Source organism: Amycolatopsis orientalis (assembly GCF_000943515.2).
Taxonomy (GTDB): Bacteria; Actinomycetota; Actinomycetes; order Mycobacteriales; family Pseudonocardiaceae; genus Amycolatopsis; species Amycolatopsis orientalis.
Genome location: NZ_CP016174.1, coordinates 3304586 through 3362256, shown reverse-complemented (window position 1 = coordinate 3362256; position 57671 = coordinate 3304586). Strand labels below are relative to the sequence as shown.

At 69.5% G+C, this 57671-nt stretch carries 51 protein-coding genes (2 of these 51 running past the window's edge); 22 read left to right on the top strand and 29 right to left on the bottom strand.

The window, feature by feature from the left end; all coding sequences use genetic code 11:
* The 4 genes in view from sufC to SD37_RS15085 are tightly spaced (at most 38 nt apart) and all read right to left on the bottom strand, a layout consistent with a single transcriptional unit that may run on beyond the window.
* A protein-coding gene (gene sufC, locus SD37_RS15100; protein WP_044850339.1) for a Fe-S cluster assembly ATPase SufC crosses the window boundary here: on the bottom strand, positions 1-535 show its 5' portion. Its footprint begins 236 nt before the window's first position; 535 of the gene's 771 nt are visible here — the first part of the coding sequence; its start codon is at positions 533-535; its stop codon lies beyond the left edge, outside the window.
* A gap of 35 nt (positions 536-570) precedes the next feature.
* The gene (sufD, locus tag SD37_RS15095; RefSeq protein ID WP_044850340.1) at positions 571-1743 is read right to left on the bottom strand and encodes a Fe-S cluster assembly protein SufD; all 1173 of its coding nucleotides are present in this window, start codon (positions 1741-1743) and stop codon (positions 571-573) included.
* 2 nt (positions 1744-1745) lie between these two features.
* Positions 1746-3152: a Fe-S cluster assembly protein SufB gene (gene sufB / locus SD37_RS15090; RefSeq protein ID WP_418189823.1), complete on the bottom strand. Its 1407-nt coding sequence runs from the start codon at positions 3150-3152 to the stop codon at positions 1746-1748.
* A gap of 38 nt (positions 3153-3190) precedes the next feature.
* Entirely contained in the window at positions 3191-3991 is an 801-nt protein-coding gene (locus tag SD37_RS15085; protein ID WP_418189812.1) for a helix-turn-helix transcriptional regulator, read from the bottom strand.
* A gap of 213 nt (positions 3992-4204) precedes the next feature.
* On the opposite strand from SD37_RS15085, the gene mptB reads away from it, so the two are divergent.
* From mptB to SD37_RS15060, 5 genes are all read left to right on the top strand, one after another.
* A complete protein-coding gene (mptB, locus tag SD37_RS15080; protein ID WP_044850342.1) occupies positions 4205-5791 on the top strand; it encodes a polyprenol phosphomannose-dependent alpha 1,6 mannosyltransferase MptB in 1587 nt (528 codons plus the stop codon).
* A gap of 19 nt (positions 5792-5810) precedes the next feature.
* Positions 5811-6737 carry an ABC transporter ATP-binding protein gene (locus SD37_RS15075; protein WP_044850343.1) on the top strand — a complete coding sequence of 309 codons (927 nt, stop codon included), beginning with the start codon at positions 5811-5813 and terminating at the stop codon, positions 6735-6737.
* Complete coding sequence (locus SD37_RS15070; protein ID WP_044850344.1) at positions 6734-7543, top strand: ABC transporter permease; 810 nt, start codon at positions 6734-6736, stop codon at positions 7541-7543. Before SD37_RS15075 ends, SD37_RS15070 begins: the two co-directional genes overlap by 4 nt.
* A gap of 65 nt (positions 7544-7608) precedes the next feature.
* The gene (locus tag SD37_RS15065) at positions 7609-8577 is read left to right on the top strand and encodes a COX15/CtaA family protein (RefSeq protein WP_065912837.1); all 969 of its coding nucleotides are present in this window, start codon (positions 7609-7611) and stop codon (positions 8575-8577) included.
* Positions 8578-8692: 115 nt separating this feature from the next.
* A complete protein-coding gene (locus SD37_RS15060) occupies positions 8693-9640 on the top strand; it encodes an acyl-CoA desaturase (RefSeq protein ID WP_044850346.1) in 948 nt (315 codons plus the stop codon).
* Positions 9641-9767: 127 nt separating this feature from the next.
* Here SD37_RS15060 and SD37_RS15055 read toward each other — a convergent pair whose 3' ends face one another.
* Together SD37_RS15055 and SD37_RS15050 are read right to left on the bottom strand one after the other, a co-directional pair.
* Positions 9768-10634: an ATP-grasp domain-containing protein gene (locus tag SD37_RS15055; RefSeq protein ID WP_044850347.1), complete on the bottom strand. Its 867-nt coding sequence runs from the start codon at positions 10632-10634 to the stop codon at positions 9768-9770.
* Positions 10631-10939: a hypothetical protein gene (locus SD37_RS15050; protein ID WP_005152245.1), complete on the bottom strand. Its 309-nt coding sequence runs from the start codon at positions 10937-10939 to the stop codon at positions 10631-10633. The genes SD37_RS15055 and SD37_RS15050 overlap by 4 nt, the downstream gene beginning before the upstream one ends.
* A gap of 95 nt (positions 10940-11034) precedes the next feature.
* On the opposite strand from SD37_RS15050, the gene SD37_RS15045 reads away from it, so the two are divergent.
* Positions 11035-12006, top strand: a complete 972-nt coding sequence (locus SD37_RS15045) for a quinone oxidoreductase family protein (RefSeq protein ID WP_044850348.1) — start codon at positions 11035-11037, stop codon at positions 12004-12006.
* The gene (locus tag SD37_RS15040; RefSeq protein WP_044850349.1) at positions 12003-12533 is read left to right on the top strand and encodes a GNAT family N-acetyltransferase; all 531 of its coding nucleotides are present in this window, start codon (positions 12003-12005) and stop codon (positions 12531-12533) included. Before SD37_RS15045 ends, SD37_RS15040 begins: the two co-directional genes overlap by 4 nt.
* A 49-nt stretch (positions 12534-12582) precedes the next feature.
* Here SD37_RS15040 and SD37_RS15035 read toward each other — a convergent pair whose 3' ends face one another.
* From SD37_RS15035 to SD37_RS15025, 3 genes are all read right to left on the bottom strand, one after another.
* The gene (locus SD37_RS15035; protein ID WP_044850350.1) at positions 12583-13155 is read right to left on the bottom strand and encodes an FKBP-type peptidyl-prolyl cis-trans isomerase; all 573 of its coding nucleotides are present in this window, start codon (positions 13153-13155) and stop codon (positions 12583-12585) included.
* 10 nt (positions 13156-13165) lie between these two features.
* Entirely contained in the window at positions 13166-15421 is a 2256-nt protein-coding gene (locus tag SD37_RS15030; RefSeq protein WP_044850351.1) for a HelD family protein, read from the bottom strand.
* A 143-nt stretch (positions 15422-15564) separates the two neighbouring features.
* Positions 15565-16545, bottom strand: coding sequence for a heme o synthase (locus SD37_RS15025; protein WP_044850352.1), 981 nt, complete (start codon positions 16543-16545; stop codon positions 15565-15567).
* A 300-nt stretch (positions 16546-16845) separates the two neighbouring features.
* Between SD37_RS15025 and tkt the strand changes: the two genes are divergently transcribed.
* From tkt to pgl, 6 genes are read left to right on the top strand one after another with little or no spacing between them, the layout of a single operon-like run.
* Entirely contained in the window at positions 16846-18948 is a 2103-nt protein-coding gene (gene tkt, locus SD37_RS15020; protein ID WP_044850353.1) for a transketolase, read from the top strand.
* Between the two features lie 14 nt (positions 18949-18962).
* On the top strand, positions 18963-20075 hold the full coding sequence (gene tal, locus SD37_RS15015; protein WP_044850354.1) for a transaldolase: 1113 nt from the start codon (positions 18963-18965) through the stop codon (positions 20073-20075).
* 8 nt (positions 20076-20083) lie between these two features.
* Entirely contained in the window at positions 20084-21703 is a 1620-nt protein-coding gene (locus tag SD37_RS15010) for a glucose-6-phosphate isomerase (RefSeq protein WP_044850355.1), read from the top strand.
* Positions 21700-23229, top strand: a complete 1530-nt coding sequence (gene zwf, locus SD37_RS15005; protein WP_044850356.1) for a glucose-6-phosphate dehydrogenase — start codon at positions 21700-21702, stop codon at positions 23227-23229. The genes SD37_RS15010 and zwf overlap by 4 nt, the downstream gene beginning before the upstream one ends.
* Positions 23226-24230, top strand: coding sequence for a glucose-6-phosphate dehydrogenase assembly protein OpcA (opcA, locus tag SD37_RS15000; protein WP_044850357.1), 1005 nt, complete (start codon positions 23226-23228; stop codon positions 24228-24230). Before zwf ends, opcA begins: the two co-directional genes overlap by 4 nt.
* Positions 24227-25006 (top strand): 6-phosphogluconolactonase, encoded by a 780-nt coding sequence (pgl, locus tag SD37_RS14995; RefSeq protein ID WP_044850358.1) that lies wholly within the window; start codon positions 24227-24229, stop codon positions 25004-25006. Before opcA ends, pgl begins: the two co-directional genes overlap by 4 nt.
* Before the next feature lie 246 nt (positions 25007-25252).
* Here pgl and SD37_RS14990 read toward each other — a convergent pair whose 3' ends face one another.
* Positions 25253-25585 carry a hypothetical protein gene (locus SD37_RS14990; RefSeq protein WP_044850359.1) on the bottom strand — a complete coding sequence of 111 codons (333 nt, stop codon included), beginning with the start codon at positions 25583-25585 and terminating at the stop codon, positions 25253-25255.
* A 275-nt stretch (positions 25586-25860) separates the two neighbouring features.
* Here SD37_RS14990 and SD37_RS14985 point away from each other — a divergent pair, with 275 nt between their 5' ends.
* Positions 25861-27063: a sensor histidine kinase gene (locus SD37_RS14985; protein ID WP_167369639.1), complete on the top strand. Its 1203-nt coding sequence runs from the start codon at positions 25861-25863 to the stop codon at positions 27061-27063.
* Positions 27064-27077: 14 nt separating this feature from the next.
* Here SD37_RS14985 and SD37_RS14980 read toward each other — a convergent pair whose 3' ends face one another.
* The 7 genes from SD37_RS14980 to SD37_RS14950 form a co-directional block, all read right to left on the bottom strand.
* The gene (locus SD37_RS14980) at positions 27078-27419 is read right to left on the bottom strand and encodes an RNA polymerase-binding protein RbpA (protein WP_037320937.1); all 342 of its coding nucleotides are present in this window, start codon (positions 27417-27419) and stop codon (positions 27078-27080) included.
* 65 nt (positions 27420-27484) lie between these two features.
* Entirely contained in the window at positions 27485-27715 is a 231-nt protein-coding gene (gene secG / locus SD37_RS14975; RefSeq protein ID WP_037320935.1) for a preprotein translocase subunit SecG, read from the bottom strand.
* Positions 27716-27855: 140 nt separating this feature from the next.
* On the bottom strand, positions 27856-28641 hold the full coding sequence (gene tpiA, locus SD37_RS14970; RefSeq protein ID WP_044850360.1) for a triose-phosphate isomerase: 786 nt from the start codon (positions 28639-28641) through the stop codon (positions 27856-27858).
* A complete protein-coding gene (locus tag SD37_RS14965; RefSeq protein ID WP_269466164.1) occupies positions 28641-29849 on the bottom strand; it encodes a phosphoglycerate kinase in 1209 nt (402 codons plus the stop codon). Before SD37_RS14965 ends, tpiA begins: the two co-directional genes overlap by 1 nt.
* Before the next feature lie 9 nt (positions 29850-29858).
* Positions 29859-30863 (bottom strand): type I glyceraldehyde-3-phosphate dehydrogenase, encoded by a 1005-nt coding sequence (gene gap / locus SD37_RS14960; protein WP_044850362.1) that lies wholly within the window; start codon positions 30861-30863, stop codon positions 29859-29861.
* A 178-nt stretch (positions 30864-31041) separates the two neighbouring features.
* Complete coding sequence (locus SD37_RS14955) at positions 31042-32229, bottom strand: winged helix DNA-binding domain-containing protein (RefSeq protein WP_044850363.1); 1188 nt, start codon at positions 32227-32229, stop codon at positions 31042-31044.
* Positions 32230-32283: 54 nt separating this feature from the next.
* Positions 32284-32712 carry a nitroreductase/quinone reductase family protein gene (locus SD37_RS14950; protein ID WP_044850364.1) on the bottom strand — a complete coding sequence of 143 codons (429 nt, stop codon included), beginning with the start codon at positions 32710-32712 and terminating at the stop codon, positions 32284-32286.
* An 87-nt stretch (positions 32713-32799) separates the two neighbouring features.
* Here SD37_RS14950 and SD37_RS14945 point away from each other — a divergent pair, with 87 nt between their 5' ends.
* Positions 32800-33747 carry an AraC family transcriptional regulator gene (locus SD37_RS14945; RefSeq protein ID WP_044850365.1) on the top strand — a complete coding sequence of 316 codons (948 nt, stop codon included), beginning with the start codon at positions 32800-32802 and terminating at the stop codon, positions 33745-33747.
* A gap of 74 nt (positions 33748-33821) precedes the next feature.
* Here the strand turns inward: SD37_RS14945 and SD37_RS14940 are convergent, their stop codons facing one another.
* Genes SD37_RS14940 through SD37_RS14920 form a run of 5 tightly spaced genes read right to left on the bottom strand, consistent with a single transcriptional unit; the run spans position 33822 to position 41267 of the window.
* On the bottom strand, positions 33822-34241 hold the full coding sequence (locus SD37_RS14940) for a type II toxin-antitoxin system VapC family toxin (protein WP_044850366.1): 420 nt from the start codon (positions 34239-34241) through the stop codon (positions 33822-33824).
* A complete protein-coding gene (locus SD37_RS14935) occupies positions 34231-34497 on the bottom strand; it encodes a type II toxin-antitoxin system Phd/YefM family antitoxin (RefSeq protein WP_044850367.1) in 267 nt (88 codons plus the stop codon). Before SD37_RS14935 ends, SD37_RS14940 begins: the two co-directional genes overlap by 11 nt.
* Positions 34498-34547: 50 nt before the next feature.
* Positions 34548-39014, bottom strand: a complete 4467-nt coding sequence (locus SD37_RS14930; protein ID WP_044850368.1) for a coiled-coil domain-containing protein — start codon at positions 39012-39014, stop codon at positions 34548-34550.
* A gap of 10 nt (positions 39015-39024) precedes the next feature.
* Positions 39025-39765 (bottom strand): hypothetical protein, encoded by a 741-nt coding sequence (locus tag SD37_RS14925; RefSeq protein WP_044850533.1) that lies wholly within the window; start codon positions 39763-39765, stop codon positions 39025-39027.
* Positions 39766-39812: 47 nt separating this feature from the next.
* Entirely contained in the window at positions 39813-41267 is a 1455-nt protein-coding gene (locus SD37_RS14920; protein ID WP_044850534.1) for a hypothetical protein, read from the bottom strand.
* 109 nt (positions 41268-41376) lie between these two features.
* Between SD37_RS14920 and SD37_RS14915 the strand changes: the two genes are divergently transcribed.
* The 3 genes from SD37_RS14915 (at position 41377) to SD37_RS14905 (ending at position 45522) form a co-directional block, all read left to right on the top strand.
* Positions 41377-41814, top strand: coding sequence for a PPOX class F420-dependent oxidoreductase (locus SD37_RS14915; RefSeq protein WP_044850369.1), 438 nt, complete (start codon positions 41377-41379; stop codon positions 41812-41814).
* A gap of 309 nt (positions 41815-42123) precedes the next feature.
* A complete protein-coding gene (locus SD37_RS14910) occupies positions 42124-44628 on the top strand; it encodes a PQQ-dependent sugar dehydrogenase (protein WP_145926924.1) in 2505 nt (834 codons plus the stop codon).
* A gap of 384 nt (positions 44629-45012) precedes the next feature.
* Positions 45013-45522 carry an NUDIX domain-containing protein gene (locus tag SD37_RS14905; protein WP_044850371.1) on the top strand — a complete coding sequence of 170 codons (510 nt, stop codon included), beginning with the start codon at positions 45013-45015 and terminating at the stop codon, positions 45520-45522.
* On the opposite strand, the gene SD37_RS14900 is transcribed toward SD37_RS14905, so the two are convergent.
* On the bottom strand, positions 45497-46108 hold the full coding sequence (locus SD37_RS14900; RefSeq protein ID WP_236725369.1) for a TetR/AcrR family transcriptional regulator: 612 nt from the start codon (positions 46106-46108) through the stop codon (positions 45497-45499). The two genes, SD37_RS14905 and SD37_RS14900, sit on opposite strands and share 26 nt — an antisense overlap.
* A gap of 85 nt (positions 46109-46193) precedes the next feature.
* On the opposite strand from SD37_RS14900, the gene SD37_RS14895 reads away from it, so the two are divergent.
* Positions 46194-47078, top strand: coding sequence for a sterol desaturase family protein (locus SD37_RS14895; protein WP_044850373.1), 885 nt, complete (start codon positions 46194-46196; stop codon positions 47076-47078).
* On the opposite strand, the gene SD37_RS14890 is transcribed toward SD37_RS14895, so the two are convergent.
* Entirely contained in the window at positions 47052-48056 is a 1005-nt protein-coding gene (locus tag SD37_RS14890; protein WP_044850374.1) for a glucosyl-3-phosphoglycerate synthase, read from the bottom strand. The two genes, SD37_RS14895 and SD37_RS14890, sit on opposite strands and share 27 nt — an antisense overlap.
* Positions 48057-48162: 106 nt before the next feature.
* Positions 48163-49077, bottom strand: a complete 915-nt coding sequence (locus SD37_RS14885) for a hypothetical protein (protein ID WP_065912836.1) — start codon at positions 49075-49077, stop codon at positions 48163-48165.
* Positions 49078-49136: 59 nt separating this feature from the next.
* Here SD37_RS14885 and SD37_RS14880 point away from each other — a divergent pair, with 59 nt between their 5' ends.
* Entirely contained in the window at positions 49137-51593 is a 2457-nt protein-coding gene (locus SD37_RS14880; RefSeq protein ID WP_236725368.1) for an FHA domain-containing protein, read from the top strand.
* 112 nt (positions 51594-51705) lie between these two features.
* Here the strand turns inward: SD37_RS14880 and whiA are convergent, their stop codons facing one another.
* The 4 genes from whiA to uvrC are packed head-to-tail and all read right to left on the bottom strand — an operon-like array spanning position 51706 to position 56541.
* A complete protein-coding gene (gene whiA / locus SD37_RS14875) occupies positions 51706-52695 on the bottom strand; it encodes a DNA-binding protein WhiA (protein ID WP_044850376.1) in 990 nt (329 codons plus the stop codon).
* A gap of 18 nt (positions 52696-52713) precedes the next feature.
* Positions 52714-53691 carry a gluconeogenesis factor YvcK family protein gene (locus SD37_RS14870; protein ID WP_044850377.1) on the bottom strand — a complete coding sequence of 326 codons (978 nt, stop codon included), beginning with the start codon at positions 53689-53691 and terminating at the stop codon, positions 52714-52716.
* On the bottom strand, positions 53678-54535 hold the full coding sequence (rapZ, locus tag SD37_RS14865) for an RNase adapter RapZ (RefSeq protein WP_034311885.1): 858 nt from the start codon (positions 54533-54535) through the stop codon (positions 53678-53680). Before rapZ ends, SD37_RS14870 begins: the two co-directional genes overlap by 14 nt.
* A 50-nt stretch (positions 54536-54585) precedes the next feature.
* Complete coding sequence (uvrC, locus tag SD37_RS14860; protein ID WP_081736610.1) at positions 54586-56541, bottom strand: excinuclease ABC subunit UvrC; 1956 nt, start codon at positions 56539-56541, stop codon at positions 54586-54588.
* Positions 56542-56780: 239 nt separating this feature from the next.
* On the opposite strand from uvrC, the gene SD37_RS14855 reads away from it, so the two are divergent.
* A complete protein-coding gene (locus SD37_RS14855; protein WP_044850378.1) occupies positions 56781-57518 on the top strand; it encodes a S1 family peptidase in 738 nt (245 codons plus the stop codon).
* A gap of 94 nt (positions 57519-57612) precedes the next feature.
* On the top strand, positions 57613-57671 hold the start of the coding sequence (locus tag SD37_RS14850) for an exodeoxyribonuclease III (RefSeq protein WP_044850379.1). 721 nt of this gene lie beyond the right edge of the window; the window shows 59 of its 780 coding nt (coding positions 1-59); its start codon is at positions 57613-57615; the stop codon falls past the right edge of the window.

The following is a 57671-nucleotide window of genomic DNA, read 5'->3' as shown; positions in this document are numbered from 1 at the left end:
CGAGGCCGGAGTCGGTCTCGTCGAGGATGGCGATCTTCGGCTTGAGCAGCGCCAGCTGCAGGATCTCGTGACGCTTCTTCTCGCCACCGGAGAAGCCCTCGTTCACCGAACGCTCGGCGAACTCGGACGAGATCTCCAGCTTGCCCATCTCCTCCTTGACCTCCTTGACCCAGTGGCGCAGCTTGGGGGCCTCGCCACGGACCGCGGTGGCCGCGGTGCGGAGGAAGTTGGACATGGACACGCCCGGCACCTCGACCGGGTACTGCATGGCGAGGAACAGGCCCGCGCGGGCACGCTCGTCGACGCTCATCTCCAGCACGTCCTCACCGTCGAGCAGGACCTGCCCGGAGGTGACTTCGTACTTGGGGTGACCGGCGATGGCGTAGGACAGCGTGGACTTGCCCGAACCGTTGGGGCCCATGATCGCGTGGGTCTCGCCCGACTTGATGGTCAGGTTGACGCCCTTGAGGATCTCCTTGGGGCCCTCCTCGGTCGTGACCGAGGCGTGCAGATCCTTGATTTCCAGCGTAGGCATTTCTTTCCTAAAGTCTGATGTGGACGGACGAGGGCTTAGACGCCCACGGCTTCGAGTTCGGCTTCGATCGCGGCCTCGAGGCGCTCGCGCACCTCGGGGACACCGATCTTGACGAGGATCTCGTGGAAGAACCCGCGTACGACCAGACGCCGCGCGGCGTCTTCGCCGATTCCGCGCGACTGGAGGTAGAACAACTGCTCGTCGTCGAACCTTCCCGTCGCGCTCGCGTGGCCGGCGCCTTCGATCTCGCCGGTCTCGATCTCCAGGTTCGGGATCGAGTCCGCCCGCGCGCCCGGCGTCAGCACCAGGTTGCGGTTGAGCTCGTAGGTGTCGGTGGCCTCGGCGGCCGCCCGGATCAGCACGTCGCCGACCCACACGGTGTGCGCGCCGTCGCCCTGCAGCGCGCCCTTGTACATCACCCGCGACTTGCAGTTCGGCACCGCGTGGTCGACGAAGAGCCGGTGCTCCTGGTGCTGTCCCTCGTCCGCGAAGTACAGGCCGAGCATCTCGACGTCGCCGCCCTTGTCGGCGAAGGTCGCCGTCGGGGAGACGCGGACGAGGTCACCGCCCAGGGTGATGACGATGTGCTTGAGGCTGGCGTCGCGGCCGAGCTTGAGGTGCTGCTCGGAGACGTGCACCGCGTCGTCGGCCCAGTCCTGGACGCTGACCACGGTCACGTTCGCCGAATCGCCGATGACGAACTCGACGTTGTCGGCGTAGGTGCCCGAGCCGGTGTGGTCGAGGACGATCACGGCCTCGGAGAACTGCTCGGCGCGCACCTGCACGTGCCCGTAGGCCACCTTGCCCTCGCCGGGACCGGTGATCTTCACCGTCGACGGCTTCGAGGTCTTCGTCTCCTTGGGCACCGTGATGACGGTGGCCTCGGTGAACGAGGAGTAGGCCTGCGCGGCGATCCGGTCGCTCGGGACACCCGCGGCGCCGAGGCGCTCGTCGTCCCGGCCGACCTGCTCGATCTTCAGTTCAGGGGCGGCGTCGGCGTCCACGGTGGCCGAACCCGAAGCGGCGGCGGACCCGTCGTGCAGGCCGCGCAGCCGCTTCATCGGCGTGAAACGCCAGTTCTCCTCACGGCCGCCCGGGACCTCGAAGGCCTCGACGTCGTAGGAGGTGAAGCGCTCCGCGCGGGACGTGGCCGGAATGACCACGCCCTCGCGCATCGCTTCGGAAACGTTGTTCTCGGTAACCGACATGACTAGCCGACGGACCCTTCCATCTGAAGCTCGATCAGGCGGTTCAGCTCGAGCGCGTACTCCATCGGCAGCTCACGCGCGATGGGCTCGACGAACCCGCGCACGATCATCGCCATGGCCTCGGCCTCGTCGAGACCGCGCGACATGAGGTAGAACATCTGGTCTTCGCTGACCTTCGAGACGGTCGCCTCGTGGCCCATGGAGACCTCGTCGTTGCGGATGTCGACGTACGGGTACGTGTCCGACCGCGAGATCGTGTCGACCAGCAGCGCGTCACAGACCACGCTGGACCGCGAGTGGTGCGCCCGCTTCGCGACCTTGACCAGGCCGCGGTAGGAGGTGCGGCCACCGCCGCGCGCCACCGACTTCGACACGATGGTCGACGAGGTGTGCGGCGCCAGGTGCTCCATCTTCGCGCCGGCGTCCTGGTGCTGGCCTTCGCCCGCGAACGCGACCGAGAGGACCTCGCCCTTGGCGTGCTCGCCCATCAGGAAGACGGACGGGTACTTCATCGTGACCTTGGACCCGATGTTGCCGTCGATCCACTCCATGGTCGCGCCCTCTTCGCACTTGGCGCGCTTGGTGACCAGGTTGTAGACGTTGTTCGACCAGTTCTGGATGGTCGTGTACCGGCAGCGGGCGCCCTTCTTCACGATGATCTCCACGACCGCCGAGTGCAGCGAGTCGGACTGGTAGATCGGCGCGGTGCAACCCTCGACGTAGTGCACGTAGGCGTCTTCGTCGACGATGATCAGGGTCCGCTCGAACTGACCCATGTTCTCGGTGTTGATCCGGAAGTAGGCCTGCAGCGGGATGTCCACCTTGACGCCCTTGGGCACGTAGATGAACGAGCCGCCGGACCACACCGCGGTGTTCAGCGCGGAGAACTTGTTGTCCCCGGCCGGGATCACGGAGCCGAAGTACTCCTTGAAGATCTCCGGGTGCTCCTTGAGCGCGGTGTCGGTGTCCAGGAACAGGACGCCCTGCGCCTCCAGGTCCTCGCGGATCTGGTGGTAGACGACCTCGGACTCGTACTGCGCGGCGACACCGGCGACGAGGCGCTGCTTCTCCGCCTCGGGGATGCCGAGCCGGTCGTACGTGTTCTTGATGTCCTCGGGCAGGTCCTCCCAGGAGGTGGCCTGCTTCTCCGTGGACCGCACGAAGTACTTGATGTTGTCGAAGTCGATCCCGGAGAGGTCCGCACCCCAGTTGGGCATCGGCTTCAAGTCGAAGAGCTTGAGCGCCTTCAGTCGCGCTTCGCGCATCCACTCCGGCTCGGACTTCTTCGAGGAGATGTCGATGACGACGTCCTCGTTCAGTCCGCGACGGGCGCTAGAGCCCGCCTCGTCGGAGTCCGCCCAGCCGAACGCGTACTTGCCAAGGGACTCGATGGTCTCTTCCTGGCTCATGGGCGCGGTGGTGGGAGTGCGCTGCTCGGCAGCGGCAGTCATGCGGGTTTCCCTCCATTCGGGATCCGTGCTGTGCGCCCTGGAGAGGGCGCCGTGCTTCCCGGCCCGGGTGTGGCCGGTCGACCCGTCGAAGCGACGGGTACGTGTGTGGTGCACGCGTTGTCACCGCGTGCGATGGTCGCCAGCCGCTGCACGTGTGTACCCAGCAGATGCGCGAATGCCTCGGTCTCGGCTTCACACAACTGGGGGAACTCGGCGGCGACGTGGGCGACCGGGCAATGGTGCTGGCAGAGCTGTTCGCCTGCCCCGACCTGACGGGTCGACGCAGCGTAGCCCTCCCTGGTCAGAGCGGCGGCGAGGGCCTCGGCGCGGACGGCGGGATCCTCGTGCTTGGTGATCGCCTCCCGGTGCGGGCCGACGAGCGAGGCGACACGGGCCTCGGCGAACGCCTTCACGGCGTCTTCGCCGGCGTGCTCGGCGAGGAACCGGATGGCCGAGGACGCGAGGTCGTCGTAGGCGTGCCCGAATCGGGCACGGCCGGCTTCGGTGAGCAGGAAGTTCTTGGCGGGACGGCCTCGTCCGCGCGGGCCGCGGCGGGGCGCGTCGCGGGTCTCGGCTTCACCGTCGGCCAGGAGCGCGTCGAGATGACGCCGGACGGCGGCGGCGCTGATCCCCAGCTGCTCGGCGACCACGACGGCGGTCATCGGACCCTGTTCCAGCAGCAGACGGGCCACTTCGTGCCTGGTCCGGCCCTCGGGGCCGACCTGCGCGGGGACAGGCTGGACCTCGGCGCGGGGCATGTCGCCACCGGCCTCGTTCCGCGTCCCCGTCTTTTTCACAACACAAGTGTGACGTATTTCCGGGGAGACGGCAAAGAGGGGTGCCTCACGGAGTGGCGCGCGTCACGTCGGGGCCTGCTTCTCCCCCGGTAACCACGTACCCGCTCAGTCTGTTCCCGGCATCGCTACCCTTCGTGCGTGGCAGTGGGCGAGCACCCGGCGGGGCGGGACACGGACGAGGCACGGCCCGGGGAAGCTTCAGCGGCGGGATCGGTGGCGACACTGTCCCCGGCGCGCCCGCACGAGCCCGAGCCGCTCGACGACAAGGAGACGCGCGGGCTGAACGTGGTCCGCCGGTTCGGCGCGGTCGGCTCCCTGTTCCTCGCCCTCGGCTCACTCGGCGCCGGTGCCGCGCCGGTGATCAACCCGGTCCAGGAGATCCCGGTCCTGCGGCTGTTCACCCGCATTCCCACCGTCTCGCTCGCCATGGGCCTCGCCGGGATGGCGATCATCGTGCTGAGCTGGCTGATGCTCGGCCGGTTCGCCCAGCCCGCGCGCCGCCGCCTCGCCACCCAGGGCCAGCTCGCCCGCACCATCGCGCTCTGGTGCGCGCCGCTGCTGGTCATCCCCCCGCTGTTCTCCCGCGACGTCTACAGCTATCTCGCGCAGAGCGAGATCGTGGCGCGCGGGATGGACCCGTACTCCCTCGGCCCGGCCGAGGCGCTCGGCGTCTCCGACCCGCTGACCTCGGGTGTCTCCAACATGTGGCGCGAGACCCCGGCGCCCTACGGTCCGCTGCTGCTCCGCCTCGGCGGCTGGCTCGCCCCGCTGAGCAGCGGGAACATCGTCACCGGGGTGCTGCTGCAGCGCGGTCTCGCGCTGATCGGCGTCATCCTGATCATCTGGGCGCTGCCCAGACTGGCCCGCCGGTTCGGCGTGCAGCCCGCCACCGCGCTGTGGCTCGGCGCGGCGAACCCGCTGCTGATCTTCCACTTCGTCGCGGGCGCCCACAACGACGCGCTGGCGATCGGGCTCATGGTGGCCGGGCTGGAGATCGGCATCCAGCGGATGCCGGTGCGGTACAAGCACGACGCCGTCCCGCCGCTGGCGAAGGGCGAAATACTGTTCATCGGGCTCGGCGTGGTGATCATCACCCTCGGCGTCGCGGTGAAGCTGAACGCGATCCTGGCGTTGCCGTTCCTCACCGTCATGGTGGCCAGACGCTGGCACGGCCGGATCAAGGACCTGCTCACCGCCGCGATCCCGATGGCCCTGCTGTTCGGCGTGGTCCTGGTGGCCGTCTGTTACGGCACCGGCCTGGGCTTCGGCTGGGTCGGCGCGCTCGGCACGCCGGGACTGGTCCGCTCGTGGATCTCGCCGACGTCGGAACTCGCCGCGCTCGGCGGCGTCCTCGGCATCGCGCTCGGCCTCGGCAACCACACCAACGCGATGGTGCCGATCCTCGGCACGCTCGGCTACCTCGTCGCGGGCGCGGTGACGGTCAAGTTCCTCTGGGACAGCTTCAAATGGCGCTACCGGCCGATCATCGGCCTCGGCGTCTCACTGGGCGCGGTGATGGTGCTGCACGTGGCGCTCCAGCCCTGGTATCTGCTGTGGGCGATCATCCCGCTCGCCGCCGCGGCCGGCACCTCGCGCTTCCGCATCGCCGCGACGATCGTCACCGCCGTCCTGCCGTTCCTGCTGCCCACCACGGGCAGCACCTTCGACGGCCGCGGTTACGTCCTGCCGTTCGCCTGGGCCGCCGCCGGGGCCCTCACGCTACTGGGACTGTTCGTCGTCCACCGCCTGTCGCCGCTGCTGCTGTCCAGACCGTCCCCGGAGCATTCGGTCCCGGCGTGAGGCCGTATCGTGACCTGTCGTGAACGCCCCCGCCGTCGAGATCACCGGGCTGGTGAAACGCTACGGATCCACCACCGCGGTCGATGGACTCGACCTGCGGATGGAACGTGGCGCGCTGCTCGCTCTGCTCGGCCCGAACGGGGCCGGCAAGACCACCACCGTCGAGATCTGCGAAGGCTTCCTGCGGCCTGACGACGGCGAAGTCCGCGTGCTCGGCATGGACCCGTCACGGGACGGTCCGGCGCTGCGACCGCGTATCGGCGTGATGCCCCAGGGCGGTGGCGCGTATCCCGGCGTCCGCGCCGACGAGATGCTCGGACTGGTCGCCGCGTGCGCCGCGAACCCGCTGGATCCGGCGTGGCTGCTGGACGTCCTCGGGCTCGCGGGAGCGCGGAAGACACCGTTCAAACGGCTTTCCGGCGGGCAGCAGCAGCGGCTCTCGCTCGCCTGCGCGCTCGTCGGGCGCCCGGAACTGCTCTTCCTCGACGAGCCGACGGCCGGGATGGACCCGCAGGCCCGCCGCCTGGTCTGGGATCTGCTCGAAGCACTGCGCGCCGACGGGGTCAGCGTGCTGCTCACCACGCATCTGATGGAGGAGGCCGAAACGCTGGCCGACACCGTGGTGATCGTGGACCACGGCAAGGTCGTCGTCGAAGGCTCGCCGCGGGCGCTGACCGTCGACGCCGGTGAGGCCGCGCAGCTGCGGTTCAAGGCCCGCACGCGGCTCGACACCGCGCTGCTGACCGCGGCTCTGCCCGAAGGCCACCTCGTACACGAGTCCGCGCCGGGGACCTACCTCGTCGAAGGCGCGATCGACCCACAGGTGGTGTCCACGGTGACGGCCTGGTGCGCGCAGCAGGGCGTCATGCCCGAGGAACTGCAGGTCGGCAGGCGCACGCTGGAAGAGGTCTTCCTGGAGCTGACCGGACGGGAACTGCGCGCATGACCACGCTGCCTACGCCGCCGACGCCGCGGTTCGCCGCCGGCACGTTCACCCCGGCCCCCGGCAGGGGTTCGCTCGGCAAGATGCTGCGCACGCACGCGAAGGTCGAGGCGAGCCTGACCCTGCGCCACGGCGAGCAGATCCTGCTGACCCTGCTCATCCCGCTCGCGCTGCTGATCGGTCTGTCCCTGCTGGACATCCTGCCGTCGGCGCAGCTCGGCTCGTCGTCCAAAGTGGACTGGATAACACCGAGGATCCTCGCGCTTGCGGTGATGTCGTCCGCGTTCACCGGACAGGCCATCGCACTCGGTTTCGACCGCCGCTACGGCGTCCTCAAACGACTTTCCGCCACCGCCCTGCCCCGCTGGCTGCTGATCGCCGGCCGGGTGGCCGCCGCGCTGGTCGTGGTCGCGCTGCAGGCGGTGATCCTCGGCGTCGTGGCCGCGCTGCTGGGCTGGTCGCCGTCATTCGGCGGACTCCTCGGCGCGATCCCGTTCCTGATCGCCGGCACGTTCGCGTTCGGCGCGCTGGGGCTGCTGCTCGGCGGGGCACTGCGCGCGGAGGCCGTGCTGGCGCTGGCGAACATCGTCTGGTTCGTGCTGCTGCTCGCGGGCGGCATCCTGCTGGCGCCGTCGACGATGCCGGCGGGACTGGCGACGTTCGTCGAGCTGCTGCCGTCGGGCGCGCTCGCCGAAGGTCTCCGCTCGGTCCTGCTGGACGGCTCGTTCGGGTGGGGCCCGTTCGCCGTCCTCATCGGCTGGGGCATCGTCGCGGGCGCGCTGGCCAGCAAGACCACGAAGCTCACCTGAGGCGGCCGACACAGGCCGGTGCGGCCGGTGGAACGCTCTCAGCAACGGCGTTCTAGCATCGGACGGTGCCGTTCCAGAGCCTTGTAGCGCGTCTGCCGTATCCCTCGTTCGCGGTTCAGCGAGCGGTCGCGATGGCGGCGGTGATCGCCCAGGCCGGAATCGGCGTCACCGGCTCGGTCGTCCGGGTCACCGGTTCGGGGCTCGGCTGCCCCACCTGGCCCCAGTGCGTCGAAGGCAGCATCGTCCCCGAGGCGCATCCCGAGTTCGACGCGCTCAACCAGTGGATCGAGTTCAGCAACCGGATGCTGACCGGTGTCGTCATCGCCGTCGCCGCGCTGTGCGTGATCACCGCGTGGCGCGTGCAGATCGAGCACCCGAGCCGCCGCCGTCTGGTGAAGCTGGCCTGGACGATGCCGGCCGGCGTGCTGCTGCAGGCCGTCGTCGGCGGGATCACCGTGCTCGCGAAGCTCGAATGGTGGACCGTCGCGCTGCACTTCCTGGCCTCCACTCCCCTGGTCTGGCTCGCGGTCCTGTTGCTGCGCGCGTTCTCCGAAGGTGACGAGCCCGCCCGCTGGCTCATCCCGGACGCGGGCCGCAAGACCCTGATCGTGCTCGCCGCGTCGATGTGGGCCGTCCTCGTGGCGGGCACCACCGTGACCGGCGCCGGCCCGCACGGCGGGGACCCGGGCACCCACCGGCTCCAGGCGCCGATCGAGACGCTCACCCAGATCCACGGCGGCCTGCTGGTGGTCTACCTGATCGTGCTCGCCGTCTTCGGCCTCCAGCTGATGCGTGGCAGCACGCCGAAACGACTGTGGCGGCGCTACACGATCGTGTGGGTGGTCGCGCTCGCCCAAGGCGTCCTGGGCTCGGTGCAGTACGCCCTGGGGGTGCCGGAGGCGCTGGTCTCCTTCCACGTCCTCGGCTCCGCGCTGGTGATCATCTCGACCGCGGCACTGTGGTGCGGATCACGCGATCGTGGCCCGGCGCCGGTTCCCCCCGCCGCTGAACGGGAACTCGCCACTTCGAACTGACCCCCTGGCAAACCGGACGTAACCCCCGGGCGGCGTGCTCGCCAGACACTGCCCTTACGCTGCGTTTCGGTGCCCCGCACGGGGGTCACCACCGAGTCGAGGCACGAGGTGTCGTATGACCGCCAGCACCGAGCCGGACGCACCGGCCAGTCAAGCCAAACCCCTGATCTCCCATCGCCGGGGCTCCGGGGAGATGTTGATCCTCAAGACCTTCCTGCTGGTCCCGTTCGTCGCGCTGCTCGCCGCCGTGCCGATCGTGTGGGGCTGGGGCATGACCTGGGTCGATCTCGGGCTGGCGGCCGTGTTCTACACCGTCGGGACGCTCGGGGTGACCGTCGGCTACCACCGCTACTTCACCCATGGCGCGTTCAAGGCCGGACGGCCGCTGCGGATCGCGCTGGCCATCGCCGGGGGCTTCGCGGTGCAGGGATCGGTCATCTTCTGGGTGGCCAGCCACCGTCGTCACCACGCTTTCGCCGACCGCGAAGGCGACCCGCACTCCCCCTGGCTGTTCGGGACCTCGCCCACGGCGCTGCTGCGCGGGTTCTGGCACGCGCATATGGGCTGGATGTTCAGCCGCGAGGTGACCAACTACGAGCGCTTCGCGCCGGATCTTGTGGCCGACAAGGATCTTCGCGTGGTGAACCGCTACTTCTGGCTGTGGATCACACTCAGCCTGGCACTGCCCGCGGTCCTCGGCGGACTGATCAGCTGGTCCTGGTGGGGCGCGGTGACCGGGTTCTTCTGGGCCGGACTGGTCCGGATCGCCTTCCTGCACCACGTCAGCTGGTCGGTGAACTCGATCTGCCATCTGATCGGCGAGCGCCCCTTCGCCAGCCGTGACAAGGCGGCGAACTTCTGGCCGCTGGCGATCCTGTCCATGGGCGAGTCGTGGCACAACTCCCACCACGCCGACCCGACCTGCGCGCGGCACGGCGTCCTGCGCGGGCAGGTCGACGTGTCGGCACGGCTGATCTGGCTGTTCGAGAAGTTCGGCTGGGCGCGGGACGTGCGGTGGCCGAAGCCTGAGCGCTTGGCCGCCAAACGCGTGAAACCCGCCTGACACCTAGCGTCTCTCGCGCGTTTCGTCCTCTGAACGCGACGGCTGTCCTGGGCGCACGGACGCTATGAAAGGACCTTTCCTTGCAAATTTTGCAAGGAAAGGTCCTTTCATAGCAACGCGGGAGGGGTCAGGCGAGTTGCTGCCGGACGGCGGAAGCGAACCGCCAGGCGGCCGCGTCGTCGGTCTGCCGGAAGCCCAGCGAAGGCTCGACAAGCTCCAGTTCCAGCAGCAGCGGCCTGCCGTCCGGTCCGGTGACGAGGTCGACGCGGGCGTAGAGCAGTTCCGCGCGCAGGATGCCGAGCAGCGCCGCGGTGGCGTCCAAGACGTCCTCGGCCAGCGCGCGGAATTTCGCGGCGGGTTGCGCGGGCGCGAGCTTTTCCGTGACGTACAAACCGGATTCGTCGAGTTCCCTGCCCAGCATCGCGGCCTTCGAGAACGCGTGCGAGTACACCCCGCCGAAGTACACCAGCGCGAGTTCACCCTCGGCGTCCACAGTGGACTGATATGGCTGCAGCAGAGCGGTGTGCCCTTCGGCGTGGAGGCCCGCCAGATGCGGGGCGGCGGCGTCGCCGGACGCGAACCTCCCGACCCCGCGGGATCCGGCACCGATCGCGGGCTTCAGCACGAACTCGCCCTTGGGCCAGCGCGGGGCGTCGTCACCCGGGGCGAGCACGGTCGTGGGCACGACCGCGACGCCGGCGTCGCCGAGTTCGGCCAAATAGGACTTGTCGACGTTCCAGCGCACGACTTCGGCCGCGTTGGCCAGCGCGGGCACCGACTCGGTCCAGGACAGGAACTCGTCGTGGCGCTCGGCGTAATCCCAGGTGGCACGCAAGACGACGATGTCCGCCGCGCCGAAGTCGACGGTCGAGTCGTCCCAGGCGGCCCAACGGCTCTTGAAGCCGAGGTCGGCCAGCGCCTCGGGAACGGCGTGCTCGTCGCCGTCGCCTTCCGGCAGCGCGGAGCAGGAGACGAGGATCGCGGAACCGCTCACTTCCCGGCCATCCGGCGGCGGTGCTCGGCACCGATCTTGGTCGCCTTCACCGTCTCGCTGTCCCACTCGGCGGGTTCGAGGTCCTCGACGGCCTCGACCAGTGCGTCGCCGGCCTCCGTGGAGGCGACGACCACGTCGCCGAGCGCGCCGTCGGCGCCCACGAGCACGACCCGGGCACCGATCCGGCCGATGTTCTCCACCACCGCGCGCGATGGCTTCCCGTGCCGCTTGACGAAGTCGCGGGCGGCCGCGACCTGGCGCGACGTGGGGGCGGCGGTCTCGGTCTTCTCTTCGGTCTCAGCCACGGGCCGAGCTTAACCAGGAAATGCCCGGGACGCGGAATAAGCGTGGCGTCGGCCATAGTTGTCCCGGTCGGAATGACCTTGAACGAGGAGGATGTATGCCCACGGCAGTACAGATCCGGCGAACCGGCGGTCCCGAAGTCCTTGAGCTGGCGCAAGTCGAGGTCGGTGAGCCCGGTTCCGGGGAACTGCTCGTGGACGTCGCCGCGGCGGGCGTCAACTACATCGACACCTACCACCGCGAAGGCATCTACCCGGTCGACACGCCGTTCATCCTGGGTATGGAGGGCGCCGGCACGGTGGCCGCGGTCGGCGAGGACGTGACCGGTTTCGCCGTCGGCGACCGGGTCGCCTGGCAGGGCTCACTGGGCAGCTACGCCCAGCGCCGCCTGCTCCCCGCCTCGATCGCCGTGAAGATCCCGGACGGCGTGACCGAGGAGACCGCCGCCGCGACGATGCTCCAGGGTGTCACCGCGCACGCGCTGATCGCCTCGACCTACGAGGTCAAGGCCGGTGACGACGTCCTCGTCCACGCCGCCGCGGGCGGGATGGGCCTGCTGCTGGTCCAGCTGGCCAAGGCGCGTGGCGCACGGGTGATCGGCACCGTCTCCACCGACGAGAAGGCCGAACTCGCCAAGCAGGCGGGCGCGGACGACGTCATCCGCTACGACCAGGTCGATTTCGCCAAGGCGGTCCGCGAACTCACCGGCGGCAAGGGTGTCGCGGTGGTCTACGACGGCGTCGGCAAGTCCACTGTGGACGGCAGCCTGGCGAGCCTGAAGATCCGCGGTCTGCTCGCCCTCTACGGCGCGGCCAGCGGTCCGGTGCCGCCGATCGACCCGCAGCTGCTCAACCGCAGCGGCTCGGTGTACCTCACCCGCCCGACCTCCGCGCACTACGTGCTCACCCGCGAGGAACTGGAGTGGCGGGTGAACGAACTGTTCGCCGCCGTTCAGGACGGTTCGCTGAACATCCGGATCGGCGGCCGCTACCCGCTCGCCGACGCCCGCCAGGCGCACGAAGACCTCCAGGGTCGGCGCACCACCGGCAAGCTCCTGCTGATCCCGTGACGGTGTTCTCGCCGGAGGAGGTCCGGCTCGAAGGCGAAGGGCTCGTCCTGCGGGACTGGGTCGAAGACGACATCGCGTTCATGCCCGCGCTGTTCGACAATCCGGCCGTCGCGAAGTTCACGCCGTTGCCTTCGCCCTTCGACGAGGTCGCGGCGAAGGCGCACTACGAGAAGGCCGTCACCCGCCGGGCGGAGGGCTCGGGGCGACGGCTCGCCATCACGGTCGACGGCGGCGAACCGCTCGGCGAGGTGGTGCTGTTCCTGCACGAAGAGGGACACGCCGAGCTCGGCTACGCGGTCGGACCGGCCCACCGAGGGCAGGATCTGGCGGCACGGTCTCTCCGGGTGCTCACCGCGTACGCGCTGGAACTCGGTCTCGGGCCGCTCCGGCTGAAGATCGACGCGCAGAACGCGGCGAGCGAGGCCGTCGCCCGCCGCGTCGGCTACGCCCCGGCCGACGTTCCACCGGAGACCAAGGTCGAGAAGGGGCTGGAGCGCACCCTGCTCACCTGGGAGCACGCCCGCTGACTCGTGAGTGGTAATGACGGTTCTAACCGTCATTACCACTCACGAGACATCAGCCCTTGTCGGTGGGGACGCTCACCGCGTCGGTGACGAAGACGAGGGTCTCGTTCGGCGCGATGCCGCGGCCGCCCTGCCCGTAGCCGAGGTCCGGCGGGATGATCAGCAGCCGCCGCGCGCCCTGCTTGATCCCTTCCAGCCCCTGGTCCCAGCCCCGGATGACCATGCCCGCGCCCAGCGTCAGGTCGAACGGCTCGCCGCGGTCGAACGAGCTGTCCAGCTTCTTCTTGTTGGACCAGGTGACCAGCGAGTAGTTCATCTTCAGGTTCGCGCCGGATTTGGCGCCCTCACCGGTGCCGGGTTCGAGGTCCTTGGTGATGAGCTTCTTCGGCGGGTCGCAGTCGTCCGGGATGGTGATGGTCGGCGCCTCCCCGAACTTCCCGGTGGTCTTGACGTCGTCCGCGGTGCATTCCTTGCCCTTGGGGGCGGCCGGGGCCGCCGACGACGAAGCCGACGCGGGGGCCGCGCCGGAAGACTGGGCCGGGGCCGCGGTGTTCTGCTTCTCGCCACAGGCCGCCAGGGCGAGGACGCCCGCGCCGATGACCACGATCTTGCCGAATGTGCGCATGCGGCCGACCTTAGCCAAGACCTTCCAGCGCCGGAACAGCCTCACCGGTCTGCACTACGCCCATCCGACGGGTCGCCCTGGTCAGGGCCACATAGAGATCGTTGAGCCCGCGCGGGGACTCGGTGACGACCTCGTCGGGCGCGACCAGCACGACGGAGTCGAACTCCAGGCCCTTCGCCCGGTCCACCGCCATGACCGACACGCGGTCCCCCGCCTCACCGAGCAGCTCCGAAACAGCGGCGATCCGCGAAGCCGGGCACAGCACGGCGACCGTCCCACCGTCCACAGCGGACAGTTCGGCCTCGACGAGCCCCGGCAGTTCGGTGCCCAGATCCACGGGCGCCACGGAACGCAGCCAAGGCTGGAAACCGGTTTCCCGCACCGAAACCGGCGCTTCGAGCGTCGGATCCACTTCGGCGAGCACCCGGGACGCGACGGTCATGATCTCCGCCGGGGTCCGGTAGTTCACGGTCAGCTCTTCCAGCCGCCAGCGGTCGGCGACATAGGGCGACAGCACCTCGGCCCAGGACCGGGCTCCACCGGCCGCCCCGGTCTGGGCGACGTCGCCGACGAGCGTCATCGACCGGTTCGGCGACCGGCGCATCAGCAGCCGCCAGTCCATCGCGGTCAGTTCCTGCGCCTCGTCGACGATCACATGCCCGAAGGTCCAGGTCCGGTCCTGGGCGGCCCGCTGCGCCGCGGTCAGCTCGCCGCGGCGCTGCTGGCGTTCGGCGAACAGTTCGGCGTCGAGGACGTCGCTCACCCGCAGCAGTTCCTCGTCGATGATCTCCTCGTCCTGTTCGAGGATGTCGAGCACGCCTTCCGCGTACGCGCGGTCTTCCCGCTCACGGCGGGCGCGTTCGGCGCGGGCGTCGGTGTCGTCCTCGCCCAGCAATTCGGCGAGTTCGTCGAGGAGCGGGACGTCCGCCGGGCTCCACGCCGCGTCCGTGGGGCTGTAGAGATGCTCACGTTCGTCGGCCGACAAGGCTTTCCCGGCCGCGCTGCGCAACCGTTCAGGGTCGGCGAACAGTTCGTCGAGCACGACTTCGGGGGTGAGCGTCGGCCACAGTCCGTCGAGGGCCGCGGCCACGTTCTTGTCGGCGGCGACCTCGGCTCGGATGTCCTGGACGTCGCGCGCGTCGAGCAGATCCTCCCCCAGTTTGCGGGCGGCCTGCCGGGTGAGCGCGTCGAGGACGTCGGAGACGAAGATCCGCCGGGCGAGGTTGTGCGGACGGCGCGAGCGGCGGGCCCGCGTCCTGGCCTCGGTGCAGGTCTTGCGGTCGAGCATGAGGATCTCGCGCTCGAACTCGATCTCCAGCACCGGTTCCGGCACGCGCTGGCGATCGCGGACGGCGTTGGCGAGGACGTCGGCCATCACCGCGCGGCCCTTGATCTCGGCGGCCTCGCGGGTGACCGGGCCGACGGCGTCCAGGCCCGGGTACAGCTGCCCGATCGTGGCCAGCAGCACCCCGGTCTCGCCCAGCGACGGCAGGACCTGCCCGATGTAGCGGAGGAACGTGCTGTTCGGCCCGACGACGAGCACGCCGCGGGTGGTGAGCTGCTGCCGGTGCGTGTAGAGCAGGTACGCCGCGCGGTGCAGCGCGACCGCGGTCTTGCCGGTGCCCGGACCGCCCTGGACCACCAGGACGCCGTTCGGCGACGCGCGGATGATGCGGTCCTGCTCGGCCTGGATGGTGGCGACGATGTCGCTCATCTCACCGGTGCGACGGCGTTCGAGCGCGGCCAGCAGCGCCGCCTCCCCCGCGAGGCCGAGGTCCTGGCCCTGGTCGGCGGCGGAGAGATCGAGGATCTCGTCGTCGACGCCGACGACCTTCCGGCTCAGCGACCGGATGTGCCGTCGCCGGCGGACACCTTCGGGTGAGGCGGCGGTGGCGAGGTAGAAGGGCCGCGCGACCGGCGCGCGCCAGTCGACGAGCAGCGGGCGGTAGTCGTCGTCCTCGTCGAACAGGCCGAGCCGCCCGATATAGGTGGTCTCCTCGGCGTGCCCGGGGACGAAGTCGAGACGGCCGAAGCACAGGCCCTGCTCGACGGAACCGAGCTGGGCCAGCCTGTCGGTGTACAGCGTCGTGGCGACGTCGCGTTCGGTGCGCGCCTGCGGGGTGCCGCCGGTCTGGCGCAGGGTCCGGTCGAGCCTGCGCTGCGCGTCGACCCGCTCGGCGTCGAGCTTGCGGTAGAGGGTGGTGACGTACTCCTGTTCGAGTGCGACGTCGGTGTCCGTCGCATCGAGTTCCCGGTCCGGGGACACGGACAAAAGCTGCCTGCTTTCGAAAGAGGGACAGGGGCCGAACGAAGTACAACGGCGCCCGCCATCATCTCATTCCCGCCCGCGCGTGAAGGCCCCCTTCACTCGGCTGAGCCGAGTGAAGGGGGCCTTCACGCGCTACAAGATCAGAAGGGCAGGCCGAGGACGGGCAGGCCGATGGCCGAGTCGACGGCCAGTGCGACGAACACGATCATCAGGTACGTGTTCGACCGGTGGAACAGCGACATCGGCTTGGTCTCCTCGCCCCGCCGCACCGCCGCGTTCAGGCTGTGCGCGTAGAAGAGGAACCAGCCGCCGGCCAGGATCGCGAACGTGGTGTAGATCCAGCTCGTCACCGGGACCAGCAGCAGCGTCCAGGCGACCATCACCCACGAGTAGATGACGATCTGCCGCGCCACGTGCTGCGGGGTGGCGACCACCGGCAGCATCGGCACGCCGGCGCGCTCGTAGTCGTCGCGGTACTTCATGCCCAGCGCCCAGGTGTGCGGCGGGGTCCAGAAGAAGATGACGCCGAACATCACGAACGCGGGCCACTCGACGGTGCCGGTGACCGCGGCCCAGCCGATGACGACCGGCATGCAGCCCGCCGCGCCGCCCCAGACCACGTTCTGTGACGTACGCCGCTTCAGCAGCAGCGTGTAGACGAAGATGTAGAACAGGATCGTCGCGATCGCGAGGATCGCCGAGAGCAGGTTCACCGTGAAATAGAGCACGACGAACGACAGGACCCCGAGGACGAGGCCGAAGATCAGCGCGCCGCGCCGGGGCACCGAATCCTTCACCAGCGGACGACGCTTGGTGCGGTTCATCACCTTGTCGATGTCCGCGTCGATGACGCAGTTCAAGGCGTTGGCGCTACCGGCGGCCATCGTGCCGCCCACGAGCGTCGCGAGCACCAGCCACGGCGACGGGATTTCCCGGCCTGCCAGGAACATCGCGGGAATCGTGGTGACGAGAAGGAGCTCGATCACCCTGGGCTTCGCGAGGGCGGCGTACGCGCCGACGACCTGGCGGATTGTTCGCCGGCCACCGTGCGGTCGTTCACCGGTCGGATGTACGGCGCTGGTGCTGTCACTGCGTCCGTGCGCAGCGTTCACCAACGACATTTCACTCCCTGCGTCAGTTTTCGGGCGGGGGTCCCGCCAGGCTTCCGGGTGATGTGGCGGCCCCGGATCCTCGCGTTCTGAACCCTTGCCCGATGGTAGACGTGCTGTTTCCAGAGGGTGATCGCGGGTCCTTCACCGGCCGAACCATTAGGCTGGCCGCGGTAGGTCGCGGCGTACCACTGCGAACGGCCCGGAGCAGGAATATCGTCCCTTCCGGATCGATTGAGATTAGTAGCGGTACGCGTGGGTTACCCACGAGGGAAGAGAAGCCACAACCTGATGACGGGGAGTTCGAGTTCAGTGTCCGAAACCGCCTCTACCAGCGAGAAGAACCCACTCCTCCGGCGCAACCTGCCCGCCGACTGGACCGACCTCGACACGCGGGCCGTCGACACCGTCCGGGTGCTCGCCGCGGACGCGGTCGAGAACTGCGGCAGCGGTCACCCCGGTACCGCGATGAGCCTCGCGCCGCTCGCCTACACGCTGTTCCAGCGGACGCTGCGCCACGACCCGGCGGACCCCGAATGGCCCGCCCGTGACCGCTTCGTCCTCTCCGCCGGTCACTCGAGCCTCACCCTCTACATCCAGCTGTACCTCGCCGGGTTCGGCCTGGAGCTGGAAGACCTGAAGCAGCTCCGCAAGTGGGACTCGCGGACGCCGGGCCACCCGGAGTACCGCCACACCAAGGGCGTCGAGACCACCACCGGCCCGCTCGGCCAGGGCCTGGCCAACGCGGTCGGCATGGCGATGGCGGCCCGCCGCGAGCGCGGTCTGCTGGACCCGGACGCTCCGCAGGGCGAGAGCATCTTCGACCACTACGTCTACGTCGTCGCCTCCGACGGTGACATCGAGGAAGGCGTCACCGCCGAGGCCTCGTCGATCGCCGGCCGCCAGGAGCTGGGGAACCTGATCGTCTTCTGGGACGACAACGAGATCTCCATCGAGGACGACACCAAGATCGCGCTCTCCGAGGACGTCGTGAAGCGCTACGAGGCCTACGGGTGGCACACCCAGGTCGTCGAGGGTGGCGAGGACGTCGTCGCGATCGAAGAGGCCATCAAGGCCGCCAAGGCCGAGACCGAGCGCCCGTCGTTCATCGCGCTGAAGACCGTCATCGGGTACCCGGCGCCGAAGAAGATGGGCACCGGCAAGGCCCACGGCGCCGCGCTCGGCGCCGAAGAGGTCGCCGCGGTCAAGGAGATCCTCGGTTTCGACCCGGAGCGGAGCTTCCAGGTCGACGACGAGGTCATCGCCCACACCCGCCAGGCCGTCGACCGCGGCAAGACCGCGCGCGCCGAATGGCAGGAGAAGTTCGAGGCGTGGGGCGCCGCCAACCCGGAGCGCAAGAAGCTCGCGGACCGGATGTCGACCCGCACGCTGCCCGAGGGCTTCGCGGACAACCTGCCGAAGTGGGAGCCGGACGCCAAGGGCATCGCGACCCGCAAGGCCTCCGGTGAGGTGCTCAACGCGCTCGCCGAGCCGCTTCCCGAGCTGTGGGGCGGTTCCGCGGACCTCGCGGAGAGCAACAACACCACCATGAAGGGGGCCGACTCGTTCGGCCCGGAGAAGGCTTCCACCGAGATGTGGAAGACCAGCCCGTACGGCCGGACGCTGCACTTCGGCATCCGCGAGCACGCGATGGGCTCGATCCTCAACGGCATCGCGCTGCACGGCGGCACCCGTCCCTACGGCGCGACGTTCCTGATCTTCTCCGACTACATGCGCCCGCCCGTGCGGCTGGCCGCGCTGATGAAGGCGCCGGTCACCTACGTGTGGACGCACGACTCGATCGGCCTGGGCGAGGACGGCCCCACCCACCAGCCGATCGAGCAGCTCTCCGCCCTGCGCGCCATCCCCGGCCTCAACGTCGTCCGCCCGGCGGACGCCAACGAGACCGCGTACGCGTGGAAGGCCGTCCTGGAGGACGTCCACCACCCGTCGGGCCTCGCGCTGACCCGGCAGAACGTGCCGGTGCTGGAGGGCACCAGCGCCGAAGGCGTCAAGCGGGGCGGTTACGTCCTCGCCGAGGCGTCCAACGGCAACCCCGAGGTCGTGCTGATCGCGACCGGTTCCGAGGTCCAGCTGGCCGTCGAGGCCCGCAAGACCCTGGAAGCCGACGGCATCCCGGCGAGCGTCGTCTCGATGCCGTGTATCGAGTGGTTCGACGCGCAGGACCAGGCCTACAAGGACTCCGTCCTCCCGCCGTCGGTCAAGGCACGCGTCTCCGTAGAAGCCGGTATCGCCCAGTCGTGGCACCGCTTCACCGGTGACGCCGGGGAGAACGTCTCGATCGAGCACTTCGGTGCTTCGGCCGACGCCGCCACGCTGTTCCGCGAGTTCGGTTTCACCGCGGAAGCCGTCGTCGACGCCGCCCGTCGCTCGATCGCCAACACCAAGAACTGAAGGGGATGACAAGTATGTCCAACGACAAGCTCGCGCAGCTGTCCGAGGCAGGCGTCTCGATCTGGCTGGACGACCTGTCCCGTGAGCGACTGAACACCGGCAACCTCGCCGGCCTGATCCGCGACAAGCACGTCGTCGGCGTCACCACCAACCCGACGATCTTCGCCAACGCGATGTCCAAGGGCGAGGCGTACGACGAGCAGACTCGCGAACTGGCCGCGCGCGGCGCCGACGTCGAGGCCACCATCCGCGAGCTGACCACCACCGACGTGCGCAACGCCGCGGACCTGTTCCGCGACGTCTACAACGCCACGAACGGGGTCGACGGCCGGGTGTCCATCGAGGTGGACCCGCGGCTGGCCAAGGACTCCGACAAGACGGTGGCCGAGGCGCAGGACCTGTGGAAGACCGTGGACCGGCCGAACGTGCTGATCAAGATCCCGGCCACCGAAGAGGGTCTCCCGGCGATCACCAAGACGCTGGCCGAAGGCATCAGCGTCAACGTGACGCTGATCTTCTCGGTCGAGCGCTACAAGGCGGTCATCGAGGCGTACTTCGCCGGGCTGGAGCAGGCCAAGGCCAACGGTCACGACCTCAAGGGCATCCACTCGGTCGCGTCGTTCTTCGTGTCCCGTGTGGACACCGAGATCGACAAGCGGCTCGACGCCATCGGCACCGACGAGGCCAAGGCGCTGCGCGGTGAAGCCGCCATCGCCAACGCGCGGCTCGCCTACGCGGCGTTCGAGGAGCTGTTCGCTTCGGACCGCTGGAAGGCACTCGCCGAGGCGGGCGCGAACGCGCAGCGTCCGCTGTGGGCCTCCACCGGCGTGAAGGACCCGCAGTACTCCGACACCCGCTACGTGGACCAGCTCGTCGTCAAGGACACGGTCAACACGATGCCGGAGAAGACCCTCGACGCGGCCGCGGACCACGCCGAGATCACCGGGGACACGGTGACCGGTAAGGGCGCCGACGCGCAGGCCGTCTTCGACAAGCTGAGCGCTGTCGGCATCGACATCACCGACGTCTTCCTGACCCTCGAGAACGAGGGCGTCGAGAAGTTCGAGAAGTCGTGGACCGAGCTTCTCGAGACCGTCAACGGGCAGCTGCAAAAGGCAAAGGACTGATCTGGACCATGGCAGGGGAAACGACCGGCGTCTCAATCGCCGACGCCGCCCTGGCCGGCAAAGCCGCTCCGTTCGCGGAGCGGCTTGTCGCCGACCAGGTCGCATCGAAACTGGCGTCCCAGGACGCCACACTGTGGGGTCCCGAAGCCGAGTCCGAAGCGTCGATCCGTCTCTCGTGGACGACGCTGCACAAGTCCTCGCGGCCGTTGATCGGCGAGATCGAGGCATTGCGGACCGACCTGCGCTCGGAGGGCGTCGATCGCGTCGTCCTCGCCGGCATGGGCGGTTCGTCGCTGGCCCCCGAGGTGATCGCCGCGACCGAAGGGGTCGCGCTGACCGTCCTCGACACCACCGACCCCGGCCAGGTCGCCGACGCGCTCGCCGGTGACCTGGAGCGCACGGTCATCGTGGTCTCCTCCAAGTCCGGCGGCACCGTCGAAACCGACAGCCACCGGCGCATCTTCGCGAAGGCCTTCGCCGACGCGGGCATCGACGCGGCCCGGCGGATCGTGGTCGTCACCGACCCCGGCTCCCCGTTCGCGGAACTGTCCGAAAAGGAGGGTTACCGCAAGGTCTTCCTCGCCGACCCGAACGTCGGCGGCCGCTACTCGGCGCTGACCGCGTTCGGCCTCGTCCCCGCCGGGCTCGCCGGCGCGGACATCGCCCGCCTGCTCGACCAGGCCGCTTCGGTCGCCGAGACGCTGGCGACCGATTCGACCGACAACCCCGCGGTGCGGCTGGCCGCGGCGTGGGCGGCGGCGCACGAGGACGGCGCGGAAAAGGTCGTCATCGCCGACACTGGATCCGGTATCAAGGGCTTCGCCGACTGGGCGGAGCAGCTGATCGCCGAATCCACCGGCAAGCAGGGCACCGGTCTCCTGCCGGTCGCCGTCGAGGGGCCGGACTCCCCCGGTTTCGCCGACGCGAAGTCCGACGCCACCCCGGTGGCGGTCGGCCCGGCCCAGGGTGCCGCGAAGATCTCGGTCACCGGCCCGCTCGGTGCCCAGATGCTGCTGTGGGAGTTCGCCACCGCGCTCGTCGGCAGGCTGCTCGGGATCAACCCGTTCGACCAGCCCGACGTCGAGGCCGCCAAGAAGGCCGCGCGGTCGCTGCTCGACAACCCGGACGCGCTCAAGGGCGGCGAAGAGCCGTCCACTGTGGACGGCGCGGTCCAGGTGTTCGGTTCGGCGGGAGTGGCCACCGACGGGAAGCTCGCGGACATCCTGCGGGCTTTCTTCGACTCCGCCCCGGAAACCGGCTACATCGCGGTGCAGGCCTACCTCGACCGGCTCGACGACGCGTCGACGGCGCTCCTGCGCGGCGAGATCGCCAAGCGCACGGGCCGCCAGACCACCTTCGGGTGGGGGCCGCGGTTCCTGCACTCCACCGGGCAGTATCACAAGGGCGGCCACCAGAACGGGGTCTTCCTGCAGCTCACCGGCGACGTCGAGCAGGATCTGGACGTGCCGGACCGGCCGTACACCCTCGGCGTGCTCCAGCACGCGCAGGCGCTCGGTGACGGCCAGGTGCTCGCGGAGCACGGCCGTCCGGTGCTGCGCCTGCACCTCACCGACCGGGCCGCCGGCCTGGCCGAAGTGGTCCGCGCGGTACAGGAGGCAGGCGAGTGACCCGAGCCTGGAACAACCCGCTGCGCGATCCGCGCGACAAGCGGCTGCCGCGGATCGCCGGGCCGTCCAGCCTGGTGATCTTCGGCGTCACCGGAGACCTCGCCCGCAAGAAGCTGATGCCGGCGATCTACGACCTCGCCCACCGCGGGCTGCTGCCCGCCGGGTTCTCCCTGGTGGGCTTCGCCCGCCGGGACTGGGAGCACCAGGACTTCGGCGAGCTCGTGCACGACTCGGTCAAGGAGCACGCGCGGACGCCGTTCAAGGAGTCGGTGTGGAACCGGCTCGCCGAAGGCATCCGTTTCGTCCAGGGCACCTTCGACGACGATGACGCCTTCGACAGGCTGGCGCAGACGGTCAAGGACCTCGACGCCGAACGCGGCACCGGGGGCAACACCGCGTTCTACCTGTCGATCCCGCCGAGCGCGTTCCCCGTGGTGACCAAGCAGCTCGCCCGCTCCGGCCTCGCCGACGCGAGCGAGGAGACCTGGCGCCGCGTCGTCATCGAGAAGCCGTTCGGCCGCGACCTCAAGAGCGCCAAGGAGCTCAACGAGATCGTGAACGACGTCTTCCCCGAGGAGTCGGTGTTCCGCATCGACCACTACCTCGGCAAGGAGACGGTGCAGAACCTGCTGGCGCTGCGGTTCGCGAACCAGCTGTTCGAGCCGATCTGGAACGCCAACTACGTGGACCACGTGCAGATCACCATGGCCGAGGACATCGGCCTCGGCGGCCGCGCGGGGTACTACGACGGCATCGGCGCCGCGCGCGACGTCATCCAGAACCACCTGTTGCAGCTCCTCGCGCTGACCGCGATGGAGGAGCCGGTCTCGTTCGCGCCGCGTGCGCTGCGGGCCGAGAAGATCAAGGTGCTTTCGGCGACGAAACCACTGGGGCCGTTGGAAGAGACGACCGCTCGCGGGCAGTACGCCGGGGGCTGGCAGGGCGGCATGAAGGTGCCGGGCCTGCTGCAGGAAGACGGTTTCGCGAAGGACTCGACGACCGAGACCTACGCGGCGGTGACGCTGGAGGTGCAGAACCGCCGCTGGGCGGGTGTGCCGTTCTACCTGCGCACCGGCAAGCGGCTGGGCCGCCGGGTCACCGAGATCGCCGTGGTGTTCAAGCGGGCGCCGCATCTGCCGTTCGACTCGACCTCGACCGAGGAACTGGGCCAGAACGCGCTGGTGATCCGGGTGCAGCCCGACGAGGGCATCACGCTGCGGTTCGGGTCGAAGGTGCCGGGGACCACGATGGAGGTCCGCGACGTCACCATGGACTTCGGCTACGGGCACGCGTTCACCGAGTCCTCGCCCGAGGCTTACGAGCGGCTGATCCTGGACGTGCTGCTCGGCGAGCCGTCGCTGTTCCCGGTGAACGAGGAGGTCGAGCTGTCCTGGGAGATCCTGGACCCGATCCTCGACACCTGGGCCAAGAAGGGCGCGCCCGAGCAGTACCCGCCGGGTTCGTGGGGACCGCCGTCCGCCGACGAAATGCTGGAACGTACCGGCCGGAACTGGAGGCGTCCGTGATCATCGACCTGCCGTCGACCACGACGTCGCAGCTGAACAAGAAACTCGTCGAGATCCGCGAACAGGGCGGGCAGGTGGCGCTCGGCCGGGTGCTGACGCTCGTCATCGTGGCCGACGACGACGACAGGCTCGAAGAGGCGATCGAAGCCGCCAACGAAGCCAGCCGGGAGCACCCCTCGCGGGTGATCGTGGTGGCCAAGGGCGCGCGGACCGCGGCACCGCGGATCGACGGCCAGATCCGGGTCGGCGGCGACGCCGGCGCGAGCGAGGTCATCGTCCTGCGGCTCTACGGCCCGCTGGCCTCTCAGGGGCAGAGCGCGGTCGTGCCGTTGCTGCTGCCGGACGCGCCCATCGTCACCTGGTGGCCGGGCACCGGCCCGAAGGCGCCGGCCAAGGACCCGCTCGGTGAGCTGGCCCAGCGCCGGATCACCGACTCCGCGGCGGAAAAGGCGCCCATAAGGGCACTCACCACCCGGGCGAAGTCCTATGTGGAGGGTGACACCGACCTGGCGTGGACCCGGCTGACCAGCTGGCGCGCGCAGCTCGTGTCCGCCTTGGACCTTCCGCCGCACGAGAAAGTCACCGGCGCGACCGTGACCGGTGAGGCCGACTCGCCGTCGACCGAACTGCTCGCGGGCTGGCTGGCCGAGTACCTCAAGGTGCCGGTGAAGCGGGTCAAGAGCACCGGCGCCGCGGGCATCATCTCGGTGACGCTGGACCGGCGTTCCGGCCCGGTGGAACTGCACCGGCCGGACGGGCGGGTCGGCACGCTGACCCAGCCCGGCCAGCCGACGCGGCGGATCGCCCTGCAGCGGCGGGACAACAAGGACTGCCTGATCGAGGAGCTGCGGCGGCTCGACCCGGACGAGGTCTACGAGGCTTCGCTGAACGGGCTCACGAAGATCTCCTCCGGTACAGCCGCGAAGGCCTCTCCGGCGAAGAAGGCCCCGGCGGCCGCCAAGAAGAAGGCCGCGGTCGCCGCGAAGAAGAGCGACTCATGAGCAAGACCGAGGTAGTCGTCTACGGGAACCCGGACCTCCTGGCCGCCGCCGCGGCGGCCAGGCTGGTCACCCGGATCGTGGACGTCCAGGCGGCCAAGGGCTCGGCTTCGGTGGTGCTCACCGGGGGCGGCACCGGGATCGCGATCCTGAAGGAACTGCGCGACTCCAGTGCCCGGGACGCCATCGACTGGTCGCGTCTCGACCTCTACTGGGGCGACGAGCGTTTCGTCCCGGCGGACTCCGACGAGCGCAACGAGAAGCAGGCCCGCGAGGCCCTGCTCGACCACGTTCCGCTCGACCCGAAGCGGGTGCACGCCATGGCCCCCTCGGACGGCGAGTTCGGCGACGACGTCGACGCCGCGGCCGCCGCTTACGCGGAGGTCTTGGCGGCCAACGCGCGTCCCGAGGACCACGGCGACGTCCCGGCGTTCGACATCATGCTGCTCGGCCTCGGCGGGGAGGGGCACACCGCCTCGATCTTCCCCGAGAGCCCGGCGGTGTACGAGAAGGAGCGTTCGGTCGTCGCGGTGCGCAACTGCCCGAAGCCGCCGCCGACCCGGATCTCGCTGACCCTGCCCGCGATCCGTCGCGCGCAGGACGTCTGGCTGGTCACCGGCGGCGAGGCCAAGGCGGACGCCGTCGCGCTGGCGCTGGCCGGCGCGGGCGAGGTCCAGATCCCGGTGGCGGGAGCACGCGGCGGCCGTCGCACGCTCTGGCTGCTGGACCGGGGTGCCGCGTCGAAGCTCACGAAGGTCTATCAGCCTCCTACGGCCTGACCCTCAGCGCGCGTGAAGGCCCCCTTCCCTCAGTTCAGCCGAGGGAAGGGGGCCTTCACGCGCCGCGCAGTGCGTCGCAGCGTGGACGTCCTCCTGAAGGCTCGAGACACTTTCCGCCGACCCATATGATCACTCGCTGTGGCTGGCAGTGCGAAAGTGTGACCGCTCGTGAGGGGTGTGTGGATTCAGGGACGTTGAACGTCTCTGAATCCACACACCCCTCACCTCGATCCTTCAGGTCAAGACTCAGTCGGGCAGGTCGTAGTCGGCGCTGACGGACTCCCAGCCGGCCGGGCAGAAGGCGGTCGCGGGGATGCCCTTGTTCGTCCAGTCGCTGAAGAACACCTGCCAGTCGCCCCGAGTCGACTTGCACCGGACGCCCACCCGGAACGCGATGTCGTTGCACTGCCCTCCGGCCCTGTCGGAGAGCCTCCAGATCGGGTCGCAGTTGGCCATCAACTGGACAGCCGACTCCGACCCGGTGCTTGTGGCGGGGGCGGCGGAGGCGACTCCGGCCCCCAGGGTGGCCAGCACGCCGGCGACGGGCAGGGCGGCCAGCGCGAGCAGGGACTTCCTCATTGTTCTCCTTCGATTTTCGGTGGTAAGGCCGAAATCTAGAGGGAGCCGCTGTCACGTGACTGTCACGGTAAAGTGCTGAGCCACCGACCGAACGTTCATACACTTGTCCGCAGAACGGACAGTGATCGGACCGTCGCTAGCCCGACTGGGGGAAACTTACCGCCTCACCACACCCTGCCGTTAGCATCCGCACATTTGTTCGTTCCTGCGCGTCCCGATCGGGCGAAGAACACGTCTCACCATCCAAGTCCACAAGACGAGTGAGGTCGCCAGCGATGAGCACAGAGGGTCTCTCGATGCCAGGTATCTCGGTGGGCGGCTCCGGGCAGGATGCCGCCGACCGGATGCGCCGTGCCGCCGGGGTCATGTCGTTCGCCAAGATCAAACGTCCGGCGCTGGTCGCGCTGGGCGTCGACACACTCGCGATCTTCCTGGCCGCGCTCGACGTCTGGCTGGTGATCCCCGAGAAGGCCCAGCCGTACTCCATCTACCTCTCCGGCGCCGCGTGCCTCGGCCTGGCCTTCCGCCGCAAGCTGCCGTTCCTCGCGGTGATCGCCACCGTCCCCGGCTTCCTCGCCGGCTGGTCCCAGCTGGCCGCGATGATCGCGCTCGGCTTCCTCGCCACCCGCAAACAGATGCACTGGCAGACCTGGACCGGGTTCGCGCTCATCTTCACCTGCCGGTTCGTCCAGTGGCCGTTGCCGGATTTCGTCGAACTCAGCTGGCGTGAACACGTCCTGGACGGGATCTACGGCGTCATCGTCGCCGGGATGCCGGTGGCCATCGGCCTGCTCGTCGGGGCGCGGACCGAGATCTCGCAGAAGCTCTCCGAGCTCGCCGCCAGCCGCGACCGTGAGCGCCGCTTCCACGCCGACGCCGTCCGGGCGGAAGAGCGCGCCAGGCTGGCGCGGGAGATGCACGACGTCGTTTCGCACCAGATCACGCTCATCGCCATGCAGGCGGGCGCGCTGCAGGCGCAGACCACCGACCCCCGTTCGCTCGAAACCGCGCAGGTCATCCGCAAACTGAGCACCAAGACGCTGGAGGAACTGCGTTCACTCGTGAGCGTGCTGCGCTCGGGTTCCGAGGACGACGGGCCGCGGCCGGGGATCAACGAACTCGACCGGCTGATCCGGGGCTCGGACGTCCCGGTGCACCTCACCGTCGAGCGGATCCCCGAACTGCTGCCCAGCCAGGTTTCCGCCGCCGCCTACCGGACCGTGCAGGAATGCCTGACCAACGTGCACAAGCACGCACCGGGCGCCACCGCGACCATCCGGATCCAGGGTGAGCACGGCTCGCTCAAGGTCGAGATACGCAATGAGCGCGCCCGGACACCCGGTGCGGCCCTGCCCTCGGGAGGGCACGGGCTGACCGGGCTGGCCGAACGCGCTCGACTGCTGGGTGGGAGCTTCGAGACCGCCGACACCGAGGACGGCGGGTTCCGGGTGCGTGCCCGGTACCCGCTCGACCGGTGAGCGGCTAGGGCGCCCTAGATCTCGCGGCGCTGGCGCAACCGCTCCAGCGCCTCGGCGAGGATGGCCTCGCCGTCGGCGTCGGAACGCCGTTCCTTCACGTAAGCCAGGTGGGTCTTGTAAGGCTCGGTCCGCGGCGCGGCAGGCGGATTCTGCTCGTCCTGCCCACCGGGGAGCCCGCAGCGCGGGCAATCCCACTCGTCGGGAATCTCGGCGTCCATCGAGAACGAGGGCTGCGCCTCGTGCCCGTTGGCACACCAGTAGGAAATGCGGCGCCGCGGCGCCGACTCACCCCGTTCCGATTCGCCCGAAGGACCGGCACCCACACGGGTGCCCCGAATCGCGTTACCGCCAACCATGAATCCTCACACCTATAGGGATCGGCGGCGCGCCCCCCATAGGCACGCCGAAACACCTGGATCGATCAGACCTTGAGCAGGAGCCCGAGGCCGATGATGCTGATCAGCCACACCGCGCCAAGAAGCAGCGTGATCCGGTCGAGGTTCTTCTCGGCCACGCTCGAACCCGAAAGGCTCGACTGCATACCGCCACCGAACAGCGAAGACAGACCGCCACCCCGGCCCCGGTGCAGCAACACGGCCACAATCAGGAAAAAGCTGGAGGCGATCAACAGGATTTGCAGGAACAGCTTCATGTCATCCTCTGCGCTCTTGGAGAATGCAGGAAAACGGTGTGCCGCGGGTGGCTCTTGACCACCAGAACACACCGTACTCCTGGACTCGTCCACTGCTGTGTGACGGACCGGATACACAGGTTACCCGGTTGGTGCCCCGATCAGGGCAGGGGCCCGCCCGCGGCGAGTGCGCAGAGTTTGGTGAACTCCTCACCATCCAGGCTGGCACCACCGACGAGGGCACCATCGATGTTCTCGCAGGCGACGAGGTCACTGATGTTGTTGGCCTTCGCCGAGCCGCCGTAGAGCACGCGCACCGAGGACGCGACCTCGGCACCGTACTTCTCGGCGAGGGTGGCGCGGATGGCTCCGCACACCTCCTCGGCGTCCGACGGCGTCGCGACCTTGCCGGTCCCGATCGCCCAGACCGGCTCATAGGCGACGACGACATCCTTGACCTGCTCCGCCTTGAGCCCCTTCAGGCCCTCGACCAGCTGGGTCGTGGTGTGGGCGATGTGCTCGCCCGCCTCACGGACCTCGAGCTTCTCCCCCACGCACAGGATCGGCTTGATGCCGTGCTTGAGCGCCGCCTTGACCTTCTTGTTGACCAGTTCGTCGGTCTCGCCGTGGTACTCGCGCCGCTCCGAGTGCCCCACGGTGACGAAGCTGCAGCCCAGCTTCGCCAGCATCGGGCCCGACACGTCACCGGTGTAGGCACCGGAGTCGTGCGGCGACAGGTCCTGGGCGCCGTAGGTGAGCGACAGCTTGTCGCCGTCGGTCAGCGTCTGGACGCTGCGGATGTCGGTGAACGGCGGCAGGACCGCGACGTCGACCTTCGCGTAGTACTTCTCCGGCAGGGCGAAGGCGATCTTCTGAACCAGCGCGATGGCTTCGAGGTGGTTCTGGTTCATCTTCCAGTTGCCGGCGATGAGCGGTTTGCGCGCCACTAGTCGTTCTCTCCCAGCACAGCGACTCCGGGCAGTTCCTTGCCCTCCAGGTACTCCAGCGACGCGCCGCCGCCGGTCGAGATGTGCGAGAAACCGTCCTCGGGCAGGCCCAGCTGCCGCACGGCCGCGGCGGAGTCGCCACCGCCGACCACGGTGAAGGCGTCGCTCTCGACCAGTGCTTCGGCCACGGCACGGGTGCCGCCGGCGAAGGACTCGAACTCGAACACGCCCATCGGGCCGTTCCAGAACACTGTCGCCGCGTCGGCCAGCTTGCCCGCGAACAGCTCGCGCGACTTGGGGCCGATGTCGAGACCCATGCGGTCGGCCGGGATGGCCTTCGCGTCGACGACGTCGAACTCCGCGTCGGCCGCGAAGCCCTTCGCGGCGAGGACGTCCACCGGCAGGATCAGCTCGACGCCACGTTTCTCCGCCTCGGCGAGGAAACCGCGGACCTGCTCCAGCTGGTCCTCCTGCAGCAGGGAGTTCCCGACCTCGTGGCCCTGGGCCTTGAGGAAGGTGTACGCCATGCCGCCGCCGATGAGCAGCCTGTCGACCTTGGTCAGCAGGTTGGCGATCACGCCCAGCTTGTCCGACACCTTCGCGCCGCCGAGCACGACGACGTACGGCCGCGCGAGGTCCTCGGTGAGCTTCTTGAGGACGTCGACCTCGGCCAGCACCAGACCGCCGGCGTAGGCCGGCAGCGCCCGTGCGATCTCGTAGACCGAGGCCTGCTTGCGGTGCACGACACCGAAGCCGTCGGAGACGAACGCGCCGCCGGGGACCAGCGCGGCCAGCTCGGCGGCCAGTTCCTGGCGCTCCGCCTCGACCTTGCTGGTCTCGCGCGCGTCGAAGCGCACGTTCTCCAGCAGGGCCACCTGGCCGTCGGTCAGACCGGCGACGGTGGCCTTGGCGGACTCGCCGACCAGGTCACCGGCCAGCGGGACGTCGACGCCGAGCAGCTCGGTGAGCTTCGCGGCGACGGGCGCGAGCGAGAACTTCGGGTCCGGCTCGCCCTTGGGACGGCCGAGGTGCGCCGTGACGACCACCTTCGCGCCCGCCTCGGCGAGGCGCTTGAGGGTCGGCAGGGCCGCGCGGACGCGGCCGTCGTCGGTGATGGTTTCCCCGTCGAGCGGGACGTTCAGGTCGGAACGTACGAGTACGTACCGGCCCGAGACGTCCTCGCTCAGCAGGTCTTCGAGGTTCTTCAGCGCCATGGGTCAGGAAAGCTTGTTGCCGACGAGCTTGACGAGGTCGGCGAGGCGGTTGGAGTAGCCCCACTCGTTGTCGTACCAGCCGATGACCTTGACCTGGTTGCCGATGACCTTGGTCAGCGGCGCGTCGTAGATGCAGGACGCCGGGTCGGTGACGATGTCGGCCGAAACGATCGGGTCCTCGCTGTAGCGCAGGATGCCGGCCAGGGGGCCCTCGGCGGCGGCCTTGTACGCGGCGTTGATCTCCTCGAGCGTCGCGCTCTTGGTCAGCGTGACGGTGAGGTCGGTGGCCGAACCGGTCGGGACCGGGACGCGGACCGCGAAGCCGTCGAGCTTGCCGTTGAGCTCCGGCAGGACCAGGCCGATGGCCTTGGCGGCACCGGTCGAGGTCGGGACCATGCTCAGCGCGGCGGCACGGGCACGGCGCAGGTCCTTGTGCGGGGCGTCCTGCAGGTTCTGGTCCTGCGTGTACGCGTGGATCGTGGTCATCAGGCCCTGCTCGATGCCGAACGCGTCGTTGAGGACCTTGGCCAGCGGGCCGAGGCAGTTGGTGGTGCAGGAGGCGTTCGAGATGATGGTCTGCGAGCCGTCGTACTTGTCGTCGTTGACGCCCAGCACCACGGTCAGGTCCTCGCCCTTGGCGGGCGCGGAGATGATGACCTTCTTGGCGCCACCGGCGATGTGCGCCTTGGCGGCGTCACCGCTGGTGAAGAAGCCCGTCGACTCGACGACGACGTCCACGCCCAGGTCGCCCCAGGGCAGGTTGGCCGGGTCGCGCTCGGCGAGGGCCTTGATGGTCTTGCCGTCGACGACGATGCCCTCGTCGCTGACGCTGACCTCGCCCGGGAAACGGCCGAGGATGGAGTCGTACTTGAGCAGGTGGGCCATCGTGGCGACGTCGCCGAGGTCGTTGAACGCGACCACCTCGATGTCGTGACCGGCGGCCTGCACGGCCCGGAAGAAGTTGCGGCCGATGCGGCCGAAGCCGTTGACACCTACGCGAACCGTCACTGCTGCCACTCCCTTGAGACTCGTCCGGGATCGCCCCGGAAAGACGTCCGTTACTCGGGCGCAACCCTAGCGTGCGCGCTCGGGCGGCCCTCTTTGCCCTGACGAGACTTCCACCACTCGGTGGGTCAGGTCAAGAATCGATTAAGACCATCGCCACCAGGAACTCTGCGGGAAACTCTCAGCTTTGTTGTGCTAGCCGTCGCTCCAGCGGCGTGCGCATCCGTGGCGTGACTCGCACCTCTCCCAACCACTCGGCCAGGTGGTTCGCCTCCGCCTCGACGGCCCGTTCGACCTCCGCGCCGACGTCCTCCAGGAAGTGGTGGACGACTTCACCGCCGGGACGCTGCGCCCAGCCGCCGACGATGCGGCCGTCGGCCCAGACGGTGGGGCCGATGTTGCCGGTGCCGTCGAACAGCGGCGCCCGGTGCGGGCCGAGATACCAGTCCCGCTCGATCCAGCCCATCGACGTCGGATCGAGGGACGGCAGCAGCGAGACCCAGGGCTCCGGCTCCGCGACCGGTTCCAGATCGTCGGCGAGCACCACGCCGGGGACGCCGTCGAGGTCGACCTCGATCGGCTGAACGGCCGCGAGCGCCTTCTTGGTCTGCCCCGCCGTCCAGCCCGTCCACCAGCGCAGATCCGCGATCGGGGCGGGGCCGTAGGCGTAGAGCCACCTCCGGGCGAGTTCGGCCCTGGCCGCGTCGGCGTCCCACGCGGCCATGCCCCGCGGAAGCCAGTCCGCCATCGTGGCCCAGTAGTACTGGCTGCTGATCCAGCTGCCGCGCGGGCGCCCGCGCACGATGCGGCCGTCGACCGCGAGCTGGAACAGGACCCGGCTGGTGACGTTGGCGATCGCCTCGTACGGCTTTCCCCTGGCCATCATGAGCTGCTGCCTCAGGCGCGGCTCGTCCTCGGCCAGCTGTTGCGCCGTGGCGGAACCTCGGGCCTTCAACGCGCGCTCGGTCGCGTCCTCGACCTCGGCCAGCCAGCGTTCCGGATCGGGGACGTTCTCCGGATGCCCCTGCGTGCCGAGGTGCTGTTCGAGCAGGCGCCGCTGCTTCTTGGCGATGTCGGCCGAACACGCGGCCTGGACGAGGGCCGCGTTCTCGTGCCCGAGGACGAAGACCGTGCGGCGCATGCCGAGCATGCGCACCAGCGTGCGCTCCTCATAGAGCGCGTTCTCCAGTTCCGCGACGCCATCACCCTTGACGCGCGCCCACGCCGAGAGGTGGACCGTCGCCGGGTCCGTGGCGTGCAGCGCCACGACCGCGTCCGCCGCGGCGAGCACGGACGGAGCGGGCGTGGCGAGGCGATGGCGCACGGCGAGCCGGGCGCGGCGCTGCTGGAGGCCGATCTTGGGGAGCACGGATCGGTTCTACCACCGGCCCCCGACAAACCCGGGTCGGAACGGCTGAAGCTCCTAGATCCGCTCCAGTTCGATCACCGGGATGACCCGGCTGGTCTTGCGCTGGTACTCGGCGAACTGGGGCAGGACGGCGGACTGCTTGGCGTAGATGTCCTCACGTTCGGAGCCGGTGAGCACCCGTGCGCGCACCGAGAAGGTCTCGGTGCCGAACTCGGCCTTGGTCTCCGGGTTGGCCACCAGGTTGTGGTACCACGCCGGGTTCTCGTCGGCGCCGCCCTTGCTGGCGAAGATGTAGATCCGGTCGTTCTCCACATACGCGGCCAGCGGCGCGATCCGCTGGGTTCCGGACTTCGCGCCGGTGTGGTGGACGAGGACGAGCGGGACGCCCTCGAACATGCCGCCCGCCTTGCCGCCCTTCTCCCGGAACTCGGCGATCACGCCACGGTTGAGTTCGTCGAAATCGAAGTCGATCGTGTCTGCCATGACCTCGATCGTATGAGGTGTCTCTTGACCGTTTCGATGCCTGAAATCGCCAAGGGCATAGCCGTTTGTCGCACTATCCTCGACAATATGGACCTGTTGGCCGAAACCCTCGCCTTGGGCGGTGTCCGGGGTACCGCCGGAGCGCGGATCGAGGCGTCCGGGCCGTGGGGCGTCCTCTGGCACGGCATCGCCGGCGCCGCCTTCTACGCCGTCACCTGCGGGACGGCCTGGCTGGACCTGCCGGGCCACCCGCCGCGGCAACTCATGCCCGGCGACGTCGTCCTGCTGCCGAACGGGCCGGAGCACACGCTGCGCAGCGCACCGGACGTCGCGATCATTCCCAACGTGTGCACCGCGGCGGAGAAGGCGCGCAGGTGCGGCGGGGTGCTGCGCCTCGGTGCCGGGGAGGTGGAGACCCATGTCCTCGGCGCGTCCTACGACTACGACCCGGCGGTGTCCACCCAGGTGCTGGCCACCCTGCCGGAGCTGGTGCACATCCGCGCGAACCACGTCGGTGGCGGACTGGACGACACCGTCAGGCTGCTGTCGCGGGAACTCGCCTCGCCCCAGATCGCCACCGAATTCGTCCTCAACCGGCTCGTCGACATCCTCCTGGTCCAGTTGCTCCGCGCGTGGCGGACCGAGAAACCGGACGAGACGCGGGGAACCTGGCTCGGCGTCCTCGGCGACCCGGTGATCAGCGTGGCGCTGGCCAAGATCCACGAGGCACCGGCGAGACCGTGGACGACGGAGCTGCTCGCGGCGGAACTGGCGACCTCACGCAGCACCTTGACCCGCCGCTTCCGCGAAACCACCGGCCGGACTCCCGGCGACTACCTCACCCGGTGGCGGATGGATCTGGCCGCGGTCCGGCTCCGCGACACCGACGACACGGTGGACACCATCGCCCGTTCGGTCGGCTACACGTCGGTTTACGCGTTCAGCCGGGCCTTCCGGCGCGCCCGCCGTCAGGCCCCGGGGCAGTACCGCAGCTCGATCCGCGGCCGGTCCCGCGAAAAGCTCGGTGTCCCTTGACGCCCTGGTCGTGGGGGTCGTGAGTGGTGAGTGTCGTTAGAACGACACTCACCACTCACGACCCCCACGCCCTCTCAGGTCCGTATCGGCCGGGTGACCGGGACGACGTCGAGAAGTTCTTTCAGGCCTTCGAAATCCTGCGGGTCGGTGGTGTACAGCGGCATCCGGTGCGCGATGGCCACACTGGCGATCATCAGGTCGGCCACGCGCCGCCGTGGCGTCCTGCCCATCGCGAGCACGGAAGCCGAAACCCGGCCGAAGATCCGCGCCGCCTCGGTACCGAAAGGCAGTGGGTCGAACTCGGATTCCACTCGCTGCAACAGATCCGTGCGCCGGGCCCGTTCGGCGGGGTCGTCGGCATAGTGGGGGCCCGCCGACAGTTCGGCGAGCGTGATCGTGCTGATCGACATCAGATCCGGCAGCTGGGCGTGGTCGATCGCCCGGCGCAGGATGAGGATGTTCGTGTCGAGCAGCCCGTGGACCTCAGCGGCCATAGGGGTCGTCCGCTTCCCCGGCCAAGGCCTCGTCGAGGTCCGCGCGGAACCTGTCCGGGTCGATGAGCGGAGCGTTGGCCGAGCCAGTGGCGAACTGGTCACGGGAAACGGCGTGCCGTCGACACAACGGAACCAGCTGGGCGATGGGCGAACCGCTACGGGTCACGGTGAAGGTTTCACCGTGCTCGACCGCGTCCATGATCTCGCCCGACCGGTTCCGGAGATCGCGCTGTGAGATCTCGTGCTGAACGCTCATACCGCACTTTAGCACTTTGCGCCCCGAGGTGCCACGGCGTGCCACACCCCCTATGCCGTCTCCTCCTCCGGCTCCGGTTCGTCCGAGGGCCGCGTGAACAGCCGCGTCGCCGAAAGCCGCGCGACGCCGTCCGGCTCCCCGAGTTCGTCGGTCGCGTTCCGGATCGTCGCGTCGACGGACAGGTATTTGCGCCCGGCCCGCAGGTCCGCGTCGTTGCGCAGCCGCACGATGAGCGGGAACTCGCTCAGCGCGCCCGCGTCGAACAGACCGGTCGTGTAGATCAGCTGGACCCCCAGCGCCTCGGCCACCGCCCGCTGCAGTTCCAGCAGGTACCCGGCCGACGCGCGGCCGATCGGGTTGTCGAGGAACAGCACGCCGGAGTGCCGGTTGCGCGCCTTTCCGCGGTTGTTGGCGCGGAGCGCGGCGAGCGTGCAGTACAGGATGATCGCGGCGGTCAGCTGCTGGCCGCCGGAGAACACGTCGCGGATCTCCGAAACGCGCTGGCGTTCGGTCCGCAGCACGGAGTCCGGTTTCAGCATGTCGACGCGGAAACCCTTGGGAGCGGCGGCCTGTACGCCGCGCAGCACGAGCGAAAGCCCGTCCCGTTTGACGTCCCGGCCGTCGGAGGTCTTCCCCACCGCGGCCTCGTCGACGACCTCGCCCAGTTTCTCGGCGAGCACGTTCTCTTCGAGTTCGGTGAAGCGGATCCGCAGGAACTCCTGGCCAGACCAGTCGCCGAGACCGTCCGGCAGCCGCGAAACCCGTTGTGCCGCGCGGAGAGTGCGCAGGGCGCCGTCGACCATGCCCTGCAGGCGGGTGATGATGCCGCCGCGGTGCCGGTCGATCTGCGCGAGATCGTCGGTGAGCGTGCGCAGCCGCGGGCGCAGCGCCTCGGCCCATTCGGCGGCGTGCGCGGGAAGCTGGTCGCGGCGGACCGAGATCACCTGCTGCCGCACCGGGGTGCTGAGCTTCTCGAAGCGTTTGTCGGTGGCGTACTGCGCCAGCTGGTCGGCCGCGGCCCGCACCCGGCGGTCACCGGCGTCGGCCGCGTCCTGCGCCTCGGTGAGCGCGGTGTTGAGCCGGGAATGCTTGGCGCGCGCGGATTCGACATCGCCGTCGAAGGCCACCGCGTCGTCCTCTTTGGACAGCAGATGCGCCATGGACTCGGCCAGCAGGCCGAATCCGGAGGCGGACGTCTTCGCGGACTCCAGCGTCGCTTCGGCCGCGGCGCGGCGCTCCTGCAGTTCCTCCCATTTCCGGGCCGCCGCCGACACTTCGAGACTCGCTTCGTCGATCAGCTCCAGGCCGTGCTCGATGTCCTTCGGCCTGGCGTCGAGGGCGAGCGCGGACGGCTGTTCCGGAAGCTGGCTGAGTTCCGCCTTGCGGGTCGCGACGAGCCCGACGATCTCGGTGCGTTCCTCCTCCAGCACCGCGACGGCCCGGTTCGCCCGCGCCTGCGCGGCCGCGCGCGCCGAAGCGTCGGACCCGTCCGGCGTCTCCAACAACGTCAAGGCCCGCTCGCGGACCGCGTCGTCCAGTGCTTCGACGGCCGCCCGCGCGGACGCCTCGACGCTTTCCGCCTGCTCGAGTTCGGCCCGCAGATCGCTGCCGACCTCGACCTTCGAGTACGCCTCGGACGCCGACGCGAAGGTCCGCCGCAACGCGTCCACCGGTTCGGCGGGCGTGGGGTCGTCCTCGGTGACGTCGCTCGAACCCGGGACTTCGGCCAGCTCCGACTTCGCCGTCGTCGCCGTCCGCCGGTGCCCGTCGGCGGTGCGCTGTTCCTCACCGGCCTGCTCGCGCAGCCGGGAGGCCTTCACCGCGGCTTCCGACGCCGTCGCCTCGGCCCGCTCGGCGGTCTCGGTCGCGCGTTCGACGTCGTCCGTCCATTCGGGAATCTTCGCGGCCCGGGTGGCGAGCGCCTCCAGCCCGCGAGCCCGCTCCCCCGCCTCGGCCGAAGCCGTGCGCAGTTCGGGAATCCGCTCCCGCAGCCCGGCCGCTTTTTCGCCGAGGCGCTGGAATTCCTTCTCCGCCTGGTCCAACGCGGTCTGCGCGGTCTCATGGGCGGTACGCGCGTTCTGCAGCTGTTCGGCCAGCGTCGCGATGCTGCCGGGCGGGTAGTCCTCGCGCCAGGTCTTGAGTTTCCACGACAGCGCGCTGTCGTCGGCCAGCGAAGTCGTCAGCGCTTCGAGGCGACGCTGCCGTTCCGCGTGCCTGAGCGCGATGGCCTCGCGCTCGGCGTCGGCGGCTTCCTCGTCGTACATCGCCGGGTTGGGCGGAACGAGGAATTCGATACCCGACTCGCCCGGCAGGCGGTCGGTCGTGGTGGCTTCGGTCGTGGCGACCGGGATGATCGTGGTGGGCAGCAAGCGCCGCTCCGACAACACCTTCTCGGCGAGCCGGACCTGATCCGGCTCGTTGAGGAGGATCCCCGAGACCAGCTGGGGCGCGCGGGCCAGCACGGCCGCCCGCCGCTTCTTGTCCAAAGTGGACAAATAGCGCCAGCCGGACCACGCGTTCATCCCGGCGGCTTCCAGCGCGTCCAACGCGGCTTGGACCTCTTCGGTGGCGGGCAGGAGACCACCGGAGCCGAGCGCGTTCAGCGCTCGCTCGTCGACGGACTCCTCCATCCGCAACGCCGTCTGTTCCTTCTCCGCGGTCGCCCCCGCCTCGCGAAGACGTTCCAGGAGTACCGGCAGGTCCGTCTCCAGCGCGACATCGTCCGTGCCGAGGAGTTCGGCCAGCCGGGGTTCGACGGCGAGCGCGTCGGTGCGCCGGTTGGCGCGGTCCAGCTCTTCGGCGGCGCGCTCCAGCCTGTCCTTGGTGGACCCGGCGAGCCGGTGCGCGTCGTTGACGGTCGCCTGCGCGGCGCGCAGATCCTCCGCGACGCGTTCGAGTTCCTGTTCGCGGCGGACGAGTTCCGCGGCGGTCGTCTCGGCCTCGGTCCTGGCCGCGCGCGCCGCGTCGGCGACGTCGGCCCCGGCCTTGAGCGCGCCGGACCGGACGGTTTCCGCGATCTCCTCCCGGATTTCGGCGATCCGCGCGCCCAGCCCGCGAGCCTCCGCCCGGCGCGAGGCCGCGAGGTTCGCCGATTCGTCGCGTTCCGCCTGGGCCTTCTCCGCTTCGGCACGCAGAGCGTCGGCGTGGGCTTCGGCCTTCGACGCCTGATCGGTCGCGTTCTTGGCCAGCGCCAGCAGCCCCCGGGCGAGCGCGGCCGCGGCGGTGTTGCGCGCCTGCAGCGCGGGCTGGGCCTTCTGCTCGCGATTCCCCACCAGTTCCCGGAAATCGCGGGCCTTCCGGGCGGCGTTGAGGTGGTTGAGCACGGTGGCGCATTCACGCCAGGCTTCGGCGGCGGTCTTGGCCTCGGCGAGTTCGCCGTCGATCCGCTTCTTGCTCTCCTGCGCCTCGTCGAGCCGCAGTTTCCCGACCAGGCGGCGGAGTTCGGTGACCCCGGCGGTGAGACGGCGGTGGTCGCCCTCGGCCAGCTTCTCGGCCGACTTCACCTCGTCGACGTGCTGTTCGAGACCACTCAGCCGCTCGTTCTCCAGCTTGTCGCGAGCGGCGACCTGACCGGCGAGAGTCCGCATCTCGGCGCGGGCGGCGTCGGCGAGCTTCCGCGACGCGGCGGCGACGCCTTCCTCCTCCGCCAGCGGCGTCAGCAGATCGAGCGCACCCGCGACGAAGTCCCGCTCCGACAACAGATCCCCGCGCTGGGCGAGGTTGTGCGCGTAGGTCGCGACGACCTCGGCGAGATCCTTCGGTTCGTCCTCCGACAGCACCGCGCGCAGCAGGAACTCGACGAACGCCTCGTCGGTGCTGAACGCGAAGGCGTCCGCGGCCTCGCCTTCCCCGGCGTTCATCGCGCGCTGATACCGGAAAAGCTCGGTGTCGAGGCCGAGGCCGTCCAGCCGGGACGTCCACTCGTGGTGGCGCCGGGTCCAGAACAGCTCCAGCTCCGGCTCCCCGCCGTGCACCTTGTCGAGCTGGTCGTGGAAGCCCGACATCGTCAGCAGCCTGCCGTCCGACGTCAGCGGCAGCGAGTCCAGGTCGAGTGAGGGCGTCGGGCGGAAGCAGTACCAGGAATCGACCAGGTTCTCCGAATCCGCCGACACCACGTGCCCGCGCCATTCCGACACCTTGCCGGTGATCACCCGGTGGCCGGTCTCGACCTGCAGCCACTCCAGCACCACGTGCGAGACGTCCTTGGCGGCGACGAACTTCTCCAGCACCTTGGTGTTCGTCGTGCCGACGACCTGGCGGCGGCCGGGCAGCATGACCGAGAAGATCAGCTTGATCAGCACGGATTTGCCGCCGCCGTTCTCCAGGAACAGCACGCTCGCCGGGGACGGGCGCCGCGGCGGCCCCTCGCCTGCCAGGTGGATCCCGGCGCTGAACAGCGCGTCCTGCTTGGGCGCGGTGATGGCCGCGCCGACACCGCTGAAGTCCAGCACGACGTCCTGGTAGCGGGCGCCCGCCGGGCCCACCGAATGCAGGCGAACCCGCGAAAGCTCGTACATCTCTTCCCCTCTAGAGCGTGTCCGACGCGGCCGCGCGCAGCGTCCCGCCGCCGTTGGCGACCGAGACCACGTTCAGCGTGAGCAGATCGTCGAAGGCCGCGTCGGCGGCGAGTTCGCGCACCTGCACCTGATAGCGCGGCGTGGTCCGGTAGGTCCCGCCCTGTTCCCCGCTGACCTGGACCAGGAAACCCTGATCCGCGAGGAACCGCAGCGCCCGTGCGACCATGCCCCGGGTGGTGTCCGAAGCCAGCCTGCCGTCCTTGGTCGCCGCCGCCGCGGGACGCCGGGCGTAGGCGCGCCAAGCCTGTTCGAGCTCCGGCGCGTCGGCCAGCGGATCGTTGTTCGTCTCGGCCTCGGCCGCGCGTTCGTCGAGGATCCGGCAGGCCTCCCGCACCATCGCGTCCACCTGCTCGACGCTGACGCGGCCGATGTAGGTGTCGTTGGCGAGGTCGTCGGGGCGCGGGTAGCCGAGCGCGGCGGTGGCCAGGTGGACGAGCCCGTGCAGGACCTTCTCGGTCTCGCGGCGCTCGCGGATCTTGCTCTGCCGCGCGTAGCTGTCCATCTTGATCTCGAAGACGGACTCGTCGGTCGCCGCGAGCACGGCACCGGCCTGGAGGTTGACCTCCAGCACCATCAGCCCGAGCCCGGCCGCGACCGCGTGCGTGAGCTGCTTGAACGCGCTGTCCTCACCGTAGCGCCGGACGAGATCGCCGTAGACGACGTCCCGCGACGGCAGCTGCTTCGGGCGCATGCCGAACGAGACGAGCCGGGCCGCGGATTCGACGTCCCCTGATGTCGTCACGCGACCTCCTCCTCTTCCTGGTCTTCACGGTCGACCCGCGCCGACGAAAGCAGCAGATCCGCTCCGCCGAACTCGGGATCTTCGAGCAGCGTGCCGTCGTCCACCGCCAGCAGTACCTGGCGCTCCCCCAGCCGGAGCGCCGCGCCGACCTCGGGACTGTAGGCGTGCACCGCCCGCAACGCGACCAGGGCGGGCAGCCCCGGGTCGATCCGGCGGGCCTCTTCGAGCAGCCCGGACAGCCGTCGCGGCACCTCGGGCAGGTCGAGCAGGTCGTCGGCGAGGCGCCACTGCTCGTCCCCGAACTTGTCGGTGACCTCGGCGGGCATCAGCTCCGGCTCCGGGATCTCGCCGACGAGCTGGTCGCGTTCCGGGGCGGGCCGGAGCAGCAGCGACACCAGCGAGGACAGCGACGGCACGGTCGGCGGGGAGATCCCGGCACCGGCGTGGAAGAAGGATTCGGCCGGCGCGACGGCGTCGGCGATCGGCAGGCCCAGCGTCGGCATCAGGAGCTGGCCGAACAGGTCGATCGTCGCGCGCTGCGGCGGCCCGGAGAACTGCTGGCGGTCCTGTTCGGCGCGGAACACCGCCCCGGCGTCGGCCAGCCGGGACTGGAGCCGGGTATGGCGGCGGATGCAGTCGCTGACGATGTCGACGAGTTCGGCGGCGCGGCGTTTGCGGTCGGGGTCCTCGGTCTCGTCACGGGACGCGGTGATGTTCTTGAGGATCGCGTTCTCGGCGCGGAAGCGGGACTCGATATGGGACAGCGCCTGGTCCAGCAGGTCCGGGACCTCACGTTCCCAGTCGACCGCGCGGACGTCGCGCCGGGTGGCGTCGAGTTTGGCGCGCAGTGTCTCGCCGTACTGGACGGTGCGGTAGCGCGCCTGTTCGGCGGCGAGCTTCGCGTCGGCGAGGCGGCCGCGGTTGATCAGGTTCTCCAGTTTGACCTCGGCCGCGATCTGCGCGGATTCGACGTCGGTGTCCAGAGCGCCGACGAGGACGTTGATCGCCTCGTCGGTGGCGCGCAGGTAGACCTCGCCGTCGGGTGCGGCCAGTTCGACGAGCAGCTTGAAGTCGAACTGGCGCCGCTGGTAGCCGCCGCCGGGGCCGATGGAACCGTAGACGCGGCGGAACCCGCGGTCGGTGGTGCCGACGTTGATCAGGTTGTCGAGGACCCACCGGGCGACCTTCGCGTGCTCGTCCGGGGTCCGGCCGGGGGCCTGGAGCGCGACGAACGGCAGCAGCCGCACGATCACCTGTTCGTGGTCCGCGCCGGTGTCGAAATCCATCGACACGGTGACCTGGTCGATCGTGTGCAACGCGATCTCGGCCATCTGGTAGATCGTGGCGTCCGCCCAGTCCAGCTTCGCCTTGCGCGCGTCGAGGTCGTGCAAGGGCGCGGTGCAGGCCAGCGCCTTGAGGCGGCGGGTCAGCCCCTCGTCGGCCAGCCCCATCCCGGTCAGCTCGTCGTCTCGCACAGCAGGCCAGGCTAGTCGTCGCCCCCCGCACCCCGCACGGGTGACCTGCCTGCCCGGCGCCGCTGCCGGCGGTAGCGTCTGGTCCATGCATGAAATGAGTCGGGACGAGTGGTGGCGGTTCGCGAGTGAGGGCACCCGTACGGGCATGCTCGGCCTGGTCCGGGCCAACGGCGCGCCGATCGTGACGCCGGTGTGGTTCCTGCTGAACGAGGGCCCCGACGGCGACGAGCTGATCTTCACCACCGGGACGGACACGCTCAAGGGGAAGGCGATCCGCCGCGACGGCCGGATCTCGCTGGCCGTCGACGACCAGAAGCCACCGTTCTCGTACGTGCAGTTCACCGCCGAAGCGGAGCTGCACCACGACTACGACGAGATGCTCGAATGGGCGACCAGGCTCGGTGGCCGGTACATGGGTGAGGACAAGGCCGAGGCCTACGGCAAGCGCAACGCCGTCCCCGAGGAGTCCTTGGTGCGCGCGAGGATCACGAAGGTGATCGCGCGGGCCGACATCGCCGGCTGACCTCTTCCTTCCTCCAGAACGCAATTAGTCCTCTGGACGCGGTGCTTGCGCGTGCAAGTACCGCGTCCAGAGGACTAATTGCGTTCTGGCGTGACGCTCCGTGTTGATGATGGTGGGCTATTGACACAAAGCACGAGCTGGTGTGTGATCTGAACCATAGATAGGAAAGTTTCCTAACTAAAACTCCGCTTCCCCGCCGGGCTCGCCCGGTCCGCCGTTGTACCTCCCGACCCCACTTCACGCATGGAGGCTCCAGTGGCACCCCGACCACCGTGGCGCGCGCTTCTCACGTGTGCCGCCGCAACGGCGATGACCCTCGCCGTGCTGCCGGCCTTCCCCGCCGGCGCGGCACCGACAGACCATGAGTCCGAGCTCGCGACGATCTCCCAGGGCGCCGTCGAATCGAACCACGCGGGCTATTCCGGCACCGGGTTCGTGAACTTCGACAACGTCGTGGGCAGCTACGTCGAGTACACCGTGAACGCGGCGCAGGCCGGCACCCAGACACTGACCTTCCGCTATGCCAACGGAACCACGATCGACAGACCGGTCGCGCTGAGCGTGAACGGCACCGCCGCCGGGACGCTGTCCTTCCCCGGCACCGGCGCGTGGACGACGTGGAAGACCGTGACGAAGGACGTCGCGCTGGCCGCGGGGGCCAACAAGATCCGCACCACTGCGACGACCGCGAACGGCGGCCCCAACGCGGACAAGCTCACCGCGAGCGGACCGACCGACGCCGAGGCGCCGACACCGCCGAAGAACCTGGCCGTCAAGGACGTCAAGGCCCGTTCCGCCACCTTCACCTGGGAAGCCGCGACCGACAACGTCGGCGTGGTCCGGTACGAGGTCATGCGCGGCGGCAACATCCTGAAGACCGTCGACGGGAACACGCTCACCGCGACCGTCGACAACCTGACGCCGAACACCGCCTACGACATCTCGGTCGGCGCCTTCGACGCGGCCGGGAACCCTTCGCAGCAAAGCAATGTCGTCCAGTTCACGACGCCGCCCAGCGGGGACACCACACCGCCGACCGTGCCGGGGAACCTGCGCTCGACGTCGGTGACCGCGAACAGCGTCTCCTTGGCGTGGAACGCTTCCACCGACGACAGCGGCACCGTCGCGGGCTACGACGTCTATCAGGGCACCACGAAGGTCGCGACGACGCCTTCGCTCGAAGCCACCATCACCGGGCTGACGGCGAACACGTCGTACACGTTCACGGTGAAGGCACGGGACCTGGACGGGAACACCTCCGCGGCGAGCAACGCCCTTACCGCCAAGACGAGCGGCGCCTCGGGCGGCGGGATCCCTGAGTACGACAAGGACATCGCGAAGGTCGACCTCGCCTGGTCCGTCGACTTCCTGCCGGACGGCACGGCGCTGGCCACCGAACGCGACCGCTTCGAGATCCTGCGGATCACCCCGTCGGGCCAGAAGACCACGGTGGGCAAGGTTCCCGGCGCGGTCGGCACCTCGGGCGAAGGCGGCCTGCTCGGTATCGCGATCTCGCCGAACTACGCCACCGATCACGCGATCTACCTGTACCACACGGCGTCCGGCGACAACCGGATCGTGAAGATGACCTACGACAACGGAACGCTGTCCTCGACGTCGACGCCGATCCTCACCGGGATCGCCAAGAACCGTTACCACAACGGCGGAAGGCTGCGGTTCGGCCCGGACGGCAAGCTGTACGCCACCGTCGGCGACGGGCAGAACAAGGAGACCCCGCAGAACAAGGGTTCCCTCAACGGGAAGATCCTGCGGCTCAACGCCGACGGGTCGGCGCCCGGCGACAACCCGTTCTTCTCCACCGGCGGGAACGCCCGGTACGTCTGGAGCTACGGACACCGCAATCCGCAGGGTCTCGCGTGGGACTCCCGCGGCCAGCTGTGGGCGTCGGAATTCGGTGACGGCACCCAGGACGAGCTCAACCTGATCCAGAAGGGCGGCAACTTCGGCTGGCCCCAGTGCGAAGGCACCACGGGCAGCTGCGGTGGCACGATCGCGCCGAAGAAGACCTGGTCGACCAGCTCCGGCGGGCCGAGCGGGATCGAGATCGTCAACGACTGGATCTACGTCGCGGCCGTCACCAGCCAGCAGCTGTTCGCCACGCAGATCAACGCGGCGGGTACCGGCGTCGGCTCGGTGCAGTCGCTGTTCTCCGGTCGCTGGGGCAGGCTCCGCTCGGTCACCAAGACCCCGGACGGCGGCCTGTGGGTCACCTCGACCAACGCGGACAAGAACGGTGGCACGCCGACCACGATCGACAACGTGGTGGTCCGCCTGAAGTTCCCGGGCGGCGGCCAGCCGGGGGCGTTCAAGCTGACCAGTTCCGCGTTCGCCGACAACGCGTCCATTCCGGACAAGTACACCTGCGCCGGTGACGGCACCGCGGGCCAGGACACCTCCCCGCCGCTGGCGTGGGGTGCCGGGACCACGGCCGCCAAGGGATACGCGATCGTCTTCGCCGACGTGGCCAACAGCGGCAACAAACTGCACTGGGCGATCTGGGACATCCCGGCGTCCGCGACGTCGCTGCCGGAAGGACTGGGCGCGGGCTACACCGTGCCGAACCAGAACGGCGCCAAGCAGAAGGCCATGGGCAGCGGGGCGAACGCGCAGAAGTACTTCGGCCCCTGCCCCGGCGGATCCACCCACCCGTACACGTTCACGCTCTACGCGCTGAACACCGCGACGGTGCCGGGCCTGACGTCGTCCTCGACGATGGCGCAGATCGAGACGGCGATCAAGAACGCCTCGACCGGCAACGTCAAACTGCGCGGCAACTCCAAAGCCGCGACCTGAGCACGGTTGGGGTGTCCGGAGCGGCGCCGGGCACCCCAGCCGTTTCCAGTGTGAACTGGACGGACGCCACCCTGTCCGGGTTTTCCCGGCAGGGTGGCGTTTTCGTGGTCGAGCGCCTCGGTGCGGGGGTGCTTCGCGGCGTAGCCCTGGGGTCGTGAGTGATAAGTAGCGTTCTAACGCTCTTTACCACTCACGACCCCCTTCAGGACCGTACAGGTAGGCATCAGTCGGACAAAGAGCCGTTGGTAACCATCCCTTGTGGACAGTCATGGGACGCGCCCTGTCTTCACAGCGGCGTGGTCCTGGTGTCGTGAGTGGTAATGAGGGTTAGAACCGTCATCACCACTCACGAGGGTTCAGCTCCCGGCCGCTAGGCTTCGGCCGGTGAAGGACTGGACGTTCTGCCCTCGCTGCGGAGCCCGGACGCGACTCGCCGGCGACGGCGAAGACACCCATGTCGAATGCCCGGCCTGCGGCTTCACCAAATACGACAACCCGCTCCCGACCACGGTCGGCCTCGTCCTCGACGGCGACCGGATCCTGTTGCTGCGCCGGGCGCATGAGCCCAAGAAGGGCTGCTGGGACACCGTCGGAGGTTTCCTCTCCGGCACCGAGACCGCCGAGGAGAACCTCGTCCGCGAAGGTCTCGAAGAGATCGGCTGCGAACTCCGGGACCTCCGGTTCACCGGGTCGTACTCCTCGGTCTACGGCGACACCGGGCCGGCGACGATCGCGTTCGCCTTCACCTGCGCACTCCCGCCGGACACGGAAATCGTGCTGTCGGAAGAGAACTCCGAGTACGCCTGGTTCCCGCTGGGCGAGCGTCCGCCGCTCGCCTTCGTCGACGGCGAGGCCGCGGCGGCCGCGCTCACCAGCCGAACAGGTTCCGCATGATCCGCGCGCACCGTTCGGTCATCGCCGCCGCGTCCTGATCGGGCTGGTCGATCCACCAGCTGATCAGCGAATCGACCACACCGGTCCACACCTGGGCGATCGCCTCGATGTCGCGTTCGTCGTCGAGGCCGCGTGAGCGCATCAGCTGGGCGGCGCCGATCAGCGCGAAGCCGTCGAGCCGGAAGCGGTAGTCGACGGCGACGCCGGCGATCTCGCCGGTCGAGGGCACTGTCGGGTCGCGGAGCAGCTTCCACGCGTAACGGTCGTGGTCGAAGGTCTCGAAGATGGCCGAAAGCACCGCCAGCGGCATCCGCTCCGGCGGCTCACTCTCCTGCGCCATCGTCTCGGCGACGCCTTCGGTCAGCCTGTCCCCCGCTCGGTGCAGGCATGCGAGGTAGAGCCCGTCTTTCGAGCCGAAGTATTGGTACAGCAAGGGTTTCGTGACACCGACCCGGCGGGCGATCTCAACCATCGACGCCCCGGCGTACCCGTTCTTGCCGAACTCCTCCGTACCGGCACGCACGATCTGGGTTTCCCGCTCTTCACGGGGCACGCCCTTCGTGCCGACGGCCCTTGCTTCTGTCACGGCGGTTATCTTACCCTGAGGTAAATGACCCTAGGGTAAGTTACCTTAAGGTCAGATCTCGACGGCGAGACGAGGGAGCGGTGCGGTGGCGGATTTCCTGGCCCATCTGAGTGACCCGGTGCTGATGGCGACACCGGTGTTCCTGCTGTTCGTCGCGATCGAGTTCCTCGCCCTGCACGTGCTCGGGCACGACGACAACGTCATCGGCTACAGCGTCAAGGACACGCGGACCAGCATGGCCATGGGCGCGGTGGCGGTCGTGATCAACGGTGTCTTCCGCATCGCCATGCTGTTCGTGTTCGCCGCGCTCTACGAGCTGGCGCCGGTGAAGTTCAGCCCGGCCGACTGGTGGACCTGGGTGCTGATGCTGCTCGGCCAGGAACTCGTCTTCTACGCCTACCACCGGGCCAGTCATCGCGTCCGGCTCATGTGGGCGGGTCACCAGGTGCACCATTCGAGTGAGCACTACAACTTCTCCACCGCGCTGCGGCAGAAGTGGACCCCCTATTTCCAGCTGCCGTTCTGGTCGATCCTGGCCTTCGCCGGTATCCCGCCGTGGATGATCCTCACCGGCCTGTCGATCGACCTCGTCTACCAGTTCTTCGTGCACACCGAGAAGATCCGGAAGCTGCCGCGCTGGTTCGAGTACGTGTTCAACACACCTTCACACCATCGGGTGCACCACGGCAGCGACCAGGAGTACCTGGACGCGAACTACGGCGGCATCCTGATCATCTGGGACCGGATGTTCGGCAGTTTCGTGCCCGAGGGCAAACGGCCGACCTACGGCCTGACCAAGAACGTCGGGTCCTACAACCTGCTCAAGGTCGGCTTCCACGAATACGGCTCGATCCTGCGCGACGTCCGCGCGGCCGCGTCGTGGCGGGACAGGCTCGGTTACGTGTTCGGTCCGCCGGGCTGGCGGCCCGCGGAGGAGATGAGCCTAAGCGGTCCTGCGCAGCGCGGATGAGTTCTCCGGCCGGATCTCCGGGGGAAGGCTCTCCAGCGGCGGCCGCTGGGTGAACGCCACGTCGGTGAGCACCAGCTCCCGGTCGATCCCCTCCCCCGCGCCGCGCCTGAACTGGGCGAGCGACGTGGACGGCGGCGCCGCGGAGATCACCCGGCCGCCGCTTTCCAGCCGGTCCATCAGCGTCAGCATGATCTGCGCGGCCATCCGGCCGAGTGCCTGCGTGCCCTGATGGCGGTGGGTCCGGTGGCCGAGGTCCACCTGGGCGAGCGCGTCGAGTCCGTGCCGTTCGAGCAGGTCGATCAGATGGCCGACTTCGACGCCGTAGTGGGTGACGAACGGGATGCCTTCGAGCACTTCGCGCCGCCCGGCGTACTCACCGGCGAGCGGCTGGACGAAACCGGCGAGTTCCGGCCAGTACATGTTGAGCAGCGGACGGGCGACGAGTTCGGTGACCCGGCCACCGCCGTCAGGTTCGGTGCCTGCCTGCCCGACGAGCGGGCGGTGGTAGAAACCCTTGACGTAGGCGATCGCCGGGTCGGTCAGCAGCGGCCCCAGCAGGCCGGTCACGTAGTCGGCGCTGAAGTCGCGGAGATCGCCGTCGACGAAGACGATGAGGTCACCGGTGGTTTCGGCGACGCCCTTCCAGAGCGCTTCCCCTTTGCCTGTCAGGCTTTCCAGCTCCGGGAACACCGCGTCCTGCGCGACGACGTCCGCCCCGGCCGCCCGCGCGACCTCGGCGGTGGCGTCGGTGGAATGGCTGTCCACCACCAGGATCTCGTCCACCAGGGGAAACCGCTCGACGAGTTCTCGCCGGATGGTGCCGACGATCGCGCCGACGGTCTCCTCCTCGTCGCGGGCCGGGATCACCACCGAAACCCGGGTCCCGCGTTTGGCGGCGACCAGCTCCGCCGCCCACCAGTCGCCCGCCCGGCTGCTGCGCCGGGTGAGCCATGTGCCGACCTCCGCCGATACCCGCATGTCCGTCCCCTTCGCTCGAAGATCACCTCGGGAGTGAGCTTCGAGGGACGCTGTTTCCTTCCGTCGTCGCCGCGGAAACCGCCGCGTTACGCCTGCCCGCCGCAGGTTAACGGCCGGACAGCGCGGCCGAGACGGCCTCGCCGGTGCGGCGCTTGGCGAGATAGAACGCCGCCTCGTGTGGTTTGGCCCCGTTGTCGACCGTATAACCGCTGTCGAGGACGCCGTCCGCGCCGGGGAACAACGGCGTGAGATCCGGGCGTGCGGCGACGAGGTCGTCGCGGTCGGCGAGGTTCACCCAGCGCGCGACGCCGGGCGGGACGGACGGCGGCTGCGGGCGGGGCCGCTCGTAGACCACCGTGCGCAGGCCGAGCGGCGAACCGAGGGTGAGCAACAGCGGCAACGGGCGGCCGTGCAGATGCGCGGCTTCGTAGGCGACGACGGACCCCAGCGAATGCCCGATGATGACTTCGGTTTCCGGGCCGAGGTGTTCGGCGACGCGGTCCTGGACGCCTTTCCGGATCGTCTCGTCGGTGAGATACAGCGTCACTTGTTTGAGGGCCTTGACCACCACGCGTTCGGCGAACGCCACGCCGAGCCTCGCGAACGGCTTCAGCCGCACCAGCGCGTTCAGCACCGGGCGGACGGCGGCCCGCACACCCTGTTCTTCCCCCTGCGCCCCGGTGAGCAGGGCCAGTTCGGTCCTGGCCCGGTTCCGGTCCGTTTCGCGGGACGCCGAAATCGCCGCGTTCCGGAGCCATTCCGCGGCCAGCGCCTCGGCGAGCGCCCATTCGCCGTCGGTGAGTTCGTCCGCGCCGCCCTGCTGGCCGTCCTTCAGGAAAAGGTCGCCGTAGAAGGCCATCCGCGCGGAGCCGGGCCTGGCGTCGCGCCACAGGGTGTCGGCCAGTGCGGCGTCACCGGCGAGGCGGACCCCGCCCGCCAGGCTCGGCAGCCATTCCGCCTCGAGGGCGTCCGCGGACTTCTGTTCCTGGGCGATGCCGTGCACCAGAACGATCCGGGCCATGGCGCACAGTATCGCGGATGCCCTTGCCGGTGACCCTCCGATGAGACAAAGTGATCTCCGTGGGAGAGCGGAGGTCGCTGGTCGTCGCGTCGCAGTGCGAGGCGCTGAATCTCCTGTCGTTCCTCCCGGACGCGGGCAAACAGCTCTCGTCGGCTTTGCTCGACCCCGGGATCGGCGGCTGCGTCCCCGCCCTCGCGGACGGCCGCGGGCTGCTCGTCGACCCGACGATGGTCGAGCTGGACGACGCGCTGGTCGAAGCGTTCGAGCGCGCCTCTGAGGACGAAGCGACGCTCTTCCTCTCCCTCGTCGGACACGGCGAATACGCCGACGACGATTTCTACTTCCTCACCAAGGACACCAGCCTGCCGGTGGACAGCCGGAAATCGTTCCTGTTCGCCCAGCGGATCAAGGAACTCCTCGGTCGTTACTCGACGCTGGACGGGCTGGTGATCCTGCTCGACACCTGTCACGCCGGGATCGGCGCGATGCAGGCGGGCAGGCGCTGGCTGAGGATCGTCGGAGAGGCGGGCAAACGGTTCGACCTGCTCACCGCGTCCGACGACCGCGTCGCGGCCAACGGCTGCTTCAGCCGCTCGCTGGTCACCGTGCTGCGGTCGGGGCACGAGAGCCTCGGCGAGCGCGTCCGGTGCGCGGATCTCAAACGGGTCATCGCCGGGCTGTGCCCCCTGCAGACCGCGGTACACCTGGGTTTCGACGGCACCCGCGAGGTGACCGAGGCCGATCAGGGACTCTGGATCGCGCTCAATTCCTCTCCCGCGTGGCGCCGCTCGCCACTGGCAGGCAACCCCGCCGCCCCGCTGATCGAGCGGCTCACCAAGGACTACGAGCCGGACCCCCGGCTCGGGAAGACCGTCGGGCACCTGCTCACCGGGGCCCGTCTGGTCGCGATCACCGGCGCGGAGAGGTCCGGGAAATCGACCATGCTCGCCGCGCTGGCGCGGCCGTCGGTGGCCGGTGCGTACGTGCCACCGGAGTTCCTGCACGCCGTACTGTTCGCCACCCGCGGCCAATCCGCGGAGCAGCTCGCGCGGGAACTGGCCCGCCAGTTACGGCGCACCGTGCCCGGTTTCGGCGAGGCGGGCGAGCGGTTCTCGAGCGGGCTCGACGACGACGCGCGCAGTCGCGCAAGCGCTTTCGATCTGGCCCTTCTGGGTCCTCTGCGCACCCTCGCTCCACAGTGGACGGACGGTCACGTGCGGATCGCGGTCGACGGGCTCGACGACCTCGACCCGGACGTCGGCGCCCGGCTGAGCGACTTTCTCCGGATCCTGTCGGCCGATCCGGCGCTGGAGTGGGTCAAGACGGTGCTGGCGACGCGTGAGCGGAACACCCTCACGGCCGCCGCCGTCACCGTCGACATGTACGCCACGGGGCGGACCTGGGTGTCGGGTGACCATGCACAGCCGGTCCGGACTCAGGTGGTGGCCGGCCGGCCGCTACCGGCGGGAGAACACCAGCGACCGCCCGAGGGTTCGCCCACGTCACCGAAGCTCACGCCCGGCACCCTGATCATCGACGTCCCCGGGCAGCCGCCGGTCAAGCACGAACTGTCCTACGGGCTCGTCACCCTCGGCCGCAGCCGGAAGGCCGCGCTCCGCCTCACCGACTCGCGGGTTTCCCGGCTGCACTGCGAGATCCGCTGGGACGGCGAGACAGCGTGGCTGAGCGACCTGGACTCCGCCAATGGCACCTTCCTCAACGGGCACCGCGTGTTGAACGCCGTCCTGACCCATCGCGACGTCGTCCGGCTCGGCGATTCGACGGTCACCTTCATCAGCGTCACCCAGGAAGAGCGGTGGCCGGAGGCCGACGAATCCACCGGGGCGGCGGCTTCACCGCTGCCCGCCAGGGCGATCCTGCTGGATCTGCTTCAGTTGGCCGCCGTACGCGGCCCCATCCCGATCTCGATCCTCACCAAGGCGAGCGCGGCGGGCGGGGGCCCGGACAGGCGGGTGCACGTCCGCGACGTCCTCGCCGAACTCGGTGCCTCCGTGAGCCGGGCGCGGGCGGGGCTCGCCGAGGAAACCGTGCTGTGGACGGGAAAGACGTCCCTCACCTTCCCCGACGCGGCCACCCGCCTGCGCCTCCGGCTGGCGGAGGCGACCTCGGAGGTGGCGCCGGTGACCGGGGATGACGAGCCGACGCTCGAACAAAGTTACGCCGCGGCCAACGAAGCCGAATACTTCTGGTTCGCCGGCCTGCACGAAGACGCTTTGCAGGCCCTGGAGCGCCGGGCCTCTCCTCTTCCCGTCGAGAACCGGGAACGCTGGGCGGCCTGGGCCTACCGGGCAGCCCGGCAACTCGGTGAGACCCACCGGATCACCTTGCGCTGCAAGGCGAGGCACGCGACCTGGACCGGCAAGGCGGGAGACGCCGCCACGGCCCTCAGGCGGCTCGAGGAGCTGCTGCCGGTCGTCACCGCCACGCTGGGCGAAGGCGACGAAGACGTTGTGAGCGTCCGCGATGACATCGCGTTCTGGAGCGCCCGGAAGTGAGCGGCCCGCACCGCGTTTAGTCCTCTGGAGCGCCCGGAAGTGAGCGGCCCGCACCGCGTTTAGTCCTCTGGATGCGGCACGCACAAGTATCCAGAGGACTGAACGCGGGGTGTCAGGCCTCGTCCTCTTCCAGCATGTCCGGGGTGACGGCGGATTCGGTGTCCGGGATGCCCTGTTCCTTCGCCTTCTTGTCGGCCATCGCCAGCAGGCGGCGGATCCGGCCGGCGACGGCGTCCTTGGTCATCTGCGGGTCGGACAGCTGGCCCAGTTCCTCAAGGGAGGCCTGCCGGTTCGACAGCCGCAGTTTGCCCGCGGCGAGCAGGTGATCCGGGGCGGAGTCGCCCAGGATGTCCAGCGCCCGCTCGACCCTGGCCGCCGCCGCGACGGCCGCGCGGGCCGAACGCCGGAGGTTGGCGTCGTCGAAGTTCGCGAGCCGGTTCGCGGTGGCGCGCACCTCGCGGCGCATCCGCCGCTCTTCCCACGCGAGCACACTCGTATGCGCGCCGAGCCGGGTCAGCAGGGCACCGATGGCGTCACCGTCGCGCACCACGACCCTGTCCGCGCCACGGACCTCACGCGATTTGGCCTGGATGCCCATCCGCCGGGCGGCGCCGACGAGCGCCAGCGCGGCCTCGGGGCCGGGGCAGGTGACTTCGAGCGACGACGAGCGGCCGGGTTCGGTGAGCGAACCGTGCGCCAGGAACGCCCCCCGCCAGGCGGCCTCCGCGTCCGCGACGCCGCCGGACACGACAGCGGCGGGCAGCCCGCGCACCGGACGGCCGCGCTGATCGATCAGACCGGTCTGCCGGGCGAGGCCCTCGCCGTCCTTGACCACCCGCACGACGTACCGCGTCCCCTTGCGCAACCCGCTGGAGGAGATGACGTGGACGTCGGACTGGTGTCCGTACAGTTCGTGGATCTCCTTGCGCAGCCGCCTCGCCACCGAACCGGTGTCCAGTTCGGCCTCCACCACGACGCGGCCGGCCACGATGTGCAGCCCGCCCGCGAATCGCAGCATCGACGCGACCTCCGCGCGGCGCGGGCCGATCTTGGTGATCTCCAGCCGGCTCAGCTCGTCCTTCACGGCGGCGGTCATCGCCATCGCTGCCCCTCCATACCTTCAGCTCCTCCCCCGGTGAGACTCCAGAGCGTCTCGCATACAACCCGCGAGCGCATCAGGATCATGCCGCCCCGTCACGACCGGGTCAGCCACCGCCCCCAGCAACGCCCGCGCGCCGAGTCTCCCGGCCGCGTCCCGCAAGCGGGCTGGTGAGGGCACCGAGTCACGGTCCGCGATGACCGCGTCCACCCGCAAGTCCGGGGCGTGTTCGAAGAGCACGTCCAGATGCTTCTCCGGGGAGAAGCCCGCTGTCTCCCCCGGTTGGGGGATCAGATTGAGGATGACCACCTTCGTGGCCTTCGTCCGGACCAGCGCGTCGTGCAGGTCCGGCACGAGCAGATGCGGGAGCACACTGGTGAACCACGACCCGGGGCCGAGGAACACCACGTCCGCCCCGAGCACCGCTTCGATCGCTTCCGCGCAGCCTCGCGGCGGCCTGTCGGCCTGCGCGGTCGGGTGCAGGCTGATCCGGTGCACCTGTCCGGGAGTGGTCGCCACCGCCACCTGACCGCGGATCCGCCTGAGCGCCTCGGGGTTCTCGGCGTCCAGCCCCGAAACCTCACCTTGGATTTCCAGCGGTTCGGGTGACATCGGGAGGACCCGGCCGGAGATGCCCATGAGCCTGCTCGCCTCGTCGAGGGCGGCGACCGGGTCGCCGAGCACCTCGAACAGCCCGGCAAGCAACAGGTTCCCGACCGCGTGCCCGGCGAGCGCGCCGTCGCCGCCGAAGCGGTGCTGGAACACCTCCGCCCACAGGGTCCCGCCGTCTTCGGCGGCGAACGCGGCGAAGGCCTGCCGCAGGTCTCCCGGCGGCAGCAGGCCGAGTTCCCGGCGCAGCCTGCCGGACGAGCCCCCGTCGTCGGCGACGGTGACCACCGCGGTGACCTGCGAGGTCACCCGGCGCAACGCGGTGAGGGTGGCGTGCAGGCCGTGCCCGCCACCCAGTGCCACCGCGCGCGGTGCGCTACTCGCGGCCAAGGTCGCGGTGCACCACCTTCACGGCCATACCGTCCTCATTGGACAGACGCTGGGCGAGTTCTTCGGAAATGGCGACGCTGCGGTGCTTCCCACCCGTGCAGCCGACGGCCAGCGTCAGGTACCGCTTGCCCTCGCGCTTGTAGCCCGCGCCGATCAGGCGCAGCAGCTGGTGATAGCGGTCCAGGAACTCGTCCGCGCCTTCCTGGCTGAGCACGTAGTTGCGGACCTCGCCCTCGAGACCGGTGTGGTCGCGCAGTTCCGGGATCCAGAAGGGGTTCGGCAGGAACCGGACGTCCATCACCAGGTCCGCGTCCATCGGCAGGCCGTACTTGTAGCCGAACGACAGCACGGTGACGCGGGTCTGCGTGCTCGCCTCGGAACCGAACGCGTCCTCGATCTTGGCGCGCAGGTCGTGCACCGAAAGCGACGACGTGTCGAGGACGAGGTCGGCCTCTTCCCGCAGCGGCTCCAGCAGGGTGCGCTCGGCGGTGATGCCGTCGGCGAGCCTGCCGTCGCCCTGCATCGGGTGCCCGCGGCGGACGGCCTCGAACCGGCGCACCAGCACCGCGTCGGTGGCCTCCAGGAACAGCACGCGGGGCTTGTAGCCGCGGGCGTCGAGATCCTTGATGACCGACGCCAGGTCGTCGGTGAACGCGCGGGACCGCACGTCCATCACGACGGCCACCTTGGTGATCGCGCCCCGCGCCTGCGCGCCGAGTTCGACCATGGTGGCGATCAGCTCGGGCGGCAGGTTGTCCACCACGAACCAGCCCAGGTCCTCCAGGCATTTCGCCGCGGTACTGCGACCGGCGCCGGACAGCCCGGAAACGACCGCGACCTCCATGCCGGAACCGCGGCCTTCTTCTTGCGCACTCACGATGGTCCTTTCCCCGATCACGTCGTACCGGACTCCCCCGTCGTCACGGGCTCCCCTGCGAGCGCCGCGACGACCGCTTCCGCGGTGCGCCTGCCGAAGCCGGGCACCGCCTCGATCTCCTCGATCCTTGCTTCGCGGAGTTTCTTCACCGAGCCGAAATGCTTGATCAGCGCGGTACGACGAGCCTGCCCCAGCCCCGGCACACCGTCCAATGCGGACACCTGCATCCGCTTGGACCGCTTCTCCCGGTGGTACCGGATGGCGAAGCGGTGTGCCTCGTCGCGCAGCCGCTGCAGCAGGTACAGCGCGTCGGAGGTACGCGGCAGGATCACCGGATCGGGGTCGCCGGGCAGCCACACCTCTTCCAGCCGCTTCGCCAGGCCGATCACGGCGATGTCGGTGACGCCCAGCTCGGAAAGGACGTCCGCGGCCGCGGTGGCCTGCGGCCCCGCGCCGTCGACGACGAGCAGGTTCGGCGCGTAGGCGAACTTGCGCGGTTTGCCGGTCTCCGGATCGATGCCCGGCCGGTCCGGATCGACGGCGCCCTCGGCGTTCTCCTTGAGGTAGCGGTAAAAGCGGCGGCGGACGACCTCGGCGATCGACGCGACGTCGCCTTCCTCCGCGGCCTCGCGCAGGGCGAACCGCCGGTACTCGGACTTGCGCGGGATGCCGTCCTCGAACACCACGAGCGACGCGACCACGTCACTGCCCTGGATATGGCTGATGTCGACGCATTCGATGCGCAGCGGCGCCGTCTCCAGCGCCAGGTAGTCCTGCAGTTCCGCGAGCGCGGCCGACCGCGCGGTGAGGTCGCCGGCCCTGCGCAGTTTGTGCTGGGTGAACGCCTCGCCCGCGTTGCGGGTCACCGTCTCCGCCAGCGCGCGTTTGTCGCCGCGCTGCGGCACCCGCAGGCTCACCCGTGAACCGCGCAGCCCGGAAAGCCATTCGCCGAGCGCTTCGGCGTCGGCGGGGAGTTCGGGGACGAGCACCTCGCGCGGCACCGGCGGGCCGCCGTCGGGATCGTCGGCGCGTTCGGCCTGTTCGCCGTAGAACTGCGTGAGGAAGTGGTCGACGAGGTCCTTGACGTCCATCTCCTCGGCCTTGTCGATCACCCAGCCGCGCTGGCCGCGGACGCGGCCGCCGCGCACGTGGAAGACCTGGACCGCGGCCTCGAGTTCGTCGTGGGCGAAGGCGACGACGTCGGCGTCCGTGCCGTCGCCGAGCACCACGGCCTGCTTCTCCATCGCCCGCCGCAGCGCGCCGAGGTCGTCACGCAGCCGGGCCGCGCGCTCGAACTCCAGCTCTTCGGACGCGGCCGCCATTTCCTGTTCCAGGCGGCGGATCATCGCGTCGGTGCGGCCGGCAAGAAAATCACAGAAGTCGCTGACAATCTCCCGGTGCTCGTCGGCGGACACCTTCCCGACGCACGGAGCGGAGCATTTGCCGATGTAGCCGAGCAGACAGGGCCTGCCGATCTGGCCGTGCCGTTTGAAGACCCCGGCCGAGCAGGTGCGCGCCGGGAAGACGCGGAGCAGCAGATCGAGGGTCTCGCGGATCGCCCAAGCGTGCGCGTACGGCCCGAAGTACCGGACGCCCTTCTTGCGCGCGCCGCGGTAGACGTGCAGGCGCGGGAACTCCTCGTTCATCGTGACGGCGAGGACCGGGTAGCTCTTGTCGTCGCGGTAGCGGACGTTGAACCGCGGGTCGAACTCCTTGATCCAGTTGTACTCCAGCTGGAGCGCCTCGACCTCGGTGCTCACCACGGTCCACTCGACGCTCGCCGCCGTCGTCACCATCTGGCGCGTGCGCGGGTGCAGGCCGGTGATGTCGGCGAAGTAGGAGTTCAGCCGGCTGCGGAGGCTTTTCGCCTTGCCGACATAGATGACCCTCTTCGTGGCGTCACGGAATTTGTACACGCCAGGGGCGTCCGGGATGCTCCCCGGCGAGGGACGGTAGGTGGTCGGGTCAGCCACACCGCCAAGCCTATGGGGCCCCACCGACAGTCTTACGAGCCCCCAGGGTCTAACGCTCATTCGGGTGGCACGTACCACGATGCGGTCGGCATTTCACTACGTATACCGACCTAAGTCGGATATTCGACCGGACCAGACGTTCGTTGGTTCCTTGCGGGTGAATCGGGTGATTACTTTCCGTCCCAGAGCCACTTCACTCGGTTCTTCGTCCTCATGACGCTCGAAAGGACTCCTGCACCGTGAGCCGTCTTCGCACACTGGGCGCCGCCACCCTCGCCGCCGCAGCCCTCACCATGACCGCCGGCGCGGTCGCCTCCGCGGGCACCCCGACCGGGGTCCAGCCCAACATCGTGGGCGGCGGCACCGCCCCCACCGTGAGCTGGGGCGCCCAGGTCTACGTCAACACCCCGGGCCGTCAGTGGGACGGCTTCAACTGCTCCGGCAGCGTCATCGCCCAGCGCTGGGTGCTGACCGCCAAGCACTGCCTCGACTCCGACGGCACCGGCATGCGGGTCCGCGTCGGCAGCAACCAGCTGCAGGGCGGCCGTGTGATCGCCGTCGACCGCAAGGTGTCCTCGCCCGCGGGCTCCGACATCTCGCTGCTGCACCTGGCCTCCGACGCCGGTGTCACGCCGATCGCCCTGGCCAGCTCGAACCCGTCGGTCGGCAGCACCAACCAGCTCTACGGCTGGGGCCGTGAGACCCCGACCGGCCCGCCCGCCTCGGCGCTGAAGGTGGCCAACGTCCGCGTCACCGGCAGCTCGTCCGACGCCTACGGCGGCCCGGCCATCCAGAGCGTCGGCATCGACGGTTCGGCCTGGAAGGGCGACTCGGGCGGCCCCCAGGTCTCCAACGGCGTCCAGGTCGGCGTCGCTTCGACCGTGCAGAACCAGAGCGGCTCGAACGTCCGCGGCACCAACAACTACGGCAGCGTCGCTTCGGCGCGCTCGTGGATCCGCTCGACCACCGGGGTCTGACCTCTACCCCGGCCGGCCCCTGTCGCGACGTGACCCGTCGCGACAGGGGCCCTTTCGCATCGTCGTGTCGGTGCTGTGTGGGACGCTCGCGGGCATGCGGATCGCGACCTGGAACGTGAACTCGATCGGGCCCCGGCTGCCGAGGGTCCTTGA

Bases quoted from the DNA above. Each gene is read 5' to 3' on its own strand.
- sufD (WP_044850340.1), bottom strand. From the start codon at position 1,743: ATGTCGGTTACCGAGAACAACGTTTCCGAAGCGATGCGCGAGGGCGTG.
- sufB (WP_418189823.1), bottom strand. From the start codon at position 3,152: ATGAGCCAGGAAGAGACCATCGAGTCCCTTGGCAAGTACGCGTTCGGC.
- SD37_RS15070 (WP_044850344.1), top strand. From the start codon at position 6,734: ATGACCACGCTGCCTACGCCGCCGACGCCGCGGTTCGCCGCCGGCACG.
- SD37_RS15060 (WP_044850346.1), top strand. From the start codon at position 8,693: ATGACCGCCAGCACCGAGCCGGACGCACCGGCCAGTCAAGCCAAACCC.
- SD37_RS15045 (WP_044850348.1), top strand. From the start codon at position 11,035: ATGCCCACGGCAGTACAGATCCGGCGAACCGGCGGTCCCGAAGTCCTT.
- SD37_RS15035 (WP_044850350.1), bottom strand. From the start codon at position 13,155: ATGCGCACATTCGGCAAGATCGTGGTCATCGGCGCGGGCGTCCTCGCC.
- SD37_RS15025 (WP_044850352.1), bottom strand. From the start codon at position 16,545: ATGTCGTTGGTGAACGCTGCGCACGGACGCAGTGACAGCACCAGCGCC.
- tal (WP_044850354.1), top strand. From the start codon at position 18,963: ATGTCCAACGACAAGCTCGCGCAGCTGTCCGAGGCAGGCGTCTCGATC.
- SD37_RS15010 (WP_044850355.1), top strand. From the start codon at position 20,084: ATGGCAGGGGAAACGACCGGCGTCTCAATCGCCGACGCCGCCCTGGCC.
- pgl (WP_044850358.1), top strand. From the start codon at position 24,227: ATGAGCAAGACCGAGGTAGTCGTCTACGGGAACCCGGACCTCCTGGCC.
- SD37_RS14990 (WP_044850359.1), bottom strand. From the start codon at position 25,585: ATGAGGAAGTCCCTGCTCGCGCTGGCCGCCCTGCCCGTCGCCGGCGTG.
- SD37_RS14985 (WP_167369639.1), top strand. From the start codon at position 25,861: ATGAGCACAGAGGGTCTCTCGATGCCAGGTATCTCGGTGGGCGGCTCC.
- SD37_RS14980 (WP_037320937.1), bottom strand. From the start codon at position 27,419: ATGGTTGGCGGTAACGCGATTCGGGGCACCCGTGTGGGTGCCGGTCCT.
- secG (WP_037320935.1), bottom strand. From the start codon at position 27,715: ATGAAGCTGTTCCTGCAAATCCTGTTGATCGCCTCCAGCTTTTTCCTG.
- SD37_RS14950 (WP_044850364.1), bottom strand. From the start codon at position 32,712: ATGGCAGACACGATCGACTTCGATTTCGACGAACTCAACCGTGGCGTG.
- SD37_RS14945 (WP_044850365.1), top strand. From the start codon at position 32,800: ATGGACCTGTTGGCCGAAACCCTCGCCTTGGGCGGTGTCCGGGGTACC.
- SD37_RS14940 (WP_044850366.1), bottom strand. From the start codon at position 34,241: ATGGCCGCTGAGGTCCACGGGCTGCTCGACACGAACATCCTCATCCTG.
- SD37_RS14935 (WP_044850367.1), bottom strand. From the start codon at position 34,497: ATGAGCGTTCAGCACGAGATCTCACAGCGCGATCTCCGGAACCGGTCG.
- SD37_RS14930 (WP_044850368.1), bottom strand. From the start codon at position 39,014: ATGTACGAGCTTTCGCGGGTTCGCCTGCATTCGGTGGGCCCGGCGGGC.
- SD37_RS14925 (WP_044850533.1), bottom strand. From the start codon at position 39,765: ATGCGCCCGAAGCAGCTGCCGTCGCGGGACGTCGTCTACGGCGATCTC.
- SD37_RS14920 (WP_044850534.1), bottom strand. From the start codon at position 41,267: ATGGGGCTGGCCGACGAGGGGCTGACCCGCCGCCTCAAGGCGCTGGCC.
- SD37_RS14915 (WP_044850369.1), top strand. From the start codon at position 41,377: ATGCATGAAATGAGTCGGGACGAGTGGTGGCGGTTCGCGAGTGAGGGC.
- SD37_RS14910 (WP_145926924.1), top strand. From the start codon at position 42,124: ATGACCCTCGCCGTGCTGCCGGCCTTCCCCGCCGGCGCGGCACCGACA.
- SD37_RS14890 (WP_044850374.1), bottom strand. From the start codon at position 48,056: ATGCGGGTATCGGCGGAGGTCGGCACATGGCTCACCCGGCGCAGCAGC.
- SD37_RS14885 (WP_065912836.1), bottom strand. From the start codon at position 49,077: ATGGCCCGGATCGTTCTGGTGCACGGCATCGCCCAGGAACAGAAGTCC.
- whiA (WP_044850376.1), bottom strand. From the start codon at position 52,695: ATGGCGATGACCGCCGCCGTGAAGGACGAGCTGAGCCGGCTGGAGATC.
- rapZ (WP_034311885.1), bottom strand. From the start codon at position 54,535: ATGGAGGTCGCGGTCGTTTCCGGGCTGTCCGGCGCCGGTCGCAGTACC.